Source organism: Lysinibacillus antri (assembly GCF_003977595.1).
GTDB lineage: Bacteria > Bacillota > Bacilli > Bacillales_A > Planococcaceae > Ureibacillus > Ureibacillus antri.
Genome location: NZ_RYYR01000012.1, coordinates 57672 through 108163, shown reverse-complemented (window position 1 = coordinate 108163; position 50492 = coordinate 57672). Strand labels below are relative to the sequence as shown.

Annotated in this window: 47 protein-coding genes, 1 other RNA gene and 1 riboswitch (1 of these 49 only partly in view); of the genes, 32 read left to right on the top strand and 16 right to left on the bottom strand. The window is 36.6% G+C overall.

Going from position 1 to position 50492, the window contains the following annotated elements; genetic code table 11:
- The first annotated feature begins 935 nt into the window (after positions 1–935).
- The 4 genes from EK386_RS10900 to EK386_RS20230 are packed head-to-tail and all read left to right on the top strand — an operon-like array spanning position 936 to position 4973.
- A complete protein-coding gene (locus EK386_RS10900; protein ID WP_246027647.1) occupies positions 936–2495 on the top strand; it encodes a spore germination protein in 1560 nt (519 codons plus the stop codon).
- Complete coding sequence (locus tag EK386_RS10895; protein ID WP_126659195.1) at positions 2488–3576, top strand: GerAB/ArcD/ProY family transporter; 1089 nt, start codon at positions 2488–2490, stop codon at positions 3574–3576. The genes EK386_RS10900 and EK386_RS10895 overlap by 8 nt, the downstream gene beginning before the upstream one ends.
- Positions 3573–4811, top strand: a complete 1239-nt coding sequence (locus EK386_RS10890; protein WP_126659194.1) for a Ger(x)C family spore germination protein — start codon at positions 3573–3575, stop codon at positions 4809–4811. The genes EK386_RS10895 and EK386_RS10890 overlap by 4 nt, the downstream gene beginning before the upstream one ends.
- Entirely contained in the window at positions 4812–4973 is a 162-nt protein-coding gene (locus tag EK386_RS20230) for a hypothetical protein (protein WP_158674412.1), read from the top strand.
- A gap of 117 nt (positions 4974–5090) precedes the next feature.
- Here the strand turns inward: EK386_RS20230 and ssrS are convergent.
- A non-coding RNA gene (ssrS, locus tag EK386_RS10885) (6S RNA) lies at positions 5091–5282 on the bottom strand.
- A 139-nt stretch (positions 5283–5421) separates the two neighbouring features.
- Positions 5422–6063: a YfbR-like 5'-deoxynucleotidase gene (locus EK386_RS10880; RefSeq protein WP_179966027.1), complete on the bottom strand. Its 642-nt coding sequence runs from the start codon at positions 6061–6063 to the stop codon at positions 5422–5424.
- A 267-nt stretch (positions 6064–6330) separates the two neighbouring features.
- Here EK386_RS10880 and EK386_RS10875 point away from each other — a divergent pair, with 267 nt between their 5' ends.
- Positions 6331–6771: a hypothetical protein gene (locus tag EK386_RS10875; protein WP_126659193.1), complete on the top strand. Its 441-nt coding sequence runs from the start codon at positions 6331–6333 to the stop codon at positions 6769–6771.
- 108 nt (positions 6772–6879) lie between these two features.
- On the opposite strand, the gene EK386_RS10870 is transcribed toward EK386_RS10875, so the two are convergent.
- Positions 6880–7062, bottom strand: a complete 183-nt coding sequence (locus EK386_RS10870) for a YjfB family protein (RefSeq protein ID WP_126659192.1) — start codon at positions 7060–7062, stop codon at positions 6880–6882.
- Between the two features lie 146 nt (positions 7063–7208).
- On the opposite strand from EK386_RS10870, the gene EK386_RS10865 reads away from it, so the two are divergent.
- The 9 genes from EK386_RS10865 (at position 7209) to EK386_RS10830 (ending at position 16280) form a co-directional block, all read left to right on the top strand.
- Positions 7209–7775, top strand: coding sequence for a superoxide dismutase family protein (locus tag EK386_RS10865; protein ID WP_342774253.1), 567 nt, complete (start codon positions 7209–7211; stop codon positions 7773–7775).
- A 263-nt stretch (positions 7776–8038) separates the two neighbouring features.
- Positions 8039–9061, top strand: a complete 1023-nt coding sequence (locus EK386_RS10860) for a TAXI family TRAP transporter solute-binding subunit (RefSeq protein WP_246027646.1) — start codon at positions 8039–8041, stop codon at positions 9059–9061.
- A 98-nt stretch (positions 9062–9159) separates the two neighbouring features.
- Positions 9160–9681: a DUF1850 domain-containing protein gene (locus tag EK386_RS10855; RefSeq protein WP_126659191.1), complete on the top strand. Its 522-nt coding sequence runs from the start codon at positions 9160–9162 to the stop codon at positions 9679–9681.
- A complete protein-coding gene (locus tag EK386_RS10850; RefSeq protein WP_126659190.1) occupies positions 9665–11695 on the top strand; it encodes a TRAP transporter permease in 2031 nt (676 codons plus the stop codon). Before EK386_RS10855 ends, EK386_RS10850 begins: the two co-directional genes overlap by 17 nt.
- A gap of 184 nt (positions 11696–11879) precedes the next feature.
- Positions 11880–12026, top strand: a complete 147-nt coding sequence (locus EK386_RS20315) for a hypothetical protein (RefSeq protein ID WP_179966026.1) — start codon at positions 11880–11882, stop codon at positions 12024–12026.
- A gap of 162 nt (positions 12027–12188) precedes the next feature.
- On the top strand, positions 12189–13301 hold the full coding sequence (locus EK386_RS10845; protein WP_126659189.1) for an amidohydrolase: 1113 nt from the start codon (positions 12189–12191) through the stop codon (positions 13299–13301).
- Positions 13302–13335: 34 nt separating this feature from the next.
- Positions 13336–14451 carry a mandelate racemase/muconate lactonizing enzyme family protein gene (locus EK386_RS10840; RefSeq protein WP_126659188.1) on the top strand — a complete coding sequence of 372 codons (1116 nt, stop codon included), beginning with the start codon at positions 13336–13338 and terminating at the stop codon, positions 14449–14451.
- 9 nt (positions 14452–14460) lie between these two features.
- On the top strand, positions 14461–15150 hold the full coding sequence (locus tag EK386_RS10835; RefSeq protein ID WP_126659187.1) for a GNAT family protein: 690 nt from the start codon (positions 14461–14463) through the stop codon (positions 15148–15150).
- Between the two features lie 590 nt (positions 15151–15740).
- On the top strand, positions 15741–16280 hold the full coding sequence (locus tag EK386_RS10830) for an HPP family protein (protein WP_126659186.1): 540 nt from the start codon (positions 15741–15743) through the stop codon (positions 16278–16280).
- 163 nt (positions 16281–16443) lie between these two features.
- Here EK386_RS10830 and EK386_RS10825 read toward each other — a convergent pair whose 3' ends face one another.
- The gene (locus EK386_RS10825) at positions 16444–17151 is read right to left on the bottom strand and encodes a Fe-S oxidoreductase (protein ID WP_126659185.1); all 708 of its coding nucleotides are present in this window, start codon (positions 17149–17151) and stop codon (positions 16444–16446) included.
- 121 nt (positions 17152–17272) lie between these two features.
- On the opposite strand from EK386_RS10825, the gene EK386_RS10820 reads away from it, so the two are divergent.
- Entirely contained in the window at positions 17273–17713 is a 441-nt protein-coding gene (locus EK386_RS10820) for a DUF4395 domain-containing protein (protein WP_126659184.1), read from the top strand.
- A 135-nt stretch (positions 17714–17848) separates the two neighbouring features.
- On the opposite strand, the gene EK386_RS10815 is transcribed toward EK386_RS10820, so the two are convergent.
- The 3 genes from EK386_RS10815 to EK386_RS10805 all read right to left on the bottom strand — a co-directional run bounded on the left by EK386_RS10815 (position 17849) and on the right by EK386_RS10805 (position 20842).
- A complete protein-coding gene (locus EK386_RS10815) occupies positions 17849–18820 on the bottom strand; it encodes a DMT family transporter (RefSeq protein ID WP_126659183.1) in 972 nt (323 codons plus the stop codon).
- Between the two features lie 106 nt (positions 18821–18926).
- Positions 18927–20156 carry a peptidase T gene (gene pepT, locus EK386_RS10810; RefSeq protein ID WP_126659182.1) on the bottom strand — a complete coding sequence of 410 codons (1230 nt, stop codon included), beginning with the start codon at positions 20154–20156 and terminating at the stop codon, positions 18927–18929.
- Positions 20157–20182: 26 nt separating this feature from the next.
- Positions 20183–20842 carry a lysoplasmalogenase gene (locus EK386_RS10805; protein ID WP_246027645.1) on the bottom strand — a complete coding sequence of 220 codons (660 nt, stop codon included), beginning with the start codon at positions 20840–20842 and terminating at the stop codon, positions 20183–20185.
- Between the two features lie 84 nt (positions 20843–20926).
- On the opposite strand from EK386_RS10805, the gene EK386_RS10800 reads away from it, so the two are divergent.
- The gene (locus tag EK386_RS10800) at positions 20927–22612 is read left to right on the top strand and encodes a hypothetical protein (protein WP_126659181.1); all 1686 of its coding nucleotides are present in this window, start codon (positions 20927–20929) and stop codon (positions 22610–22612) included.
- Positions 22613–22632: 20 nt separating this feature from the next.
- On the opposite strand, the gene EK386_RS10795 is transcribed toward EK386_RS10800, so the two are convergent.
- The 3 genes from EK386_RS10795 to EK386_RS10785 form a co-directional block, all read right to left on the bottom strand.
- Positions 22633–23070 carry a hypothetical protein gene (locus EK386_RS10795; protein ID WP_126659180.1) on the bottom strand — a complete coding sequence of 146 codons (438 nt, stop codon included), beginning with the start codon at positions 23068–23070 and terminating at the stop codon, positions 22633–22635.
- 153 nt (positions 23071–23223) lie between these two features.
- Positions 23224–23958, bottom strand: coding sequence for an oxygen-insensitive NADPH nitroreductase (gene nfsA / locus EK386_RS10790; protein ID WP_126659179.1), 735 nt, complete (start codon positions 23956–23958; stop codon positions 23224–23226).
- Positions 23959–24131: 173 nt separating this feature from the next.
- The gene (locus EK386_RS10785; protein ID WP_126659178.1) at positions 24132–24764 is read right to left on the bottom strand and encodes a glycerol-3-phosphate acyltransferase; all 633 of its coding nucleotides are present in this window, start codon (positions 24762–24764) and stop codon (positions 24132–24134) included.
- A gap of 152 nt (positions 24765–24916) precedes the next feature.
- A riboswitch (SAM riboswitch) is annotated at positions 24917–25033 on the top strand.
- A gap of 113 nt (positions 25034–25146) precedes the next feature.
- On the opposite strand from EK386_RS10785, the gene EK386_RS10780 reads away from it, so the two are divergent.
- The 3 genes from EK386_RS10780 (at position 25147) to EK386_RS10770 (ending at position 28653) form a co-directional block, all read left to right on the top strand.
- The gene (locus EK386_RS10780) at positions 25147–26445 is read left to right on the top strand and encodes an O-acetylhomoserine aminocarboxypropyltransferase/cysteine synthase family protein (protein WP_126659177.1); all 1299 of its coding nucleotides are present in this window, start codon (positions 25147–25149) and stop codon (positions 26443–26445) included.
- A 337-nt stretch (positions 26446–26782) separates the two neighbouring features.
- Positions 26783–27172 (top strand): hypothetical protein, encoded by a 390-nt coding sequence (locus EK386_RS10775; RefSeq protein WP_126659176.1) that lies wholly within the window; start codon positions 26783–26785, stop codon positions 27170–27172.
- A 494-nt stretch (positions 27173–27666) separates the two neighbouring features.
- On the top strand, positions 27667–28653 hold the full coding sequence (locus EK386_RS10770; protein ID WP_126659175.1) for a homoserine dehydrogenase: 987 nt from the start codon (positions 27667–27669) through the stop codon (positions 28651–28653).
- Between the two features lie 120 nt (positions 28654–28773).
- Here EK386_RS10770 and EK386_RS10765 read toward each other — a convergent pair whose 3' ends face one another.
- From EK386_RS10765 to exaC, 3 genes are all read right to left on the bottom strand, one after another.
- Positions 28774–29004 (bottom strand): MerR family transcriptional regulator, encoded by a 231-nt coding sequence (locus EK386_RS10765; protein WP_126659174.1) that lies wholly within the window; start codon positions 29002–29004, stop codon positions 28774–28776.
- Between the two features lie 111 nt (positions 29005–29115).
- A complete protein-coding gene (locus EK386_RS10760; RefSeq protein ID WP_126659173.1) occupies positions 29116–29442 on the bottom strand; it encodes a DUF779 domain-containing protein in 327 nt (108 codons plus the stop codon).
- A 17-nt stretch (positions 29443–29459) separates the two neighbouring features.
- Complete coding sequence (gene exaC / locus EK386_RS10755; RefSeq protein ID WP_126659172.1) at positions 29460–30980, bottom strand: acetaldehyde dehydrogenase ExaC; 1521 nt, start codon at positions 30978–30980, stop codon at positions 29460–29462.
- A 430-nt stretch (positions 30981–31410) separates the two neighbouring features.
- Here exaC and EK386_RS10750 point away from each other — a divergent pair, with 430 nt between their 5' ends.
- From EK386_RS10750 to EK386_RS10725, 7 genes are all read left to right on the top strand, one after another.
- Positions 31411–32313 carry a DMT family transporter gene (locus EK386_RS10750; RefSeq protein WP_126659171.1) on the top strand — a complete coding sequence of 301 codons (903 nt, stop codon included), beginning with the start codon at positions 31411–31413 and terminating at the stop codon, positions 32311–32313.
- Positions 32314–32517: 204 nt separating this feature from the next.
- Positions 32518–33213: a response regulator transcription factor gene (locus EK386_RS10745; protein WP_126659170.1), complete on the top strand. Its 696-nt coding sequence runs from the start codon at positions 32518–32520 to the stop codon at positions 33211–33213.
- Complete coding sequence (locus tag EK386_RS20225; protein ID WP_158674411.1) at positions 33191–33346, top strand: hypothetical protein; 156 nt, start codon at positions 33191–33193, stop codon at positions 33344–33346. Before EK386_RS10745 ends, EK386_RS20225 begins: the two co-directional genes overlap by 23 nt.
- Before the next feature lie 14 nt (positions 33347–33360).
- Positions 33361–35574: a histidine kinase dimerization/phospho-acceptor domain-containing protein gene (locus tag EK386_RS10740; protein ID WP_126659169.1), complete on the top strand. Its 2214-nt coding sequence runs from the start codon at positions 33361–33363 to the stop codon at positions 35572–35574.
- 138 nt (positions 35575–35712) lie between these two features.
- Positions 35713–36795: a metallophosphoesterase gene (locus tag EK386_RS10735; protein WP_126659168.1), complete on the top strand. Its 1083-nt coding sequence runs from the start codon at positions 35713–35715 to the stop codon at positions 36793–36795.
- A gap of 136 nt (positions 36796–36931) precedes the next feature.
- Positions 36932–37759 carry an undecaprenyl-diphosphate phosphatase gene (locus EK386_RS10730; RefSeq protein WP_126659167.1) on the top strand — a complete coding sequence of 276 codons (828 nt, stop codon included), beginning with the start codon at positions 36932–36934 and terminating at the stop codon, positions 37757–37759.
- Positions 37760–38002: 243 nt separating this feature from the next.
- Positions 38003–39304, top strand: coding sequence for a protoglobin domain-containing protein (locus EK386_RS10725; RefSeq protein ID WP_439331228.1), 1302 nt, complete (start codon positions 38003–38005; stop codon positions 39302–39304).
- Between the two features lie 166 nt (positions 39305–39470).
- Here the strand turns inward: EK386_RS10725 and EK386_RS10720 are convergent, their stop codons facing one another.
- On the bottom strand, positions 39471–40268 hold the full coding sequence (locus EK386_RS10720) for a TIGR00266 family protein (RefSeq protein WP_126659165.1): 798 nt from the start codon (positions 40266–40268) through the stop codon (positions 39471–39473).
- 189 nt (positions 40269–40457) lie between these two features.
- On the opposite strand from EK386_RS10720, the gene EK386_RS10715 reads away from it, so the two are divergent.
- The 4 genes from EK386_RS10715 (at position 40458) to EK386_RS10700 (ending at position 46628) form a co-directional block, all read left to right on the top strand.
- Entirely contained in the window at positions 40458–41933 is a 1476-nt protein-coding gene (locus EK386_RS10715) for an aldehyde dehydrogenase family protein (protein WP_126659164.1), read from the top strand.
- Between the two features lie 20 nt (positions 41934–41953).
- On the top strand, positions 41954–43132 hold the full coding sequence (locus EK386_RS10710; RefSeq protein WP_255507952.1) for a saccharopine dehydrogenase family protein: 1179 nt from the start codon (positions 41954–41956) through the stop codon (positions 43130–43132).
- An 11-nt stretch (positions 43133–43143) separates the two neighbouring features.
- Positions 43144–44334, top strand: coding sequence for an acyl-CoA dehydrogenase family protein (locus tag EK386_RS10705; protein ID WP_126659162.1), 1191 nt, complete (start codon positions 43144–43146; stop codon positions 44332–44334).
- Positions 44335–44489: 155 nt separating this feature from the next.
- Positions 44490–46628 (top strand): beta-propeller domain-containing protein, encoded by a 2139-nt coding sequence (locus EK386_RS10700; protein ID WP_126659161.1) that lies wholly within the window; start codon positions 44490–44492, stop codon positions 46626–46628.
- 56 nt (positions 46629–46684) lie between these two features.
- Here the strand turns inward: EK386_RS10700 and EK386_RS10695 are convergent, their stop codons facing one another.
- Positions 46685–48100 (bottom strand): polysaccharide deacetylase family protein, encoded by a 1416-nt coding sequence (locus EK386_RS10695; RefSeq protein ID WP_126659160.1) that lies wholly within the window; start codon positions 48098–48100, stop codon positions 46685–46687.
- Between the two features lie 128 nt (positions 48101–48228).
- Between EK386_RS10695 and EK386_RS10690 the strand changes: the two genes are divergently transcribed.
- Together EK386_RS10690 and EK386_RS10685 are read left to right on the top strand one after the other, a co-directional pair.
- Entirely contained in the window at positions 48229–48981 is a 753-nt protein-coding gene (locus EK386_RS10690; RefSeq protein ID WP_126659159.1) for a threonine/serine exporter family protein, read from the top strand.
- A gap of 12 nt (positions 48982–48993) precedes the next feature.
- Entirely contained in the window at positions 48994–49482 is a 489-nt protein-coding gene (locus EK386_RS10685) for a threonine/serine exporter family protein (RefSeq protein WP_126659158.1), read from the top strand.
- 94 nt (positions 49483–49576) lie between these two features.
- Here the strand turns inward: EK386_RS10685 and EK386_RS10680 are convergent, their stop codons facing one another.
- Positions 49577–50492 carry the final stretch of a bifunctional diguanylate cyclase/phosphodiesterase gene (locus EK386_RS10680; RefSeq protein WP_126659157.1) on the bottom strand. 1109 nt of this gene lie beyond the right edge of the window, so the window shows 916 of its 2025 coding nt (coding positions 1110–2025); its start codon lies beyond the right edge, outside the window; its stop codon occupies positions 49577–49579.

Below are 50492 nucleotides of genomic sequence, written 5' to 3'. Positions count from 1 at the left end.
TATAAAATAATAGCCTTCAATCCAAAAAAAGCAGTGGATTGAAGGCTATTCGCCGTGCGTGCCGGAAGGTGCGTTATTTTTTATTTCGGGCTTACTCTACTAATTGGGTTCATCACCAAAAGAGGGGGTTGACCTTTTAAAATCGCACATTCCACTACAGGCGGACGCTTTCCGCGGGCACGGTCTCAACTAATTATTGCCGGCTAGCGCCGTCAATAATGGATTTTCGGCTCGTGCTCCCGCTAGAGTCGCCGCCTTTCGTTCCATGTGCTTGCCCTACCTTATTTGATAAAAGTATGCTTCTTAAAAGTGAGGATGACAAAAAAACTTCTAACTAAGTCGTTGATTGGAGCAGCGGCTGGAGACTCCTTGGGGATTAAGCGCGTGCGGAAGATCCATTTTCACGCTATGGACACAGCGTGAAAATTAGCTGTAGCCGCGCCCCCGCAGAAAGCGTCCAGCCAGAGCGGAAATCAACCCCTAGTTATGGTGATGATCCACTAATTGTAGGGGGTACATAATTAATATTCTAAATACCGTCATTCTAATGTAGATAAGTATTGCTGTTTATCACCAATACGGACTTACAAGCAGCAACTAGCCTATTCCCTCAATAATCAACTAAAAGCGATTAAAACGTAATTACACAATTGCTCCCCCAAAATCTTCTCATTATTAGCTCTAAACGTCATACATCATCTAATAATCCCTATTATTAAGAAACTCCCATCTAATAACTCAAAACCTCGTTATATATAAATCCTAAATTTCCCTTTCTCCCATAAATTCTATGTTCGAGTCAATATTCTTACTTAGTCTACGAAAAAATATAGCAATTACTAAATTTGTTAAACTCAACTGGTCGAATCTCTTATTGTATACATAAAAATAGCTGTAACTGCACAAAATACCTTAAAAACATGGAGTTGCAAAAGTTGAAGAAATCAAAACTGAAATGGTTAATTAATCAAATTAGTGAACCAGAAGAAAAGGAAATAGTGGAAGATAATAGAGCAGCACAAGAGGACTTGAAGAAGAAAAAAAGTATTAATCTGAATTTAGAAAGCACTATCGATATGATGAAGTCTTTATTTTCCATTCCAGAAAATAACGATGTTAAGCTTCGTCATCTCCAAATCGGAGGATTAGAAAGAAAAGCGACTCTTATATATATTAGTACCATTACAGATACACCTATAATTGAAGAACATATTATTCGACCATTAGTACAAAATGAAAATACGCTAAAAGCAATAGAAAATATTATATCCGCTCCCAGTGTATCCACTGTTCAGATGATAGAAGATGCAGTAACGGGGATTAATAACGGTGATACGGTTTTGTTTGTGGAAGGGTATGATTTAGCCTATGTTATAGCGACGAGTAGTGTTGAAGGTCGAGGGATTGAAAAGGCTGAAAATGAGGTTGTAGTTAAGGGGCCTAAAGAAGCTTTTAATGAAAAGGCCCTATCGAACATCTCCCTAATTCGAAAGAGAATTAAAAACGAAAATCTAATGGTTGAATCTTTAACCATATCCCAAAGATCCAATAATGATTTATATATATTATATATCAAAGATTTAGCAAACGAAGATATACTTAACCGTATTAAAGATAAAGTGAATAAACTAAACGTAAATGCTATACAAAATTTATCCCTTTTAGAACAATATATAGAGGAAAATAATAAATCATTATTTCCAACAATCTTATATACTGAAAGACCTGATCGCACGAGTGCATTTCTAGAAGATGGATTTATAGTTCTAATAATGGATAATTCACCATCCTCATTAATATTGCCTGCTACCTTTTGGTCATTTTTTCACAACCCTGAAGACTACTATCTACGTTTTATATTTGGAAACTTTATAAGAATGTTACGTATGATAGCTTTATTTATCACGTTATTTATATCGGCTATCTACATATCTGTAACCAATTATCATATAGGTATGATACCAGCTGACTTATTATTAGCAATATCCGCAACGAGGGAAATTGTACCATTTCCTGCAATTATTGAAGTACTAATGATGGAAATTGCCTTCGAACTAATAAGAGAAGCTGGATTACGAGTGCCTAATCCGATTGGTCCAACGATTGGAATAGTCGGTGCTTTAATCTTAGGTCAAGCTGCAGTACAAGCAAATATTGTTAGTCCCCTTGTTGTAATTATTGTTGCACTTGGAGGATTAAGTTCATTTGCGATTGGTGATATCAATATGAATTTTACTATAAGGTTACTAAGATTTTTGTTTATCATATCTGCGGCGCTTTTTGGTTTTTATGGAATGACTTTTCTCTTTATCACTGGGCTATTTTATATGGTTACAATTAAATCATTTGGTGTTCCATACCTATCACCAATGACTCCATATTATAAATCTTCCAAGGACACATTCTTTAGAAAAGTGATGCTAAATGAAATCTATCGACCAGGATATATCAAACCGAAAGATATACAGAAAAAACAGGTGAATAAGGATGGATAAAATTCAAGGGAAAATAGGCTATAAAGAATTTTTCGCCATAATTGTACTGACTGTAGGTACAAAATTAGCTGATAATACTCCCGCCATAATATTTGAACATTTAGGAAATGCGGCTTGGTTATCAATACTAATCAGTTGTTTTACTATTATATTACCGCTTTACTTATTAATAAAAGTCATAACACATTACAAAGATAAAAATCTCATTGATGTTACAAACCACCTGTTTGGAAAAAGTATCGGTTTGATGGTGTTATTTTTATTATGGGTATTTCAAAGTATTTATCTAGTAACAAATTCGGCAGTGTATGCAGATATTATTGGAACAATGTATTTTACCAAAACACCCGTGTTAGTTATTTATCTTGTACTAATAGTAGGAGCAGCGTTTGGAGCTAAAAAGGGATTAGAAAGTATTGGATCAGCTGCATGGATTACACTACCATGGATAAAAATCTCGCTAATTGTTGTATTAATCATCGCATTTTTTGAAGGTCAATCAAGTTTTCTATATCCTATTCTAGGTCCTGGCCAATGGGAGATAATAAAGCAGGGCTTTTTTAATGTATCCATTTATGCAGAGTTTCTTTTCTTTGCTCTCATTGCGAACAAACTAAAAAATCCAACAGTTTTTAAGAAGGGGATATGGGTTAGCTTTATTTTTATCACCTTGGAGTTTGCTCTTGCTTTAATCGGATACGTAATGTTATTTGACTATAAGGGAGTAAATTTAATCAACTATCCCTTTCATGAAACTATTCGGTATATACAGTTAGGGTTCGTTACGAATGTAGAGTCACTATTTTTCCCTTTTTGGTTAGTTGCAAGCTTTATTCGATTTGCAATGGGTTTATATATCAATGCGTTGTTGTTTGGAGCAATATTTAAAATAAAGAACTTTGAGTACATCATCCCTGCAATAGCAACTATTGTTCTTTTTTTAGGTGTAGCACCAGAGACACCGGTTTTTACACTTTTCAATTTATTAGATAGACTTTTCGAGTTATTAGCACCACTACTTTTATTATTACCTTTTCTCTTATGGATTACGGCAAAAGCGAAAGGGGAATTTAAAAAATGAAAAAAGCTTATTTAATATGCATCATAACTCTTTTCCCTTTACTTGGCGGCTGTTGGAACCAAACCTATTTAGATCAAAGAGCATTTGTGATAGCAATCGGTTTAGACAAGGGCGAGAAAGAAAATGAAACGAAAATTACCTACTTAATAGCTAATCCGGAGTTATCGAAGCAAGAGGCAGGATCGAATGAACCGAATCGAGAAATTATTAGTTTCACGGCTCCCGATCTCCAAACATCTCGGAACTTAGCTAATACTGTAGTAGCAAAAGAACTTTCATACAGTTTACTAAGCTTAATTATTGTTTCGGAAGATTTCGCTAAAAATAAAGAATTTATAAGGTGGATATATGATGTGACCAAGGGAGAGGAGGTTTCAAGAAATATTCCTATCATTGTAACGCCAGAAAGTACGAGTACGTTTTTGAAGAATAATGACCCTAAACTCGAAACAAGGATTCATAAATATTTTGAATTGATTTTGCAGTTTGGAAGTGAAAATGGATTTATCCCTGCTACCAAATTACATGCATACTTTAGGATAATGGAGGAAAAAGGGGATCTTTTTTTATCGCCATATGCCACAACAGAATTTAATGGAAACCCTAAAAATGACGGGGGAGAAGATAATTTAATCGCTGGGGAATTTGAGGTCGGAGGATTCACGAATAAAACTCAATTTTTAGGATCTGCGGTATTTAAACATGGAAAAATGATAGGGAAATTGAATGCCGAAGAGACCCGGTTAGCAATATTACTAAATGATACGATTGATATGGCAGAGATATTAGCCACTTTTCCGGATCCTTTTAATGAAAAATATCGAATCGGAACACGCATTTCAAAGAAGGAAAGTAATACAGTGAAAATGGATTTAAAAAGGAGTATTCCTACCATTGATGTAACAGTCCCCTTGTATGTAGATATTTTATCAAATCATAGTATGGTGAACTATGAAAAACAGCCAGAGAAAAGAAAACAGTTAAAAAAACATATGGAAGAAAAATTGATAGAGACAATAAATGAGCTAATCAAAAAAACGCAGGAGGATTTTAAAGGTCAACCATTTGGGTGGTCACTATACGCTCGCAAGGAATTTTTAACAATAAAGGAATATGAAGCGTATGATTGGATGAAGAACTATCCAAACATGGATGTAAAGGTAAAAGTTAATATTATCTTTGGCAAATTCGGAAGACAAAGTGAAACACCTGAGTTTGAGGAAGTGAAGAATTAAATGAATGTCATTGTATGGTTACTAATGCTTACAATCTTTTTCTATACGACGGGCTTTTCCATTCAGCTTTGGAAAGAACAAAACAAAGTGGGGGCCATTGCAGCGTTTATGCTAGCAATATCCGTCGTGATATCGCCTTTTTTTTCAGTGTTACGTTGGTAAGTATGGGAGCAAGGGGGTGTTCGAAAATCACTTTTCGGACGTCCCCGTGCTCTTTTTTGTAAATAAAAACACCCTTCTATGTAGAAGAGTGATCACAAAGCTGAAATTCTTATGTATGGCAAAGCCGCCTTGCCGTATTTATTAATAGAAAGTTTTAAACCACCACTCCTCAAAGTGGGTGTTCGCAGAATAATTCCTGTATATCGTCATGCACCGCGGTGTGACGCTCGCCATTCCTTACTCGATTAAAACTCCCTTTTACAGTTCAAAGGTTAAAACTTAATATTTGTACGAACAACGCAGCTTTATTGTTATATTATATGATTACCTTTAATTGTGCAAGTAAGTATGTATCGTGGAAAAAGTCAAATATTTATACCCTTTGAGCAGAAAAATACAACCCTAAATAAAATAAAAAAGCCTTCCATCAATGGAAAACTTTCCCACATTATTCGGTACTATTCAATATTTCATTTGTTAAAGCTGCCACATTAATTTGCGTATCTTCTTTCATGACATCTTGTAAAATTTCGCTTCTAAAGTATTTTACACTTACTGGAAGAGGCATTTTCAGCAGTTTTTGCAAAGCTTGCTGGTACATGATAATAAACTCTTTGTCCGTATTTCCTCGTTTTAACTCTGCAAAAGACTCATAAAATTGATCGAGCTTATCCGCAAACTCTAGTAGACGACCTTCAAGGGTTGCATCTTTTCCTTCTTTCATTCGATTGAAAAACACTTCCTGAAAATCAGGAGGTATCTCTTCCCGTATGAAGTTCTCCATCATCTTTTCTTCTACGTGGGCAAGCATTTGTTTTAATTCTACACTGGCATGCTTCACTGGTGTTTTAATATCGCCAATAAATACTTCGGCAAAGTCATGATTGATTGTTTTTTCGTATAGTGCTTTCCAGTCCACAGTGGCGCCATTCATTTCTTCAAGCGTACCAAAAAACATTGCATACTGAGACACTTTCCAAGAATGCGCAGCTACATTGTGTTCTTCAAATTTGAAACGACCAGGGGCACGGAAAATACGTTCTAAATCATTCAGACTTGTAAAAAACTTATGAATACCTATAATAATCACTCTCCCAATTTTATTGTAAGCACATCAATATATGCTTCTATATAAATCATACAATGTACATTTCATTTTGTGATACATTTTGTTGCCATTTAACAAACACTTAAAATGGAGTTTACAATTGATGAAGAGATTTATGGGTTTAATTTATAGATTATGCAATTAGAATCATTTTAAGTACAACCATAAGTAAAAAAGAGTCATTATTTCCTCAAAAAGTAGATAATATTGTGATGGTATACTATTTTTATCACCTATGATTGGACGTGAATGTTCGTGTTACATACTATTTTCTTATATATCCATATATTAAGTGCTGTTGTCTCAATAGGTCCATTATTTGCACTAATTCCGACCCTTAAAAAAATGCAGAGTGCAGAAGAGGCATTGTTAGGTGGTTTTGTACAATCATTTCAATCTGCCATTACAGTAGTCAAACATGCTGGCCATGTCCTTGTATTATCTGGAGTAGTTCTTGTATTAATAAGCGGATGGACGTGGACAACTTCATGGATCTTGTTAACCATTGCGGTAGCAGCTGGATCCATTGTTTTTTTAGCACGCGCATTTAAACCAACGTTAAAAACTTTTGGAACGAAAGAGTTTAACAAGGAAGTTTTTATAGCAAAACTTCGAAAAGCGACATGGCAATATATTCTACTACTTTTGCTCATGCTTTGGCTAATGGTAGCAAAACCAACACTATGGTAAAATACCGTTTTAATAGTTTATAGCGAAATGCAGTAAAGTGAGAGGGCTAAAAGAGAATAAATTTATAGAGAGTAAAGAGCGCCAAGTTAATGTTTGGCGCTCTTTTCCTCATACGGAAACGTCGATTTGCGTTCCTTTGTATGGGTGGTTTGCTGGTGCTTGTTCAGGCAATTGTTGTAACATTTCGACTGCACTGGCAGCTCCTAAATTAAGGGCTTTATCCATAATACTCAATTGAACAGTGTGTTGAAGTTGTGCAACTTGAGCAGACATAAATGAACTGAGTTCCATAACTACCCCTCCTTTTAATTAGTATCGACTAGATTTTCCATTTAGTTAGATAGAGTGGGGGCAGAAATATCCATTTGGGATTAAAAAACAAATAAGGAATATTAATCTTCGAGCATGGTAATACTCACAACGAGGAGGGATATATCATGTTGAAAAATATCATTGTACTTTCTGTCAGCGTCCTACTACTTAGTGGATGTAATTTATTTGGTGCGTCTAATAAAGAGGAAAAGATCTCTGTGGCTGCACCGGAAGCACTGCAAGCAAGCGCAAAAATTATTGATACTGAAGGAACAGAAATTGGTCATATGGAAATGACAGAAGGGGCTGATGGAGTACTCATATCACTTGGGGTAAAAGGACTTTCTGAAGGAGAACACGGCATCCATATTCATGAAGTGGGAAAATGTGATCCACCAACATTTGAAACTGCTGGATCTCATTTTAATCCAGAAAAGAAAAAGCATGGTACAGAAAATCCTGCTGGTCCCCATTTAGGAGATCTACCAAATATTGCGCCTGAAGAAGATGGTAATGTGCAAGTTGAATTTCTGGCAAAGAATATTACGCTAGAAACAGGGTTAGCTAATTCGATATTGGATGCGGATGGTAGTGCCATTGTGATTCATGAAGGTCCAGATGATTATAGAACAGATCCTGCAGGGAATTCGGGAGCCCGAATAGCGTGTGGAATAATTAAAGCAAGTGAATAACGAAATGCAAGCTATGTAAAAGTTGATATGGGCTTTTACATAGCTTTTTTTGTGACAAATATGCGCTCTACCTAATGAATATAATTTAAAATAGCGAATGGACTTCATTATTCTGATATGTAAGAAAAGTGATGAAAAGGATACTAACCTATTGTGAAAATTATATTAATCTATTAGCTGAATATTAAAATAATTGACAATATAAAAATTAATAGTAAAATTTATACTGTAATGTAACAAATATTACAAGGGGAGGGTTTTATTTGAAGCTTAAAAAGTTTATGTTTCTATCAGTCTTAAGTTTATTACTACTAATGGCTCTAGGGGCTTGTAGTGGTGATGAGGAGACAACAGAAACTGCAGGTACAACTGAGGAAGCGACAACTGAAGGGGCAGCAGAAGAAAATACTGAGGAACCGACATCTGATATTAAGTTTTTAAGTTTAGTAACTGGTGGGACACAAGGTACTTATTATGCATTAGGTGGTACATTTGCAGATTTAATTACGGATGAAACAGGCATTAAAACGACTGCAGAAGTTTCACAGGCTTCAGCAGCAAACGTAAATGCATTAAAAGAAGGAAATGCTGAAATCGCATTTGTTCAAACGGATATTGCCTACTATGCAAAAAATGGACAAATGATGTTTGAAGGAGCAGCGGTTGAAGATTTAGTTGCAATTGGAGGATTATATCCAGAAACAGTTCAACTTGTAACTACTGCGAAGTCTGGTATTACTTCATACGAAGATTTAAAAGGGAAAAAAGTATCTGTAGGGGCACCTGGTTCAGGTACATTTGCCAATGCAGAACAATTACTTGAAATCCATGGATTAACAATGGATGATATTGAACCACAAAATCTAGACTTCGGTGAATCTACGGATGGTCTAACAACAGGTCAAATTGATGCAGCATTTATTACGGCGGGTTACCCAACTGCAGCAGTAGAGGCTTTAGGCGCAACTACTGATGTAGTAATTGTTCCTGTAGAAGCAGCGAAAGCGGAGGAATTAATTGCGAAATATCCATATTATGCAATTGATACAGTTCCATCTGGCACATATGGTTTAGAAAGTGATGTACCAACTGTTTCTGTATTAGCGATGATTGCTGTGAAAGCAGATCTTCCAGAAGATGTTGCATATGGTATTACAAAAGCGATCTATGATAATGCTGGTTCAATTAGTCATGCAAAAGGTGCCTTCATTAAAGCGGAAACGGCTTTAGATGGAATTGGAATTGATGTTCATCCAGGGGCACAAAAATACTTTGATGAACAGTAATATAAGGTAGTCTTGCTAAGATAAAAATTCGGGGCTTGTTTGTTCAAGTCCCGTTTTTAACTAATATTGCCCCTTTTAAAGATTGTTGAGGTGGTTACATGAAACGAGTTACAATTATTATTTTTTCCGTGATTGTGACTACAATTTTTTTATTTACGCCCATATACTCCGTTTTTAGCTTTACAGAGACAAGAGCGAATGAGCCAAAATCCTTTTATATAGAGATATCTGGTGAAGATGTTTTCCAAATTCGTTATACGCATTCTATTCATTTGACAGATGTTTTAGAAACATATGAAATCACCAATTCGAACGAACTGAAACTTGTGTCAATGGAATATGAAGATGTAGCAATTGGAATGCCTGCATATGCACAAGAAGGGGAATCCATTGCTTATAACAATGGTAAATACATATTGTCCTATGAAAATAAAGTATTATCAAATTTCACATTGTATGTTGGAGATATAGATACAGATTTATATTTAATATACAAAAATCATTTATACAATTTAAAAACAATTCTTCAACGAGGAAAATCCTATTTATTTGAAGTAAAAAGAATTTCGTTATTTGAGAAGTGGAAAGGGGCTGTTCTAACTGATGGTAAAGCAAAATGAAAAGCAAGAAGAAATGGTGGAAACACTTTCTAAAGAACAACAACAAGCGCTTTTAGAAAAATACGATGCTGAATCCAATACACGCCATTTGAAGGGTGTCATGCATTGGGTCGTCTTTGCTATTTTATTGAGTTTTTCATTGTTTCAACTATATACTGCAATTTTCGGGCAATTCACAGCACCAATTCAACGAACGATTCATTTAGGTTTTGCTTTGACTGCCATTTTCCTATTGTTCCCAGCTCGAAGAAAGGGAATAAAGGGAAAAATTCAATTTTATGATTATATTTTTGCATTGTTATCGGTTGTAGTCGGCTCATATTGGACAATTAATTATGAACGATTAGTAAGTAGTTTAGGCTCCATTACTAATGTTGATTTTTATGTAGGTCTCCTAGCAACATTATTAGTTTTAGAAGCTGCTAGGCGTGCAGTAGGATTATCAATTACCATTATAGCGACATTGTTTTTGGTATATGCCATGTACGGACCGTATTTTCCTGATTTTTTAGCACATCGTGGGCAATCGTTAGAAAGTATCATTCATTTAATGTTTTACACAACTGATGGAATTTTAGGAACACCAATTAGTGTATCTGCAACTTATATTTTTGTGTTTCTATTATTTGGTGCCTTTTTAGTGAAAACCGGTGTTGGCCAATACTTTAATGATTTAGCGGTTGCACTTGCTGGTAAGTTAATAGGGGGTCCTGCAAAAGTTGCCATTTTCTCATCTGCCTTGCAAGGGACAATTTCAGGAAGCTCCGTAGCAAACGTAGTAACATCAGGTTCTTATACAATTCCTATGATGAAAAAACTAGGCTATAAAAAAGAGTTCGCCGGTGCGGTTGAAGCAGCTGCCTCTACTGGTGGTCAATTAATGCCACCGATTATGGGCGCAGCAGCCTTTCTAATGGTAGAGTTTATCGGACGAGGAATTACCTATTGGGATATTGCCAAAGCAGCGGCTATCCCAGCACTTTTGTATTTTACAGGAATATGGATCATGACTCATTTTGAAGCAAAACGATTAGGTTTACGAGGGTTATCAGACGATGAAATGCCGAATCGAAAAGAAGTCTTCAAGAAGATCTATTTATTAATTCCGATTGTGTTGATTATTATCTTAATGCTATCAGGTGTCCCAGTTATGCATGCCGCTCTTTATGGGATTGTGTCTTGTATTGTAGTAGGGATTGTTAATAAAGAAACTCGCTTAGGTTTTAAAGAAATTATTGATGCTTTAGTTGATGGCGCTCGTACTGCATTAGCGGTCGCAGCAGCAACGGCCTGTGCCGGTATTATTGTCGGGGTAGTTGTAAAAACGGGTCTTGGCTTAAGCTTAGCAAATAGTTTAGTAGATTTAGCTGGTGGAAATATTTTGCTGACATTAGTTTTTGTAATGATCGCCTCATTAGTTTTAGGAATGGGTGCTCCTACTACAGCGAACTACGTGATTACGTCAACAATTGCGGCGCCAGCTATTATCACATTACTAGCCCCTGATGTAGTTTCGCAAGATTTAGTACCGATTACTGTATTATTATCCGCTCACTTCTTTGTGTTCTATTTTGGTATTATTGCAGATATTACGCCTCCAGTTGCCCTTGCTGCTTTTGCTGCATCAGGAATATCAGGAGGAGATCCAATAAAAACGGGTGTAAGCTCTGCTAAATTAGCAATCGCCGCATTTATTATTCCATATATGATTGTTTTCTCTCCAGCCCTATTAATGATTGATGTTACGATACTACAAATCGTTTGGGTAGTCATAACAGCTATTATGGGAATGATAGCAATAGGCTCAGGTGTAATTGGTTATTGGTACAGAAAATTAAAATGGTTTGAACGTATTATCCTAATTGCATGTGGTTTAGCGATGATCTATCCAGAATCGATTTCGGATATTTCAGGCTTAATTGTCTTTGGAATTATGTTTGCTATTCAGTTTATGACGAAAGATAAAGGGAATAAACCAAAGGACACGAAGTTAGATGTGACAACAATTCAATAGAATATGAATTAGAAATATTCAAAGGTAAGGGCGGTCCATTTGCTAATTGGTCGCCCTTTTTATTCATCTAATTTCAAGATGGATTTAATACTTTTTTAGCATGTATATCAAAAATCTGTTGTGTAAGAGAAAGGTTGTATGTATGATATAAATATCAGAAAATTCTAACTAAGGGGTTGTGAGTATGACAAGTTTACTATTATCCAAATTCGAGACGTATTTATTGGATGAGGAACAAGAGTTAGAATACACGAACGAAATGGTAATGGAAAATCAACAAGAGTCAAACAATTATGAAGAGTACCCAGCAGGCTTCTTCACAAGTTTATAATGTTTCATGACGGCAAACCTTAAAGGGATTTGTCGTTTTTTTTCTTATATAAAAGATAACATCAATCAAATTTCTTATTTTAATCTTGTTAGGCAGAAGCAGTTAATATTTCTATCATTGTTATGTATAATAGAAGAACAACGATAATTCGAGGTGCGAAAAATGAGTCAAGTAAGAACATACGAGGAAGTCATCTATGGATGGTTTGATCATTTTCATCAAAATCCAGAAGTAAGCTGGAAGGAAATAGAGACAACGAAGAAAATTGCTGCTATCTTAGATGAATTACAAGTTTCATATAAGCTCTTTTCAGATGTAACGGGTCTAGTTGCAGAAATTGGTCAAGGCGAAGAAGTGATCGCTGTTAGAGCAGATATTGATGCTTTATGGCAAGAAGTAGATGGCGTCATGCGTGCAAATCATTCATGTGGTCATGATGCAAATATTTCAATGGTTTTAGGAGCGCTCATTCAATTAAAGGATTTACCATTAAAGAAGCGTATTCGCTTTATTTTCCAACCAGCCGAAGAAACTGGCGGTGGAGCAATTGAAATGGTAAAACACGGGGTAATTGACGATGTTTCGTATTTATTCGGTGTTCATTTGCGTCCAATAGAAGAGCTACCTTTAGGAAAAGTAACACCAGCTATCCATCATGGAGCAGCATTATTTTTAAATGGTACGATTCACGGGGTTGATGCCCATGGAGCAAGACCACATCAAGGGAAAAATGCGATTGATACTATTTTTGCCATTGGACAAATGTTAAAGAACATTTATTTAAATCCCTTTGAAGTGTATAGTGCAAAATTAACAAAAGTTGTAGCAGATGGGGGAAGTACGAATATCATCCCTGGTAATGCATCATTTTCGTTGGATGTTCGTGCTCAGAAAAATTCAGTGCTAGACGAACTTCAAAAAAGAATTGAAGAAGGGTTTAAATCCATTAATCTCATGTATGGAACAGAAATTCAATGGGAATGGATTGATAAAACACCTGGGGCAGAAGTATCTGAAGAGGCTGCACATATCGCAAAGGCATCCATCATTGAGGCATTAGGTATAGAACACTTAGAGAAACCAATTTCAACAACAGGTAGTGACGATTTCCACTACTATACAGTTTTAAGACCTAAATTAAAAGCAGCCATGATTGGGATCGGTGCTGATTTAACACCAGGCTTGCACCATCCAAAAATGACGTTCAATAAAGAAGCTTTAATTACAGGTGCAAAAGTATTAACAACTACACTTCGAAATGCAGCCAAAGGGTAACACTCACACAATATTATTAAAGGAAGTATTAAAAATGAAAATTAAAACAATAGAAATTTTTTCAATTCATTTACCATTAATTAAACCTTTTATTATTAGTTACGCTACGTATCCGCATATTCAGTCCATTATCGTAAAGTTAACAACGGAATGTGGTCTTGTTGGCTGGGGAGAATCTGTACCAGATGAGCACATTACAGGTGAAACGCCGGAATCAACGTATGCGATGTTAAAAAATACGTTGGCGCCAAAATTGATTGGACAAAACCCTATGGAATTTGAAAAAATCCATGAGTTAATGGATAAAACAGTACACAGAGCACCTGCTGCAAAAGCGGCCCTTGATATTGCATGTTTTGATGTCGTTGGGAAAAAATTAGGTGTACCAGTATATCAACTTCTTGGTGGTCGCTACCATGAAAAGTTCCCAGTTACTCATGTACTTAGCATTGATGAGCCTGAAAAAATGGCGGATGAAGCAGAAGAAAAATTAGAAGAAGGTTATCGTTCATTTAAAATGAAGGTAGGATTAGATGTTTCAGGAGACGTGAAGCGTATTAAGGCAGTTCGTGCGCGTGTCGGTGAGGAAATTGCCATTCGCGTAGACGTAAACCAAGGTTGGGAAAATAGTGCCAATACTTTACAAGCGTTACGTCAACTTGAATCACTAGGACTAGATTGGTTAGAACAACCTGTCGCACAAGACGATATCGATGGGATGGTTGAAATAAAGTCCAAAACATCTGTACCGCAAATGATTGATGAAGGCATCCGTGATATGGTAGATCTTCGTCAAATTATTGCAAAGCGCGCGGCTGACAAAATTAACATTAAACTGATGAAATGTGGCGGTATCTATCCTGCGATGAAACTTGCCAATATGGCTGAAATGGCTGGAATTGAGTGTCAAATCGGTTCAATGGTTGAATCTTCAGTCGGATCAGCTGCAGGTTTCCACGTAGCCTTCTCTAAAAAAATTATTAAAAGCGTTGAGCTAACAGGCCCTGTTAAGTTTTCTCAAGATATCGGAGACTTAAAATCAAGTTACGTCATCCCATATATTCAAATAAATGAACAACCTGGCTTAGGTGTTAGCATTGATGAGGTAGTACTTGCAGAGCTTACACAAAATTCAGATGTAATTGAGTAGGTGAGTACTGTGGAAAAAGTTTATGAAGGCTCACTAGGGGAATATTCTTATAGCGTATATGTATTAGGGAAGACACATTTGCCTGAGGTACTAGCATTGCAAGATATTGTTTGTGAGGCATTACCAAATAAAGATATTTTACAACCATTATCGGAAGAGGAGTTTGACTTCATCTTAAGCGGAAATGGCATTATGATTGGTGCCTTTCATGATGAAAAATTAATTGCATTCCGTGCGCTTTTAATTCCTCCAATTGATGAGGACCATTTAGGCTACGATATTGGCTTAGTCGATGAGGCAGATTTGAAACGAGTACTATACCAGGAAATTTCAAGTGTCGATCCAAATTATCGAGGATATGGCTTACAAAAAACGTTAGCGAAAGTCATTATGCAACAAATCGATACAAATGCATTTGATTATTTAGCGACTACGGTGATGCCATATAATATTGCCAGTTTAAAGGACAAGTTCTCTCAAGGATTTTATACCGTTGCTTTAAAATACATTTACGGTGGAAAATTACGTTATGTATTTGCGCTAGATTTACGCAAACAACCACAATATGAAGACGAAACGGTCACAATTTCTATGGGCGATGTTGAAGCGCAACAAAAATTATTGAGTGAAGGTTTTATTGGTGTAGAAATGAAACAACTGGCTGAGGACTGGGTTGTAGAGTATAAAAAATTAAAATAACTTGTGAACTAGGGGTCTGTCTAATCAAGACAATCCCTAGTTTTTTATATGAACGCACCGGTAGTATAATTTGAATTTAGAAAGCGCGGCCTACCACTGTAAGCCGCGAACTAAATAATGAAAATTTAGCAGGTATTATTTTATCCCGCATTAACGGGCAGTAAAGACTCCCACCTCAAGACTTAAGTAGAACAAAAAGGATAGGTGGGAGATCAACTGCCCGTAAAAGCCCGATTGGTTCAACTAACAATCCATGGGGGATGAAGAAAACCCCCACGGATTGAAGTTTCACTTTATGTGAGAGGACCTTACACAAAGCCCAAAGACAAGTCGTAGAGACAGCTTCAAGTTGGCTCTGCGGCTTGTGTGCTAAGTCCTATCACTATGCCAACCTTTTTTGAAACTCCGTTAGTATCTATTGATAGAGCAGGTTTTATCATTTCTAAAGCTACTATTATAATTTAAGACATCCCTTAGTGTTTTACTACAATGCATTAGGATGTATTCTCTAAAATTTACAAAAAGTATTTCATAGTTTCTACTAAAGTGATAGAATTTATAGAAAATTGAAATTGTAGGGTGGGAAAATATTGGAGAGTAAATCATCAATTAATGAGTATTATCCTAAATCATTAATTCAAAAAATGAAGGGGTACTCAAAAACGAATTTCCGTACTACCTTTTCAGATGCACTAATCGCTTCAATAGGAGCTTTTGTTTGTGTCCTGCCGGTATTTATGTTAACGGAATATACAAATTCACTATGGTTTATTGCCTCTTTTGGGGCGAGTATTATGCTAGCAATTACAGCGTGGAATGCACCTGTGGGACAACCTCGTAATATTATAGGAAGTTATCTAATTGCATCCATTATCAGTATTTCTTTATTACATTTTGGCTCAACACCACTCATGATCAGTTTGGCTCTGTGTCTAACGATATTTTTTATGCTCATGACAAGAACATTTCATCCACCTGCTTGCGGAAATACCATCATCATCATGGTGGGTAATTATAGTTGGGATTTTTTATTTCATCCCGTATTAAGTGGGACAGTAATGATTGTCCTATTCGCGTTGATTATTAATAACCTTCATCCAAAGCGAAAATATCCAATGTATTGGTGGTAAAAAAGGGGTCTTCCGAAAAGTGTTATTTTCGGAAGACCCCTTTGCGACGAGGATAGTGACAATTTATTGTTACTACCGCAGGAGCAAAGCTTTTTAGTGATATTTTATCATTAGAAGCGGAGATATCGAGAAAGTGTAGTGCTTTCTCGACATTTCCTTTTTCTTATTTCATTGGGCAATGTTCACAAGTGATGAGGCCAGGTATATCCTTTGAAAAACAACAACTTTTTCGAACAGGTCTATTTACCAACTCTGAGGGATTTTTCCCTTCTGTATATTGATAAAACAATGATTTATTTGAAAATAGTTGCCACACTTTTGTATCTTCTAAAATTTCGATATCCTCTAATGCGCGGTCAGCAAGAAGCGGATTCTCCAACATTTCATAATAATTCCAAAGCATGTAGCCAAAAACATTTTCCCATAAAGTGAGGGGAGATACCGACGTGGCTTTTCGTAATTGTTGGAAGACTAAATGACATTGAATTAACAACTTCTGAATAACCGACGCCCGTTCATGATCGTCTACATAACGAAAATCTTTTGCTGTGATAAAGGTTCCTAGTGTATTGTTTCCAAATTCATGAATTAAGCTGAAACGGATATCTTCTAATTTTCCATCCCAAATTTCATCATAAGTGCTGAGCATATAAAATTGCATTGCAACAAACATGCCATATCGGCGACCAAAATGAGAAATTGCCGCTGCTTCAGTTGTTGCTTGTGTAATACCCATCATTAAATTTCGAAAATCTTTAATAAAAAAATCCTTATGTAAATTTTCCATTGTAAAAAGAGGGCGGTCGGTATCTTCAGTAAAGACACTATATGAATTTAACACGCGAATTTGATCGTAAGTTAATGCAGGCATTGTATTCACCATCCTTACTCAATACTATACACCTTTCAAAAGCATCATTGAAGTTTTTACTATACAAACAGTAGTAAATAGCATAATATAAATAAAACAAATAAGAAAGGTAGGGATTATAATGCCGCAAGCACTTTCAATTCCTCGCCCTTTAGTAAGGCTAAATCAGTGGGTAATTTTTCTTTCAGTCATTTTAACATGGGTTACTAGTATAGAATGGATATTAGCTATTCCTTTACTTGCCAATTTAATGGGGATCGTTTTGAACTTCAATCCTATTATGAAAATTGCACGAGTTTTTCTAATAAAAGAAGGAAAGAAATATATTCCTGAAGATGTAATACAGCAAAAATTTAATGCATGTATAGCTACAGTCTGTTTAGCTGGTGGGTTAGGAAGCTTCTTAGTTGGATGGGAAGCATTAGGTTATGCCTTTACAGTAATGGTTGCGACTGCTTCATTTATAGCGATTTTAGGTTTTTGTATCGGCTGTTTTTTATTTTTCCAACTGAAACAATTTCAATATCGTCGCTCTTTAAAACGAGCAGAAAAAATTGGATAAAATTGATTGACAATTTAAATGAAAATGATTATCATTATCGCATAGAAAGAAAAGAGTATGACTGCTTTTTTCGAAAAAGTTCTAGTCAACGTTCTTCCCCCCTTATTAGAACGTTTCTCCAATTTTAAGGCCGAGCTAACTTTGGAGCTCGGCCTGTTTTTCTTTTATAGGTGATTTTTTTGAAATGAGCATTGTGTGATAACTGTGAAGCAACATCCCGATAATAATAATTACCAAACCGATTAGCGCAATTGGCTCTGGTAAAGGGACGCCAAGTAAAATCATCTCTCCAATGATAACGAAGAGAACCTCGGTTGATTGTGTTGCCTCAACTGCAGCAAGTTTTCCTTGATCTTCTCGAACTCGGTCGGTTGCGATAAAGAATAGCACAGTTGCAATGACGCCTGAACTAATCCCGACCAATAAGGATTGAATCACTTGGCTCATGGAAGGGAGGCCTACAGTAAAGAGCGCATAGATTGCAAGAATAATCCATGTAGGTAAGGATGCAATGGTCATGCCCAAAACGCGTTGATATGTATCTAATCTACCTCCACAAAGTTCCATCATTTTACGATTACCAAGTGGATAGGCAAATGCTGCAACGATTACTGGGAGTATTCCAAGTAGTAAAACTTCAAATGAGACGGATTGGGCTTGCGGTATTTGAATAAGTAGAATCCCGATTAATATGACGCTTGAAATAATTAAAGAGATTACAGGGATTTTTTGACGCACTTTTACATTCCCCATCATTGTGATGAAAAATGGAGCTAATAAAACGCCAGCGACAATGGTAAACTGCCATGTACCTGAAACAAGCCACCCTGGTCCAAAAGATGCTGCATATGTTAAGGGACCATAAAATAAAACAAACCCTACGAAACTCCAAAGCAACCATTTAGAAGGTTGGCTTTTCATCTCGGAAGTTAGTAAATGCCATCCTTTACGTGAAAATACAATGATTAGTAGAAAGGGGAGCATGAAAAAATAGCGAAGAGAGGAACTCCATAGCCAGCTTCCGCCATCTAATTCCATTGAACGATTTAGTATAAATGTAAAAGCAAAAAATAATGCAGCTAAAATCCCTAATAATATTTCTTTCAAACTATAAACCTCCTTTTTATGTAGACTATAAAAGTATTATAATATTCAGATAACAATTTTGATAAAAAGGGCGAAGTAAACCTAATAGCTTACTTCGCACAAAATCTTACTTGCCTTGAGCTTCGAATAGCTGAACAATTTCTAATATAACTTTTGATGCTTTTTCCATCGTTTCAGCCGAGACAAATTCAAATTTACCGTGCATATTTTCGCCGCCAGCAAAAATATTTGGAGTCGGTAAACCCATGTAGGATAATTGAGAGCCATCCGTTCCACCACGAATTGGTTCAACGATTGGCGTAATATCTAAACTTTCCATCGCTTTATAAGCAATGTCCACGATTTCTTTTACAGGTTCAATCTTCTCACGCATGTTGTAGTATTGATCTTCAATTTCTACAGTAATTGAATCTTCCCCAAATCGATCTTTTAGTATTTTTTCAACTTCCAAGAAATGGGCTTTTTTATTTTCAAATTTTTTACGGTCATGATCACGGATAATATAAGAAAGTTTTGCTTCTTCAATGTGACCGTTAAAATTCGTTAAATGAATAAACCCTTCATAGCCTTCTGTTTTTTCAGGAACTGCATCAGCAGGCATTGAACTTTGGAATTTAATTGCTAATGTAATGGCGTTCACCATTTTTCCTTTTGCGGATCCTGGATGTACACTAGTCCCGCGAGTAGTTACTTTTACACCAGCCGCATTAAAGCTTTCGTATTGAAGTTCACCAAGGGGTCCACCATCCATTGTGTATGCATAATCAGCACCAAATGCTTTAACGTCAAATTTATGGGGACCGCGACCGATTTCTTCATCGGGTGTAAAGGCAACGCGAATTTTCCCATGCTTAATTTCTGGATGCTCTACTAAATATTCCATTGCAGTCATAATTTCGGCAATACCCGCTTTATCGTCTGCACCTAATAGCGTTGTACCATCCGTTGTAATGAGTGTTTGGCCGATATAGTTTTTTAAATTTGGGAAATAGTTTGGAGACATCACAAGATTCTCGTTTAATTGAATATCCCCACCATCATAATTGTCAATGCGCTTTGGATTTACGTTCGTACCAGAAAAATCAGGGGATGTATCTATATGAGCTAAAAATCCAATTGTTGGGACATTTTTATCTGTATTTGCCGGTAATGTAGCAAATAAATAGCCGTTTTCATCTAAAGTAATTTCTGTTAAGCCAATTGTATTGAGTTCATCTTTTAATACATGCAATAAATCGAATTGCTTTTCAGTAGAAGGAGTTGTTGTGCTCTCTGGATTTGATTGTGTATCAATTTTTGCATAACGAACTAATCGTTCAATTACTTTTTCTTTCATGGAAAATCCCCCTTATTTTTACTCGTCTACATTGTATCACTTTTAATTCGGCTTGCGGAGTATTTAGCAATGCTGAGTGCTAGTAAAACTTGTGCGCCATAATACGATACCATAATCAATTGGTGAGAGTAATCTGCACTAACGACAAATTTATTAATAGCCAAAATAGAATCAGAAATGATAAACAAAGTGGCTCCCATAATGGCAAATGCTGAGCCGGTTCTAAAAGATGTCCAGCCCATTGCTAAAATAACAATAATATAGGCACAAACTGCAAAGGCCAATATTGAATCCCTACTGTTAAAAACGGTGCCTCCTATCCAGATCATCATAGCTACTCCATAAAAAAGAAGAATGCCTTTAGCCCATGTAGGAATCGCTTTTGTATTTGTAGAAAGGAATGCGCGGATATAAAATATATGACCAATTAAAAAACTAAAAAGGCCAATAATGAACCATTGCAAAGTATAGTCACCGATCGCACAAAAAATAAGCGAAAGGATAATTAATGTTTTATACGGTTGAACTGATTCAGTAATCTTCGTGACATAAGCTAGTACTATAATTAAAAACATCGGTACTAATTTAAAAACCATTTGATAGGCATCTGGAATGGCATCAAAGAAAAAACAATAATAAAGGGAAAATACAACAATAAGACCAAGTAATAAATAACGAACCATCATTGATTCACGCTCCTTTTAAACTATTTATGAAACTAAATAGGGGTCTATTCCGTAGAAGAACTATAAGAAGAAAGGGTGGTACGGATGTCACAATTGTTATTAACAGCTTTGATCGCTGCAGTTGTCACAACACTCCTACTTGTTCCATTAACGAAAAAGGTGCATAAGGGAGAGATTTCTAGTAAACAACTGACCAACTCAATTATCTTTGGATTAATTGCAAGTTTCGTTATTTTACTAGCAATCATTTATATTACAAAGATTGATTTACACTGGACGGTATTTGCTTATGCTTTACCAGTCATTGCACTATTAGGAGCACTTATTTCTTCAGGAGTTGAACAAACATTTAAAGGTTTTGTCTTTTTAGCAAGCTTAATTTTGCTGGGATACATGCTTTCTGCTCCTGTTTGGAATGCCAATGACAAATATGAATCAGCAAAAATGGATGAACAGGTTGAAATTGAACCTTTTGATGAAACCAAAACGCCTGCTAGTGTCCCTCCACATTTTGCAGAAAACAAAATGAAAAAGGCTTTTGGTCAAGTGCCGAACACAAGTTACTATGAATTAGGCAATCTTCAAATTCAAAAAGTAAATGGGGAATATGTGTATATTGCACCTGTTGAATTTTCCGGATTCTTTAAATGGTTTAATGGAAAAACGACACCGGGGTACTTTACGATGAGTGCTACGGATTCTACGGATAATCCAAAATTCGTTCAGTCTGAAATGGCTTATGTTCCGTCTGCATTTTTAAATAAAAACTTAGAACGTCATATGCGTCTTCAAAATCCAACGTTAATTTTCTACGGAGAGCCACAATTAGAAGTAGATGATGAAGGTAAACCTTACTACATTCGGTCATATGGAAACTTTATTTCTGCACGTAACGGCTTTGATGTAAAGGGAATTGTGATGGTGGATGCAGCTACTGGGGATTCACAGCTACTATCGTTAGACAAAGTGCCAGAATTTATTGATGGGGCTGTTTCACCAGAATCTGTCAGTCTTCAAAATAGCTATTTTGGTAAATATATTCATGGTTTTTGGAATAGTATGTTCGGTAAAAAAGATGTGAAATTACCATCAGATGAAGGAACAGAAGCCAATGTGAGCCCAATCTTTAATGAAAATGGTGAAATGTATTACTTTACAGACTTCACGAGTCCAAAAGAGGGCGTTGATTCAATGCTTGGGTATTCATTAACACATGCAAGAACAGGTGAAGCAACGTATTACACAGGGAATTTAGAAGAGTCGTATATGGATTCGCAAGGTGCGTTAGCGATTATTGAGAAAAAGTTTATTGAAAAAGAATGGCAAGGTGAAATGCCAATCCTTTATAACTTCTATGGAGAAGCTAGTTGGTTAGCACCAGTATTGGATTCAAACGGATTCTTACAAAACTACTTTATTGTATCTGCTGCAAATCCCGAAATTTCCGCCTTTGGAACAACTCCAAATGAAGCGTTGAAGCAATATAAAACAGCATTAAGTCGTGGTGGAGGATCTGTAGATGGTACTTCAAGTGCAGATGAAGCAACTATTTCTGGTGAGGTCGTTCGGGTGTATAAAGAACGAGTAGGGGATTACACAATTATTACGTTCTTGTTAAACACAGGTCAAAACTTTATGGCAAGTTCTCAAAATGCGCCATTGGCTATTTATTTACAAGAAGGCGATAAAGTGGTTGTAACCTACTACGATACAAAAGAACAATTCCTTACAGTAAAAGAGATGGCTATAGAAGGAATCGTAGCAAACTAAATGAAAACCCGACAAACGCATTAATGTTTTGTCGGGTTTTTCTCATACTCATTAATAAAGTGTAGCATTTTTTGTCTTCTAAGCTGAACATGTTCTTTTGTATAAGGCTTTAATTGATTAAAACGTTCTTTTTGTTCGTTTAATATACGACGTTCTTTTATAAAAGCGTTAGCAGGTTCATGCATAAATATATATTCTAAATGGAAAATTTGCATAAGAAGAACCTCAGGACTTTCAAGGTTATAAACAAATTTTATATTCCAAATCGTAGTATAGGAGATATATTGATTTACATAGTCCGTAACGTGCTTGTACAATTCTTTATTAATGTTGAATTCAATTTGTTTATGAATTTTTGCAAGTTCTAAGTTGACATCCGTAATCGCGCGGTAATAATGCTTCACATGTCGACTATGTTGTCGCTCTAAAGACAATGCAACTTGCTTATGGCTATACATAAACAACACATCCTTTCAAACTTACAAAATATTTCTTTTATTTTACCAAAGTTAGAAAGGAAATTTTATTCTACAAATGGACTGTATTGAAAAAAAGGCTAACTTACATTTTGCCTATATAGACAAGTAAGTTAGCCCTATAAAATCTAAAAGTTATTTCCAATTAAATCCTTTTGTAGCTAAAAACTCTTTTATATGTGGTCGTCTTTGTTCCACTAAAAAATCTGCCATTTGCTTCGTCCAGTTCGCCATTTTTTGGTTTGAGCTGCGGCTAGCATAATAGCTTTCCATAGTGGCATCATAGTCGTTCAGTAAAGTGTCGTATTTTTCCACATCATATTGATTCTCATGTAGAATTGCCTCAACTGGAAGACGAGGTTTTGTTTCGTTGCGTTTCGTTGGTGTACCAATCGTCATGGCGAATAAAGGGAATACATACTCTGGAAGGTTGAAAAGTTCACTTATTTCAGCCGGATTGTTACGAGCACCACCGATATAACAGATTCCATAGCCAGCATCTTCAGCAGCGATCACGAAGTTTTGAGCAAAAATTCCTACATCTGCAACCCCAACTAGCATATTTTCAGCTGAATCGGCTACAATATCCACGCCATGCTTTTGCCCCGCAACTTGAAGACGTTTAAAGTCTACGCAAAATAAAAAGGCAGCACCGGCTGTTTTAAATTGAAATTCGTTTTTCGAAAGCTCACCTAACTGTTGTTTCTTTTCCTCATCCGTGATCCAAATGACACTATAAGCTTGGACAAAATGTGAACTTGCTGCCATTTGTGCTGTTTGGATTAAATCAACAACTGTTTCCTTTGAAATTACTTCGCCTGTATATTTACGAACAGATGAATGGCTACGTAATAAATCTTTTGTTGACATATAAATAATCTCCCCTTTGAAATATGTACTAAAAATAGCCTTAAGAGAGCAAAATCACTCCTTAAGGCTATATTAGTATATTTTGTAACGATTTACAAAAGGAGAGGCTATTGATTACTAAATGGGATGAATTCTTAATAGGGGGCTAATCGTTGGTAAGTACGGTTTATGATTTAATGCTTACTTTTAAATGCGGTCGCTACTTTCGGTTCAGTACCAATACGCATACGGTTTAAATTTTCAATGTGTAAAATAATTGCGATCGCAAACAGAACGAGCGAGATAATAAAAGGCCAAATCGTGGATTCAATAATAAATGCAGTAAGGGTAAAATCAATATATAGGGCAAAAACACCAATGATTAAGTAATTTGTTAAGAGTGTCACTAAAATAATAGTGACTACGCCAATTAAACCCGTTTTCCAATCTAAAGCAAGAAATATACCGATTAATGATGCAGTTCCTTTTCCACCACTAAATTTCATATGGATAGGAAAGTTATGACCTAAAATGACAGAAGCACCAATAGCATAAAGCAGAGCAGAAACTTCATCAGTTGAGAATGTTGAATAATTAATTAATAATAGCCGGCAAAGTAATACGGCAACTACGCCTTTACCAATATCGATTAACCCAACAAGTACACCATATTTCCAACCTAAAGATAATGTTGCATTTGAAGCGCCTGCATTCCCGTGTCCAACTTCTTTTAAATTAACACCTGAAAGTAATCTTGCTGCATTTGACCCATGGATGCATCCAATAAGGTAACCAACTAGTAGTACCGAAAATAAAGCAATCAACAAGCTATCTATCTCCTTTTCAAATGATCTTTAATACATTATACTCTTTAAGATAGAAAAGAAGTTTTGAAGTTTCGAAAAATTTAAAATATATAGTTGACAGACCTATATACTATGAATTATAGTAAGTCTATCGATGGAACATGAATCAAATACCTTTATCCAGAGAGGCGGAGGGACTAGGCCCTGCGATGCCCAGCAACCAGTGAATGCAAAATACACTCACAAAGGTGCTAATTCCTACAGATTCGAAAAGATCTGACAGATAAGGGGAGGAAAAATTGCTTTTAGCAGCCCTCTTCTTATTAGAAGAGGGCTTTATGTTTTTCCATAAATCCTCCTCATTACACTGATCATCCATCAAAAAATATTAGGAGGAAGAGACATGTCACAATTACGTCCGGAAACACAATTACTACACGGAGGGCAAAAGCCAGATCCAGTCACTGGTGCAATCGCAGTGCCAATTTATCGCACAACTGCTTATGCTTTTCAAAATACGGAGCATGCTCGCCAATTATTCGCACTTGAAACACCTGGTAATATCTACTCGCGTATTATGAATCCAACAGTTGATGTGTTTGAAAAGCGCGTTGCATTACTAGAAGGTGGTACAGCTGCAGTAGCATTATCATCAGGTATGGCAGCGATCTCCTTTTCAATCTTAAACATTGCAGGAGCAGGAGACGAAATCGTTTCTGCTGGTTCACTTTACGGTGGTACGTATAACTTATTTGCAAACACATTACCACGCTACGGAATTACAACGACATTTGTAGATGAAAGTAATCCAGATAACTTTGAAGCAGCAATTACAGAAAAAACAAAGGCAATCTATGCTGAAACAGTAGGAAATCCAAGTTTAAATATTTTAGATATTGAAAGAATCGCGGAAATTGCTCATGCGCATGGTCTTCCGTTAATTATTGATAACACATTCCCATCCCCATACGGATCAAACCCAATCGAGTTTGGAGCGGATGTTGTCATTCATTCAGCAACAAAATGGATCGGTGGACATGGCACAACAATCGGCGGTATTGTCGTAGATGCTGGTAAATTCGACTGGACGCAAGGTCGTTTCCCTGGATTTACAGAGCCGGATGCGTCATATCACGGTATTCGTTATGGAATTGACGCTGCAGCGGCTGCATTTGCCACAAAACTTCGCGTTCAACTATTGCGTGACTTCGGTCCAACATTAAGTGCAGATGCTGCATTTAACTTCTTACAAGGTTTAGAGACGCTTCATTTGCGTTATACAAGACATGGTGAGAATGCATTAAAGGTAGTTGAATTCTTAGAAAACCACCCATCCGTGGAATATGTAAACTACCCAGGTAAAGAAAATTTCCCATCGCATTCATTAGCGAAAAAGTATTTAAAAAATGGCTTCGGTTCAATGCTTACATTTGGCATTAAAGGTGGACGAGAAGCGGGAAGTAAAGTCATTGACAATGTTCAATTATTCTCCCACGTAGCGAACGTAGGGGATGCAAGATCATTAATTATTCACCCAGCTTCGACTACTCATCAGCAACTATCAGCTGAGGAGTTAAAAATTGCAGGTGTATCTGAAGAGCTCATTCGCTTATCAATTGGTTTAGAATCTGTGGATGATATCATCGCGGATTTAGGTCAAGCATTATCAGTTGCTATTAGTGTTGCAGAAACGAACGCTTAATATAAAGTAATTTTAGTTCATTTGGTGAAAAGAATAGATCTCGCTCATGTGTGGGGAATATGCTTTTCGCCAATGTACTAATAGCCATTCATTAGGCGAAATTTCTTCAAATTTAAAACCTAGTAAATTAATTTGTTTTATTGACATTAGTGGGAATTTTTTTTATAATAAAAACATAGTTAGTTGATAGGGATTTAAAATTTAGTTAACTTAGTATTCGCTATCTTAAGCGGAGGGGGTCCCCACGCTTTTGAATATAAATCTAAAAAATTGCTTACATCATTGCAGCCTTTCCCAAGAGGCTGCTCCCCCTTAAAAAAGATAGGAGTGTTGTTAAATGGGTAATATCTATAGTGCACAAAACGTGGCAGCTTATTTTATATATGAATTAAATGAACAAAAAGGATTTATTAATTCGCAAACATTACAACAGTTGTTAGCGATACTTGACAAGCAATGGCAAATTACATATGGGCATAGTGTTTTTTTAGAAGAAACTTTTGCGCTGAATCAATATGGTTATGTTGTAAGAGAGATAGAAGTAGCCTATAAAGAAAATGGTAATCAACATATTGAACTTCCTGCAAAAGACTGGTATCTAGAATACGGCCAATTTCAACTTGCTTATCGGACATATGGTATTCCACCGTTTACAAAAGAAGAAGAGCGACTTGTAAAAAAGACGATCGAATACTACGAAACAGTTCATATTAAAAAAGTTTCATAACCATTTCCATTTAACAATACTTCTTCTGTCTAAAAGGGTGATTCACTTTTAGGCAGTTTTTTTGTTTAACAGGCGAGTTTTATGGGGGAAACTAGAACCGTTTAGTGCAAAAAGATGTAAGATAAGAAACTTTTTAAAGTAAAGAAAGTATAAAACTTTGGACTTGGAACAGTGTCTAGCTTCAGCACCCTAGCCCCTCGGAAACTTCAACTTCCTCCTACGCATGCAAGCATGCTTGGCAGGAGTTTCCAGTTTCTTTCGGGGCTGAGCGAGGGCGCTTACGCTTTTCTGATGACCTTCTTGAGAAAACAAATGTCCATCTTGAGAAGAATTCCCTTGAGTTCCTTGAGAATATACGATAAAATTCTATTATGTTAAATTTTTAGAATTATTTGTTATATCCTTCAGTAATATTAAATAGATGAAAATAAACGTTAATATATAAAATAACAGGCTTAAAAGAGCGTTTTAGTGATGATGGAGGCGAATAGGAAATGGCAACAATAAAGGCGGCCATCTTAGGTTTTGGCACAGTAGGACAAGGGATTTATCATATATTAAATGAAAAACGTGAAGAACTTCGCGAAAAATTAGGATTAGAATTAGAAGTGGCAAAGATCTTAGTGCGTGATACAACGAGAGAGCGTGTACCAGGTACGGCGCATCTACTAACAGATAGTATTGACGATGTTCTATCTGTTAAAGGTATTCAAGTTGTCTTTGAAGCTATTGTTAACGAAGAGCCTACTTTCACATACTTGAAAAAAGCAGTAGAAAATAAATGTCATGTTGTAACTGCAAATAAAGTGATGTTCGCTAAACGTGGACTAGAATTACAAGAACTTGCTAAACGAAACGGTGTATTTGTTGGCTATGAAGCAACAACTGCTGGCGGAGTTCCTGTTATTAAAACAATGAAAAATATTTTACTAGTGAATGATGTTACTAGAATTCAAGGGATATTAAATGGTACATCTAATTATATTTTAACAAAAATGCGTGCAGAAAACTGGTCTTTTGATGAAGCGTTAAGAGAGGCGCAAAATTTAGGGTACGCAGAAGCTGATCCGTATAACGACGTATCTGGTCAAGATGCTTTCAAAAAACTAATGATTTTATCTGCTTTAGCCTTTGGTGAACAACCGAATTGGGCAGACGTTGAAGTAATTGGTATTGATAACATCTCCCTAGAGCAAGTGAAAGAAGCAACGGAAAATGGGTTGCGTTATCGCCATGTTGCTGAGGTAGAACGTCATGCAGATGGAACAATTTGTGCAAAAGTTGGACCAATGCTAGTAGATAAAGAGCATCCATTATATCCGATTGACGATGTATTTAATGCAGTGACGATGGAAACAAATTATATCGGCACATTAACACTTATTGGACCAGGTGCAGGAATGTACCCAACTGCGAGTGTAATGGTGGAAGATTATGCAGAAATTATTGGCAAGCGTGCAGGCTTTGTCGTAACAATTTAAAGAAAACCATCTTGAAGTGATTGTTCTCACAAGCTTCGGGATGGTTTTTTGATAGAAAGATTTTTATGTGCGGATTTTGAGAGATTATGTGCGAAATTCTAAAATACTTCATAGGAAAAGCTAATCCTCATCCTTCACATCAATATCCTCGGGGATTGGTGTATTTCGCCATATTTCAATTTCCTCTTTAATACGTTCTAATTGCTCATGATACGTGTCAAATTGATCGCTATTCACTAAATATTGTTTTCCATCATATACAGCTTTAATACGGCCAGCATAAATGTAACGCAGTACTTGTTCTTCTGGCATTGAAATATCTTTGGCTGTTTCCTCAACAGTTTTATACATGTATGAAGACCTCCATTTCCTTAAGTTTTCATTATAATGAATTATCGTCTAATTCACTATACTTAGAAAATGAAAAGAGCACCCCAATTTAAATTAGGGCGCTCCGAGCAATTATAAAAGTTTAGACTTCGTAATAAAATGTGTCACTTCTAAACTATCTAGTGAGAAGGGAGGTCCTTCTCCTGGAATGGCATCGATGATTAGTTGTGTATGCTTCCAATATTCATACTGACTCTTATGCATATAGAAGGGGACGTTTCCGATAGATCCAAGCAATAGATCAGCATCGCCTAAACGAAAATCGCCTTCACGATAACACATAGGTGAGGAGCCATCACAACAACCACCTGATTGATAAAACATAATAGAACCATGTTTCTCTTTTAAAGACTCTATTAATGAAAGGGCATCTTCTGTTGCCGTAACACGTTCTACCATATTATACACCTACCGATTTAGAAGAATCCTTGAGGTTTTCTATCGTAACTTACTAATAAACATTTTGTTTGTGAATAGTGATCTAACATCATAGCATGGTTTTCACGACCAATACCTGACATTTTGAATCCACCAAATGCCGCACCTGCTGGATATTTATGATATGTGTTTGTCCAAACGCGTCCAGCTTCGATCGCACGACCTGCACGGTAAGCGATGTCTCCGCTACGTGACCATACACCAGCACCTAAACCGTAAAGTGTATCGTTTGCAATTTCGATTGCTTCATCAAAGTCTTTGAATGTTGTAACTGAAAGAACTGGTCCAAAAATTTCTTCTTGGAAGATACGCATTTTGTTGTGACCTTTGAATACTGTTGGTTGGATGTAGTTTCCTGTTTCAAGATCTCCACCAAGATGGTTTACGTCACCACCAACGAGTAATTCAGCGCCTTCTTCTTTCCCAAGTTGGATATAAGAAAGGATTTTTTCTTTTTGTTGGTTAGAGGCTTGAGCGCCCATCATCACTTCTGTATCTAGTGGGTTACCAACTTTAATTGCTTTCACACGTTCTAATGCGCGTTCCATAAATTTGTCATAGATTGATTCTTGAACTAAAGCACGAGATGGACAAGTACAAATTTCGCCATTGTTTAATGCGAACATTACTAAACCTTCAATTGCTTTATCTAAGAACTCATCATCTTGATCCATAATGTCTTCAAAGAATACGTTTGGTGATTTACCACCAAGCTCAAGTGTTACAGGAATGATGTTTTCCGTTGCATATTGCATAATTTGGCGACCAACTGCTGTTGAACCAGTAAATGCAATTTTAGCAATTCTTGGGTTCGTAGCAAGCGGTTTACCTACTTCGATCCCAAAACCGTTCACAACGTTTAGTACACCTGCTGGAAGTAAGTCTTGAATCAATTCAATTAAGACCATGATTGAAACAGGAGTTTGTTCAGCTGGTTTTAATACGATACAGTTACCCGCAGCTAAAGCTGGAGCAATTTTCCATGTCGCCATAAGAATAGGGAAGTTCCAAGGAATAATTTGACCAACAACACCTAGTGGCTCTTGGAAATGGTAAGCTACTGTGTCGTTATCTAATTGCGTCGTACGTCCTTCTTGTGCGCGGATTACGCCTGCAAAGTAACGGAAGTGATCAATTGCTAATGGAATATCAGCATTTAACGTTTCGCGTACTGCTTTACCGTTATCCCAAGTTTCAGCTACTGCTAGTACTTCTAAATTTTCTTCTAAACGATCTGCAATTTTATTTAATATAATAGAACGTTCTGTTGTAGATGTTTTTCCCCAAGCGCTTTTTGCTGCATGTGCTGCATCTAAAGCAAGTTCAATATCTTCTACTGTAGAACGAGCAGCTTTTGTAAATACTTCACCTGTTACAGGTGTTTTATTTTCGAAATATTGCCCTTTAACTGGAGCAACCCATTCGCCGCCGATAAAGTTATCATACTTTTCTTTGAAATTAATAACTGCTCCATCTGTATTAGGATTTGCATAAATCATGATGATTCCCCCTATAAAATAGTAATAGCGAAAACGCTTACACAATAGTGATTCACGCAAACATAATCAACGTGAAAATTAGGTATATGTAAATGTCTAATTAAGTTTGTCTTCAACTACTATATCGATATATTAAATGGAATAATAGAATAATACAAACATAAAGCACTGTTTTATTGCAAATTCGTATGTTTTGGTAACATTTTTACATTTCAGGAAAATAATTCGATAGATTTTGAGTTAGTAAAACAATATCGAAATAGCAAAATGATATTAGTCGATAATAAATAGAGAATTTAAATGTTATACAATATAAATAAACAGTTAGTTAATTGATTTATAGAATTACTTTGGTATAATTTAACAACAACTAAATGGGAAATAAGAGATTGCTAGAAAATCAATTAACCTTTTATAAGGAGTTGAAGTATTGAATTTACTGCCATATATCTTTGTATTACTAGCCGCAATGCTTTGGGGAACGGTGGGGACTACACAAACCTTTTTACAAGAAGGGATTTCACCAATTGCGGTTGCTGGGGTACGCTCTGCTATTGGAGGAGGAATATTGCTAATTGCTGCCCTTGTCTTGCGTAAAATTAACTTTAAGACATGGTCGTGGAAATGGACGATTCTAGCAGCGTTAACCATTGCCTTATTCCAATGCTTATTTTTCACCTCTGTCCGATTTACAGGGGTAGCAGTTGGAACGGTCGTCACAATTGGAAGCTCTCCAGTATTCTCTGGGATTGTGGAATGGTTCATTTGGAAGCGTAGGCCTAATCGTATATGGGGAATTGCAACGGGGCTCGCTATTCTAGGATGTATCTTATTATTTGTCAATCGGGGCGAGGCAACAGTTCACCCAGTCGGAGTACTATTAGCTTTATGTGCTGGCTTTATGTTTGCGGTTTATACAAACTGTAGTAAACAATTAACGGAGAATGAAGATACTTTACCTGCTGTAGCGATGACGTTTTCGATTTGTGCTGTGATGTTATTACCTTTCTCAGGAGATGGCGTCTCCTGGATGTTTACAAATCAAAACTTATGGCCAATGATTTTCATGGGGTTAGCTGCAACCAGTTTAGCCTATGTATTATTTTTAGCAGGATTAGAAAAGATTAGCTCATCCTCTGCGGTAACATTATCCCTAGCCGAGCCATTAACAGCAGCTCTTTTAGGAGTCTTCTTAGTTGGTGAATATTTAAGTCCAACTTCTTGGATCGGCGTTGTCATGCTTCTAGGTGGAATTGTTGTGTTAACTTTAGGAAGTCGAAAATCTGCATCTGTACAACTAACTACCGATGATGATTTAAAAACGTTTAATTAGACATAAGGACATGCCGTTTAATCGCATGTCCTTTCTTACTGAAGTGATTTTTTTAAATCGCTAATTTGCACACACAATTTAACTGGAATTATGTCTAAAGAAATGAACAATTAATCTTAAGAATTTCTTCAGAATTATGGTCACTAGAAGTTAAGATTCAAATCGTATGATTAGACCATAAGAAAAAGAGACGAGGTGAGGACAGTGGAGAAATTAACGGTGCTCGTTACAGATGATGATCAGGACATTCGTGATGGGATCGAAATTTACTTGAAAAACGAAGGGTACAATGTGTTAAAAGCGGCAGATGGCTTGGAGGCGCTGAACCTATTAGAAGAAAATGTAGTACATTTAATCATTTTAGATATTATGATGCCGAATATGGACGGAATTACAGCGACTTTTAAAATACGTGCAGAACGAAATATTCCAATCATCATGCTTAGTGCAAAGGCAGAAGATACCGATAAAATTCATGGTCTGTCAGTGGGAGCGGATGACTATGTGACAAAGCCATTCCATCCGTTAGAGTTACTAGCACGGGTAAAATCGCAATTACGACGTTATGTTCAACTAGGGAATTATCATGGACAAACTCAAGCGAAAGTTGAAGTAAATGGACTATCTATTGATATGGAAGCGAAAGAGGTTCGCCTTGATGGGGAGCTGGTGAAATTGACGCCGATTGAGTACAAAATTACAGAGTTACTTTTAAAAAATGCAGGGCGTGTCTTTTCGATTCGAGAAATATACGAGCTTGTATGGAATGAAGAAGCATATAATGCAGAAAATGTTGTGGCGGTTCATATTCGAAAAATCCGTGAAAAAATCGAAGCTGATCCGAAAAATCCAAGGTTTTTAAAGGTTGTGTGGGGCATTGGCTACAAAATTGAAAAATAGACTTGAGACAAGCATTACCGTTACTTGTCTTATAGCAAGTGTTATTGGCATGGGCTATATTGGAATGGCGGCTTGGCAATATGTTAGCACGCATTACGATGAAGCAATTCAATTATTTATAAGGCTATTATGAGGGGGCAAAAGAATATGAAACGACAAGGTAAATTACTCCTCTCTCTTTTTCTAATTACATGGGTAGTTTTTGCAGTATCGCTTTTAATCAATCATGGTCATAATTATATCGGAAAATCATTCTTTGGTTCAGACCAGTTCCGTATAAATGTTGAGAATTTCAAGGATCAGTTAGGTCGATATGTTTTAGTACCTTTTGATGCAGAGGAAGCAAAGAAAAATATTAAAGTTTCACAAGAGGAAATCGAACACCATCGTAATTACTATGGTACGTTGACGGAACAAATTGAAAACATTAGATGGCAATACAGTGATCGCATTACGGAAGCAGAAGCACAAAATGATGCGGAATTAAAGAAGTTACTTGAAGAGGAACGCGATACGAAAATCGCAGACATTACCGAAAACTACAATAATGATGAGCATGTGGAAAAGAAAATCAGACAACAAAAAGAAAAAATAATTGATGATTATGTAGCAAATGAAAAAGATAGTCGAAATAATTTTTTAAATGAACTTAGCTATTTTAATTATAGCTTAAAAAATATAGAGACTGGTGAAAAGTTTGACTCTGGGGAAGTGAATACATCCGATATATTTAAAGAAAGATTTGGTGATCAAAAACCGTATTTCAATGTAGATATATCCATGTACCTTGATCCATATGGAGATGATAATGGAGTCGCTTTATTGGAAGGAGTACATGTGGATGAACATGCTCAATTTGAAGGGACAATTAGCATACCGAAGTCCATGCTTGCCAATACAAGTTTTGGTGCCGACTATCAATCCTTTACTATAACAAAGGTAATTTTCTATATAATTTGGGCTACTGGAATTTTAGCATTAGTGGGCTTACTAACAATTGCAAAACCATCTATCGAGCAGTTTAAAGGTTCTAATAGAGCAAAAGGACTTTACTTAAAATGGCCGATTGATATAAGAATTGTTCTAACTATAATCTCTGCGTTCATTGCATTTGGATTGTCAGATATAATAGGAAATGAAATTCGGAACAACTATGTTTACTATGAAATGAACAATTGGATATCACTGATCGTTGAATTTTTAATTTATATTGTGTTTATGTTTGTAGCAACAATCATCACAATCTACTGTGCATTCTGGACATGGGAATCTATTAATTCAGAAGAGAAGCTAAAGAAAGAATTTAAAGCCGCATTTGTTTATCGCTTGGCAGATGGAATGCAAGATTTATTTTTAAATCGACCCATCGGGCTGCAATCCGTTGCGATACTAGTAATTGCTTTCCTTGCAGGGGTTGGCATAGTAGGGGCAACTTGGGAACCTGATTTAGCCGTACTTTACATTATTTTATTTTTCTTTATCGCTTTACCAGCAGGCATTATCTTCCTTCGACGTATGGGCTACCTAAACCGTATTATGAAGCAAACAAAGGACATGGCAGAAGGGCGTTTAACGTCTGAAATTAAAGTAAAGGGGAAAGGGAAATCACCTTTTGCTCGGCATGCCGCGAACTTGAATCAATTACGTGAAGGTGTTCGAAAATCAATGTCGGAACAAGCGAAAAGTGAGCGTTTAAAAACAGAGCTAATTACCAATGTAAGTCATGATTTACGCACACCTTTAACTTCTATTATTACGTATACAGATTTATTAAAAAATCCAAATTTGACTGAAGAAGAACGTAATAAATACATTGATGTATTAGATAAAAAATCAGCTCGATTAAAAACGTTAATTGAAGATTTATTTGAAGTATCAAAAATGGCAAGTGGCAATATCGAAATCAATAAACAACGCATCGATTTAACGCAACTTATGCAGCAAGCAGTCGGTGAACATGAAGAAGCTTTTGCTAATGCAAATTTGGAAATACGTGTCACAATGCCAGAAGAACCGCTATATGCTTATGTGGATGGACAAAAATGGTGGCGGGTACTCGATAATTTAGTCGTCAATGCACTGAAGTATTCACTAGAAGGAACACGTGTATATGTTACGCTAAACCGAGTTGGAGCAGAGGCACAAATTGCAGTGAAAAATATTTCAAAGTATGAAATGAGTGAAAACGTAGAAGAGCTTACAGAGCGTTTTAAACGAGCAGATGCTTCAAGACATACAGATGGCTCTGGGTTAGGACTTGCGATTGCGCAATCTATTGTTGATTTACACAATGGTCGATTAAAAATTGATGTAGATGGTGATTTATTTAAAGTAACAGTAACAGTTCCAGCTGAATATTAATTCGAAAAGGTACCATCAATTCAACTGATGGTGCCTTCATTTTTACGTCAATTTAATAGGAACATTCCTTATGGACATGGTATACTTCTGTCAGATTAATATCTTCATTTACCTAGGTAGTTGATTAGGAGTGAGACCGTGGGGAGAATAGCTGGAATTACCTTTGCAATTCTTTTATATAGTACGATGAGTGCTTATTTAGGATGGAACTTGAAAAAATGGCTTGAATCTATTCATCTTTTTCGTTGGCCGATTATTTATTGGCTTGGTTTCTTCCTCATCGCATTTGGTTTTATCATTGGCCGCATACATGATTTACTTTCACCATTCTCGATTATAGGAAACTATTGGATGTTCTTTTTCGAGTATGGGCTCATAATATGTATCATTACAAATTTACTTGTTGCTTTTACACCTTTAAAAAATATTGCAATCGTCGGTTCAGTTGCAATGGGTTTACTTGTCGTTTTATTTGCTTGGGGTACATATAATGCCTATTCACCGGTAGTGCGTAATTTAGAAATTTCTGTTGATAAAAGCGGGGAACCATTAAGAGTTGTGGTTGCATCAGATTTTCATTTAGGTGTTTTATCCCACAAAGACCATTTACAAAGATTTGTCGACTTGTCAAATGAAGCCAAGCCAGATGCAGTCTTACTTGTTGGTGATCTAGTTGATGATGATCCGATTTGGTTTGTAGAAGAGGGAATGAATGAAGTGATGAAACAGTTAAAAGCTACATATGGTGTTTATGGGGTGCTTGGAAATCACGAATATTATGGTGGTAAAATTCCTGAATTTGTTGAAGAGATGAAAGAATCCAATGTTCAAATCTTAATGGATGAAACTATTTTAGTCGGAAATCGTTTTTTCTTAACGGGGCAAGAAGATTCAACAAATAAAAAACGATTGCCAATTGGTAAATTAAAACCAGAAAATGAAGAGCTGCCATGGCTTGTAATGAATCATACACCAAATGATTTAGAGCTACCAAGCCAGGCACAAGTCGACCTTCACGTATCCGGTCATACGCATCTGGGACAACTATGGCCAAATAATTATATAACTAATAAAGTTTTTGAGCTTGATTATGGACATATGGAAAAAGGGTCGATGCATGCATTGGTTTCTTCTGGTTTTGGATTTTGGGGACCACCAATGAGAATTGGTAGTAGATCGGAATTATGGGTTGTAGATATTAACTTTACAGGAAGCAAATGATTGCATAAAAAGGCCAATAGACAACTTTTTGTTCATCAGGTAATGTAAATAGGGACCTGCCTATGGAAGTAAGGCTTTTGCAAGAAGATGGCGTATGTGAACGTTTGAAAAGATAGAAAAAATTAAGGAGTTTTTTATGGAATTATTTGATTTACTTAAAGCCATAATTCTAGGTTTTGTAGAAGGGATGACGGAATTTGCGCCTGTTTCTTCAACCGGGCATATGATTATCGTTGATGATTTATGGTTAAAAACAAAAGAATTTTTAGGTTCTGGCTCAGCGAATACTTTTAAAATTGTAATTCAGCTAGGATCAATTTTAGCGGTTGTTGTGGTCATGTGGAAGCGAATGTTAAGCCTTGTTGGTTTGTACAAAATTGAAGGGCAAACAGCTTCGCGTAAATTTAACTTAGGACATGTTATTGTTGGGATTATTCCAGCAGGTGTGTTCGGCGTTTTATTTGAAGATTTTATTGATGAAAATTTATTTTCTACCTCGACAGTGATCATTGGTTTAATTCTTGGTGCTATTTTGATGATAGTTGCAGATAGATTGGCGCCAAAACGTCCATCTATTAAATCTCTAGATGACTTATCATACGGAAAAGCTTTTCGAGTTGGGTTAATTCAATGTTTGTCTTTATGGCCAGGGTTTTCACGTTCAGGTGCAACAATCTCAGGTGGGGTACTACTAGGTCTCGATCATCGAACAGCTTCAGACTTTACCTTTATTATGGCAGTGCCAATTATGGCCGGAGCTAGTGGGTTATCGTTAGTAAAGAACTGGGACCAAATTAATGCAGATCATCTTGGGTTTTATATTATTGGTTTTGTGAGTGCCTTTATTTTCGCATTAATTTCAATTAAATTTTTCTTAAAATTAATTTCGAAAGTAAAATTAGTCCCATTTGCAATTTACCGTCTTGTACTAGCAGCTATCTTAATAGTCTTCTTATACTTATAAAAAAACCGTTTCGGTAGAATGATTCTATCGGAACGGTTTTTTTTCATACAGGTGAAAAACTGAAATGTAATAGGCATAAAGATATATTAGTTCAATCATTTGTCAATATTTATTCCCTCTAAACACATGTTTTATTTGAATATAAAAGCAATATTTTACATATTGGTATACAATAGTAGTACTTATAGATTGATTTTTCCATAAATTTAGCTATTTTCTTATTCAATAATCCTAAAATTAGGAGTGAGGAATTTGTTCGGTATAAAAAATAAACATGTGCAACACTCCATTATAAATGAGAGATTTCCAGAGGTAGGAATATTTATAAAAGATCCGGTATTCGCATTGCAACTAGAACTTATTGGACTTAAGGAACAAGATTTACATTTAGTTCGTGCGATTAAACCTTTTGTTGATCCTCATGTAAAAGACATTGTCCATGCATTTTATAGCACAATTGGTAGGGTTCCTGAATTTACAAGAATGATTGAGAGCCATAGTACTACTGAACGGTTAAACCATACGTTAAGACACCATGTAATCGAAATGTTAAATGGTTGTGTAGATGAAGAATATATTATAGTTAGACGTAGAGTCGCCAATAAGCATGCGTTAATTGGTCTAACAACAAAATGGTACTTAGCGGCCTTTCAGCAAATAGAGGAAAAAATTATTGAAATTATTTTTGAATTGCCACTACCTGTAAATGAAAAGGGAATGGTTATTCAAGCTTTGCGAAAAGTATGTAATTTGGAACAACAAATTGTGTTAGATGAATATGATCGTGTGGCGCAAAACATTTTTGAAGAGGATCAAGCAAAAGTCAGGTTCGAAGTGAAAGATGTGATTGGAAGTATTTCGACCACTTTAGAAGAACAATCGGTTGCGACAAATGGTGCAGTATCAGAGCTATTTTCAAATACACAAAACGTAAATGAATTATTACGAAATAGTATACAGGATGCACAACAAACGAGAAAAGCATCTGGAGAAGGTTATGAGCAATTACAAGTTTTAAGTGACCAAACAAAAGAGATTAATGATAAAACCATCAAGATGACAAGTATGGTACAAGACCTAAATCGTTCCTCTTCAGAAATTCAAGCTGTTGTTGAAATCGTAAAAGATATAGCAGGGCAGACAAATTTACTAGCATTAAATTCTGCTATTGAAGCAGCACGAGCAGGCGAACATGGAAAAGGCTTCGCAGTGGTTGCCAATGAAGTAAGGAAACTTGCGGATCAAACGAAAAATTCAGTCGAAAAGATTGCCACTTTAATTGCAATGTCTAGTGAAGTAACAGCAGATGTAATTGATTCAATTCACCAAATTCAACAACTCGTTCAAAATGGAATCGAACAAAACGAAAAATCGTTAGAAGCATTTGAGAAAATTTCTGCGACGGTCGGTACAACCATTTCGGATTTTGAAAATGTTGGACAACAAGTAGAATCTTTATCTAGAATTGTTGAGAAAATCGGAAATTCAACAGAAAAATTGGAAGATGCCGCATCGAAATTAAAAGAAACGATTGTATCCTTCTAAAGTAATAAAGTAGATGTCCAGAAAGCACTACACTTTCTGGACATCTACGTTTCTAATAATAAAATATCGCTAAAAAGCTGTGCTCCTGCGGTAGTAACAATAAATTGTCACTATCCTCGTCGCAAAGGAGCCGTCCAAAATGACTTTTTGGACGACTCCTTTATTGTTAGTCGTTAAATAAATTAAACAGTCCGCCAATACCACCTTCACCAGTGCTAGTGCCGCCACCGCCTTGTTTTACTGGGGCAGCTGCGAATACACGGCTTGCTAAACGGCTAAATGGTAATGATTGAATCCATACTGTACCAGGACCGCTTAAAGATGCTAAAAAGATACCTTCTCCACCAAATAGAGCAGTTTTAATACCACCAACAGTTTGGATATCATAATCTACTGTTTGAGTCATGGCAACTAAACATCCAGTGTCTACAAGTAGTTTTTGACCAGGTTGTAAATCCACACGGTGAATGGCACCACCAGCATGAACGAAGGCCATACCGTCTCCTTCAAGTTTTTGCATAATAAAGCCTTCCCCACCGAAGAATCCAGCGCCAACTTTACGTTGGAATTCCACGCCAACAGATACCCCTTTGGCAGCGGCTAAAAATGAATCCTTTTGACAGATAATTTTTCCACCATGTTCACTTAAATCCATAGGAATGATACTTCCTGGATAAGGTGAAGCAAAATAAACATGGCGTTTTCCTGAACCTTCATTAGTGAATGTTGTCATGAATAGACTTTCGCCAGTAATTAAACGTTTTCCAGCGCCCATTAATTTGCCCATCAGACCGCCGCCGTGGCCTTTTGAACCATCCCCAAAGATTGTTTCCATTCGAATAGCATCATCCATCATCATTAAACTGCCAGCTTCAGCAATAACTGTTTCGCCTGGATCTAACTCAACTTCTACAAACTGCATATCATCTCCATACAATTTGTAATCAATTTCATGGTTGTTCATTTGTTATAACCTCCTAAAGTTACTAATACATATATACCATTTTTAAATACGTTTTCCCTTCATAGAAAGTTTCACTTCGTAATAATATTTAATAGAATATTAAATTTTAAGGAAAAAAGGGATTTAAAGAGAAAATGTCGAATATTAGTACAATATAATTGAAATTTCGATTAAATCAAGGAGGGTGTTATGAAGATAGTAAACTTTATTAATGGTAAATGGACTTCTACAGACGACCTTCAAATGATTCCAGTTGTGAATCCTGCTAATGGGGAACAGCTAGCAATGGTACCCCTTTCAACAAAAAAGCATGTGGATGATGCAGTAGCTGCTGCTAAAAAGGCACAGAAACAATGGGCACTTGTCCCCGCACCAAAGCGAGCAGACTTTTTATATGAAATTGGTTTTAAATTAAAAGAAAAGAAGGAATATCTTGCTCAAATTTTAACAAAGGAAATGGGCAAAGTGATCGAAGAAGCCCGTGGTGAAGTTCAAGAAGGTATTGATATGGCCTTGTATATGGCTGGGGAAGGTAGACGCCTTTTCGGGGAAACAACGCCTTCTGAACTTGCTGATAAATTTGCAATGAGTGTAAGGGCTCCAATTGGGGTAGTGGGCTTAATTACACCTTGGAATTTTCCAATTGCTATTGCAACGTGGAAATCATTCCCGGCAATTGTCGCAGGGAATACATTTGTATGGAAACCATCTATTGAAACGCCGTTAATGGCATATGAAATGGCGAAAATTTTTGAAGAAGTGGGTTTACCTAATGGCGTAGCAAACATTGTCTTTGGAACTGGTCCAACTGTTGGGACTGCAATGGTTGAACATCCTGATGTAAAGGTTATTTCGTTTACAGGCTCCAATGCAACTGGAAGCAAAGTTGCAGAGCTTGGTGGAAAGCATCTAAAGAAAGTTTCTCTTGAAATGGGTGGAAAAAATGCGGTAATCGTCATGGATGATGCCAATTTGCAACTTGCCGTGGAAGGAATCATTTGGAGTGCATTCGGTACAGCAGGTCAACGTTGTACAGCATGTAGTCGTGTGATCGTTCACAAAGATGTAAAGGCTGAGCTAGAAGAACGACTAGTATCTGCCTTAAGCGATATAACAATTGGCGATGGTCTCAATCCAGATGTGAATGTGGGACCTGTTATTAATAAAGCTGCTTTAGAGAAAATCAATCACTATGTGCAAATCGGGAAAAAAGAAGGCGCAACATTATTAGCAGGTGGAAAAGTATTAACAACACCCCCTTTTGATAAAGGGTTTTATTTTGAGCCGACCATCTTTACGAATGTAAAAAATGACATGATTATTGCGCAGGAGGAAATATTCGGTCCTGTTGTAAGTATTATTGAAGTCTCTAGTTTAGAAGAAGCAATTGAAGTAAATAACAGTGTGAAATTTGGCTTGTCGAGTTCTATCTTCTCACAAGACGTTAATAAAATATTTAAAGCCCAAAGAGATTTAGATACGGGCATTGTTTATGTAAACGCTGGGACAACTGGTGCTGAAATTCATTTACCTTTTGGGGGGACAAAAGGAACTGGTAATGGACATCGCGACTCTGGTCAAGCTGCATTAGATGTTTACACAGAATGGAAAAGCATTTACGTCGACTATAGTGGGAAACTTCAACGAGCACAAATTGATACTTAAAAACTAAACAGATAAAGGGGATGTGTGTGATGAAAGTAGTAGTTTTAGGTGCTGGCTTAATGGGGAGAGAGGTTGCACGCGATTTAACAGCTAGCGACAAAGTAGAGAAAATTTATTTAGCGGATTTAAATACAGATTCGGCACAAGCTTTTGTAGATTCTTTAAATTCTTCAAAGGTTGAAGTGGTATCGTTAAATGCCAACAATGACGATGAATTACGAACTGTTATGGCTAAAGGGGATATATCCGTTAATGCCTTATTCTATGAATTTAATGAAAAAGTGGCAAATATAGCAATTGAAGTAGGGGTACATTCTGTAGATTTAGGGGGCCATATCGGAAGTGTTACCGATCGAATTTTAACATTAAGCGATCAAGCAAAAGAAAAAAATGTTACGATTATCCCAGATTTAGGTGTTGCACCAGGAATGATTAACATTTTAGCAGGCTATGGTGCGTCTAAATTAGATAGAGTGGAATCAATTAAACTTTATGTTGGAGGTATACCTACAAAACCAGAACCACCGTTAAACTACACACGAGTGTTTTCATTAGAGGGTGTTTTCGATCATTACACAGAGCCTTCAAAAGTAATTCAAGATGGAAAACTGACGGAAGTAAAATCACTTTCGGGTGTAGAGCCTTTTTACTTTGATCAATATGGTGTGTTAGAAGCATTTTATACTTCAGGGGGTATATCTACTCTATACAAAACATTCCCGAATGTAAAGACGCTAGAGTACAAGACAATCCGATACAAAGGACATGCAGAAAAGTTCCAACTACTAGCGGATTTAGGGTTCTTTGATAAGGAAAATAAAGTAGAAATAGATGGCCAAGAAGTAAAAGTCCGTGATGTTGTGCGAGAGGCATTAAAGAAAAAATTATATCTAGGTGATAAGCAAGATGCCGTGGTACTTCGAGTAATTGTAGCGGGCGAAAAGTCTGGCGAGCAAGTGACATACGAATATGAAATGAATATTAAGCGTGAAGATACACAATCGATGACAGCTATGGCGCGTGCGACTGCATGTACAATTGCCGCGGTAGCAGTAATGGTTGGTAGTGGTGTGATTACAGAGCGCGGTGTATTCCCACCAGAATCAATTGTTCCAGGTAGTGAGTACATTGAGAAAATGGCAAAGCGTGATGTGATCATTAAAGAAACATCCCACAAATCTTCTATTGTGAAATGGTAAGGTGATGCAATATGAACTTTGACTTCACAGAAGAACAACAGCTTTTGCGAAAAACAGTTCGTCAATTTGTGGATGCCGAAATTATGCCCCATATTTCCAAGTGGGATGCGCAAGGCAGTTTTGATCAAAGTATATGGAAAAAGCTAGCCGACTTAGGTTTAATGGGTGTTTGTATTCCTGAAAAGTACGGTGGTTCAGGGATGGACTATAATAGCTTGGCCATTGTTTGCGAGGAGCTTGAACGAGGTGACACTGCATTTCGAACAGCCGTTTCCGTTCACACAGGATTAAACTCCATGACCTTACTACAATGGGGTACAGAATCACAAAAGCAAAAATATCTAATCCCACAAGCTCGTGGTGAGAAAATTGGTGCTTTTGGATTAACGGAGCCTGGCGCGGGATCGGATGTAGCTTCACTGGACTCCTATGCAAAACGTGAAGGAGATGTTTACGTTCTAAATGGGCAAAAGACATGGATCTCTCTATGTGATGTTGCAGATCATTTTATCGTCTTTGCTTATACCGATAAATCAAAGCACCATCACGGAATTTCTGCCTTTATAGTAGAGCGAACAATGCCAGGCTTCTCGTCAAAGGCAATCAAAGGGAAGTACGGCATTCGTGCTGGAAATACTGGGGAATTGTTTTTTGATGATGTAAAAGTACCTGTTGAAAATCGTCTTGGCGAAGAAGGCGAAGGATTTAAAATTGCCATGTCTGCATTGGATAATGGTCGCTTTACCGTTGCAGCAGGCGCAGTTGGATTAATACAAGCGTGCTTAGAAGCAAGTGTGAAGTACTGTAAGGAACGCAAAACATTTGGAAAACCAATTGGAGAGCATCAATTGGTAGGTCAGATGATTGCGAAAATGGAAGCTGGCTATCAGATGAGCAGATTACTTGTTTACCGAGTTGGTGAATTAAAAAACAAAGGGGTTCGTAATACACGCGAAACGTCACTAGCAAAATGGCAAGCGTGTGATTTTGCAAACCAAGCTGCAGATGATGCCGTGCAAATTCATGGGGCGTATGGCTATTCAGATGAGTATCCTGTCGCTCGCTACTTACGAAATTCGAAAGCACCGGTGATCTATGAAGGGACTCGAGAAATTCACACGATCATGCAAGCCGATTACGTATTAGGAAGACGAGTCGATAAACCATTATCGCATATGCTGCCAAAATGGCCATTTGAATAAGGAAAAGTTGTGCGTGGGGAGTTTAAAAATTCCTCACGCTTTTTTTGGTAAATCGGAGGGGGTTGGAAAAATAAAAAAATCCTCCTGCAAATTGTGAAACGAAAATAAAGTTTTCAAGTCTAATGGTGTAAGAAACTTACAAAGGAGCGAGTGCTGTGAGAGGAAGGTTTTATGCAGGAGGGATTTTATTACTGATCGTTATGTTGGTATCTAGTGCGATCTTTATCTTTGGAAAGAAGGTGGAGGTAAGCGCGGCATCAACCGTTTTTGTGAACCAACCGTACAATGTTTATTTTTCTCAGCCACTAAAAGAAGGTAGTATCGAAAAAGGTCATATTTATTTGAAGGATGAAGACGGGAAAACCGTTCAAGCAGACTTCACGCTATTTGATAACAATCAGGCAATCGCAATCACAAACACAAAACCTGGAAAGTATGTACTACAAGTCGAAAAAAAGGCCTTTGCCAAACCAACAGCAAAAACAAAAAAACAAACAGTTGAGTTTACGGTCATTGAAGAAATAAAACATCTAACATCTGTTAAAGATATTGAGAGCTTTTTCCAAAATGTATTGAATCGTGAAAAACGTTATAAGAGCAGTGTGGAATATGAAACGAGCGCAACGGAGGAATCAAAAGTAGCGGCAGATAGTGCAGGCTCAAATTCCTCACACTCCACGACAAACAATCAAGTTGAAGATATTGAGGAAGGGGATATTGTTGTAACGGATGGTCGTTATATTTACTCGATCATCGAACAAGACATTGTGATTACCGATGCCAGTAATCCGAAATCAATGAAAGTTGTTAGTAAAATTGAACTTGATCGAAATAGTTATCCAACTCAACTCATGCTGCATGAAGATAAGTTAGTCGTGTTGGTCGATCAATATATCGAAATGAAGAAAGAGAAATATGTATCAGGTATGAGTATGACAAAGGCTACTTTTTATAATGTGAAGGATGCGGCCAAACCACAATTAATTCGTGAAGTTGCGCAAGACGGGTATATGAATGGTATTCGCTTAGCAGATGATATTCTTTATATTGTATCAAATAAGACGCCCGACTATTGGATCATGAATGAGCGAGAAGATGTAGAGCTTCGACCGTACATTTATGATAGTGCTACAGATAAAGAAATTGAACCAATGGATATTAAGCAGCTATCCATTTTACCAGGCTCAATGGAACCGAGCTACACGATTATTTCTGCGATTGATTTAAATAATTTTGACAGTAAAGAAGTTCAAACAAAAGGATTTTTAGGGGGAAGCTCTACTCTTTATATGTCCAAAGAGGCTCTTTATTTAACGGCTACTAATTATGGAGCATCTACTTTTGAAAGTCGGACTTCCATTGCCACAGATATCGCCATCTTACCAATGGCTTCCAATACGGATATTTACAAGTTTGCTATTGATGGTACAAACGTCAAGTTAGCTGCGACGACAACCATTAACGGGACGATTTTGAACCAATTTTCAATGGATGAACACAATCGTTACTTCCGGGTTGCCGTAACAGAAGGAAATATGTGGGGAAGTGGCAATCAAACATCGAAAAACCATCTATTTATCTTTAATGAACGATTAGAGAAAGTCGGGGAAGTGAAGGATTTAGCAAAAGGCGAAAGAATCTACTCTGCTCGTTTTATGGGTGATAAAGCATATATGGTGACGTTTAGACAAGTAGATCCACTCTTTGTTATTGACCTTCAAAATCCGGAAAAGCCAACTGTATTAGGAGAGCTGAAAATTCCTGGCTTTAGTAATTACCTCCATCCATTAGATGAAAATCATTTAATAGGCTTTGGGTATGATACGGAAACGAGGGTGGATAGTTGGTCAAAAGAACCGATTGTGACAACAGCGGGTATGAAAATTTCTCTATTCGATATTACGGACTTTGCAAATCCAAAAGAGCAAGACACGGTTGTCATTGGTGGGCGAGGGACGCATTCGGATTTACAGTATAATCATAAAGCGTTATTTAGAAATGCAAAGCACAATTACTATGGTTTCCCGGTTACCGTTTATGAAGGAACAGGGGAGTATGATGTGAAGTATAAAGGAACAGGGGCTCAAGTTTACGAAATAACAGCTGAAAAAGGCATTCAACTAAAAGGAGACCTAATTACACCTGCTAAAGAAGATGAGCAATATGAAGACTGGGAATCAATGATATCAAGGCTAGTGTATATTGAAGATGCGATCTATACTGTATCTCGAAATGAAGTAAAGAGCTATGATTTACAAAATTTCAAAGCTCTTGGTAGTGTGAAGTTAAAATAAACTAGGTAAAAAAGCGATTCGTTTTGCATACTAATGCTGACGAATCGCTTTAATTTTTATTTATTTTCTAAAAGTTCACTAACGGTTACACATTCGTAGCCTTCATTTTGTAGATAGGCTAAAACGCTCTCTAAACCATCTGCTGTTGGTTGATGAATGTCATGCATTAAGACGATGGCGTTGTTGTGTATGCTTTTCTTCACCATAGGTAATAATTTACTTTGATCACGGTATTTCCAATCCAGTGTATCAATCGTCCACATCACGACTGGTAAGGCAACTAAATCTGTAACTTGCTTGTTTTTTGCACCATATGGAGGTCTAAACACGGTAGGATATTCTCCAATAGCTGTAAAAATGGCATCGTTTGTAGATTTAAGTTGTGATGAAACTTGCTTTGATGAAATGGATGTTAGGTTTGGGTGATTCCATGTATGGTTTCCAATTTCATGCCCGCTGTTATGAATTTCTTGTACTAGTTTAGTATTTTTTGCAATGCGATTGCCAACGACAAAGAAGGTTGCCTTTGCATCGTATTTCTCAAGTAATTTTAAAATTTGCGGCGTTACTTTTTCATGTGGTCCATCATCAAACGTTAATGCGATACGTTTGCCAGTAGGTGGTTTCACCGGAATAATCGTTTCTTTACTTACTGTAGTTGATTTAAAAGGCTCCGCTAGTATCGGATTTAAAAACGAAATAGGGATGATCACATTCGGTGTTCCGGCAAGTGGATCTGCAATTTCGTTGTAGTTATAATAAATAACTAAATGACTGTCACTCACCCCAAAACGGTTAAAATTTTCCCATTTTGGCTCAGTTAATTGTGTCATTTTATCTTTATCAAAGTATTTACTGTAATTTGTTGAGATCTGATTTCTCACATGCTTTGCAAAAACTTCTAAATTCTCAACCTTGTTATTTAATAGTTGAGAAAAACTAATCAATTCTCCAGAATTTTTATTAAAAAGATATGTCTGATAGGTTGTGTCGTAATTCGCTTTATTGATTTTTGTATTATTTTTTAATATGACAGAATAATAATTATTGTTGTGTAGGGAAATATCAGCCGTCATTAGGAATTCACCGACAACATCTACTTTTGAATTGGCATTTGTGTATAGACGGACGGCTTCTACATAGTTTTCTTTTGACGAAGCTATGAATTGTGAAATTTCTTTATTTATGTTTTGGAAATTTGTTTTTGGATAATTTACTGCATAGGGCATCGTAGTGTGATCAGAAGTCTCAGTGATGATTTGAATGTCCTTAAATTTTGTTGGGGATTCAGATAACAATACATCTGGAACATAGGCAATTTCAGCTTTTGTCTTTGCCGATGTAAAACTTTGAAACTTTGAATCTCCCGTTGAAAAAATAAATACACCTATTATCAATGTTAAAAGAAACATTGAACTGAGCAGTGAAAAATGTATCCAGGAACGCCTTTTTTCTTGACGATCGTTTTTCAAACTAGATACTCCCCTTTGTTATATAATTATCAATTAATAGCACATAAAAAAGTTAGAAAAATATGTATTGAGAATTGCATTTCTGTTCGATAATATGAGCATGGAGAAAAGGAGAATAGGATCACGCTATGGATAATAAAGAACAGAATTATGAGATGGCGCTAGATTGTTTTCTACTAGCTGGCCAAATAATGATGGAGAGTGGAGCTGAAACTTATCGAGTTGAAGATACAATGCTCCGTATGGCACGCTCACAATCAATTGAGGATGCGCAAAGTTATGTAACACCAACAGGAATCATCCTGTCATTAGGAAAACGGCAAATTACGAAAATTACCTCTATTACAACGAGAATTACAGATTTGCATAAAATAGCAAAAGTAAATAGTGTTTCTCGTAAGCTTACATTTAAAATAATAACATTAGAAGAAGCTTATGACGAGTTGCGAAAGATACAAAAAACGAATTATTTTTTACCAGTACATTTGCAAATTCTAGCAGCTTCCATTGCTAGTAGTTGTTTTATGGTGCTGTTTGATGGTTTGTGGTCGGATATACCGGCAGCCTTTGTCGCAGGGGGATTCGGCTACTTTGTTGTAACAATTATTCAGGAAATGACCAGAGTAAAGTTTTTCTCAGAATTTCTTGCCTCTCTCGTAGTGGGGTTACTGGCCTCCTTAGCCATACACTTTGGATTAGGAACGGAAATGGATAAGATCATTGTTGGTGGTGTCATGCCGCTTGTGCCAGGTGTTTTAATTACCAATGCAGTGCGTGACTTAATGGCAGGACATTTTACAGCAGGCATTGCAAAAGGAGCTGAGGCGTTTTTGACAGCCTTTGCCATTGGTTCGGGTATCGCATTAGTCGTTGGATTTTAAGGAGACGTGGCTATGGAATTAATTATACAACTTATATTTAGTTTTATCTTTACCTCTTGTTTTGGAGTAATCTTTAATGCACCAACAAAAGCATTGCCTTACTGTGGTTTAGTTGGCTCCATTGGCTGGCTCGTGTATTACTTGTTAATGGAAAACGGAGTAACAGAAGTACAAGCCTCGTTTTTAGGAGCCTTTGCCATTGCCATTGTAGCGCAGATTTTTGCTCGACGGTTTAAAATGCCTATGATTATTTTTAATGTATCTGGTATTATTCCTCTTGTGCCAGGTGGTATCGCTTATAATACTATGCGAAACATAGTAGAATTAGACTATAACCTAGGAATTCAAAATGGAATGCGTGCATTTATGATTTCTGGCGCCATTGCCATGGGGTTAGTATTTGCAGAAGTAATCGTTCAGCTTGTCATGCGGATGTTTAAAAAGGGAAGAACCTCCATGCAAAGTTTCGCAAAGGCAAAGAGAACGCAAAAAATAAAGTAAAAGGAGGGTCCACTTTAGAAGTGAACCCTCGTTTTTTTAGATTGAATAGGCGCTCTCATTGACATCTAGCTAGGCGAGCCCATTCCACTTTTCTCTAAACAGTAGCTACCAAACTACTAATTTCTAATTCAGATACTGGTTTACTAATTAGGAACCCTTGAATTGCGTCACAACCGTACTGTTCTAACAGTTGACGTTGTTCTTTTGTTTCAACACCTTCTGCTAATACAGTAAGATTCATTGATTTACCGAATTGAACCATCCCATGAATTAATCGTTGTGTTTTTTCCGATTGCAGGAGGGAACTAATAAACATTTGGTCGATTTTTAATATTTCAATTGGTAAAAGCTGCATATAACGGAACGATGCATAGCCTGTCCCAAAGTCATCGAGCACGAAAACAATGCCTTCATTTTCGAGTTTACGCATTTGTTTAATAATAGATGTTTCAGCTTCGGCTTCTAATGCAAACTTCTCTGTAATTTCGATTTGGATTAGATTCGCAGGACAACCTGTGCGAGCTAATATACTTAGAATCGATTTTGCCATGTTTTTATCACGGAACTCACGAACAGATAAGTTAATACTTACTTTTAAATTTAAACCTTCTTTTTGCCACTCTGCAGCCTGTTTACAAGCCTCTTCAATCATAAAGGAACCAATATTATTGATCAGACCAGATTCTTCTGCAATCGGTATAAGCTCATCAGGTGATACGACACCGACTTCATCATCTTCCCAACGAACTAGCGCTTCAACTGCAATAATATTACCTGTTTGAAGGTCGATTTGCGGTTGGTATAGTACCTTTAAGTGTTGTTGATCTAGTGCCAGTAATAATCGTTTTTCAATGATTGAACGGCGATTTAATGCTTTATGCGTTGCGTTTGATAGGGACAGGATACTATCTCCACCAGCTTCCCGCACATTTGCAATCGTTGCAATGGATGCGTTCATTAGTTGTGAGAAGTTGGATTGATCCTGTGGTGAACGTGTAATACCACCACTA

What these genes read in the sequence shown, in the direction of transcription:
- EK386_RS10690 (WP_126659159.1), top strand. Translation starts at nt 48,229, where the DNA reads ATGGATAATAAAGAACAGAATTATGAGATGGCGCTAGATTGTTTTCTA.
- EK386_RS10775 (WP_126659176.1), top strand. Translation starts at nt 26,783, where the DNA reads ATGGGTAATATCTATAGTGCACAAAACGTGGCAGCTTATTTTATATAT.
- EK386_RS10760 (WP_126659173.1), bottom strand. Translation starts at nt 29,442, where the DNA reads ATGGTAGAACGTGTTACGGCAACAGAAGATGCCCTTTCATTAATAGAG.
- EK386_RS10855 (WP_126659191.1), top strand. Translation starts at nt 9,160, where the DNA reads ATGAAACGAGTTACAATTATTATTTTTTCCGTGATTGTGACTACAATT.
- EK386_RS10765 (WP_126659174.1), bottom strand. Translation starts at nt 29,004, where the DNA reads ATGTATAAAACTGTTGAGGAAACAGCCAAAGATATTTCAATGCCAGAA.
- EK386_RS10870 (WP_126659192.1), bottom strand. Translation starts at nt 7,062, where the DNA reads ATGGAACTCAGTTCATTTATGTCTGCTCAAGTTGCACAACTTCAACAC.
- EK386_RS10770 (WP_126659175.1), top strand. Translation starts at nt 27,667, where the DNA reads ATGGCAACAATAAAGGCGGCCATCTTAGGTTTTGGCACAGTAGGACAA.
- EK386_RS10895 (WP_126659195.1), top strand. Translation starts at nt 2,488, where the DNA reads ATGGATAAAATTCAAGGGAAAATAGGCTATAAAGAATTTTTCGCCATA.
- pepT (WP_126659182.1), bottom strand. Translation starts at nt 20,156, where the DNA reads ATGAAAGAAAAAGTAATTGAACGATTAGTTCGTTATGCAAAAATTGAT.
- EK386_RS10710 (WP_255507952.1), top strand. Translation starts at nt 41,954, where the DNA reads ATGTGTGTGATGAAAGTAGTAGTTTTAGGTGCTGGCTTAATGGGGAGA.
- EK386_RS10730 (WP_126659167.1), top strand. Translation starts at nt 36,932, where the DNA reads ATGGAATTATTTGATTTACTTAAAGCCATAATTCTAGGTTTTGTAGAA.
- EK386_RS10840 (WP_126659188.1), top strand. Translation starts at nt 13,336, where the DNA reads ATGAAAATTAAAACAATAGAAATTTTTTCAATTCATTTACCATTAATT.
- EK386_RS10740 (WP_126659169.1), top strand. Translation starts at nt 33,361, where the DNA reads ATGAAACGACAAGGTAAATTACTCCTCTCTCTTTTTCTAATTACATGG.
- EK386_RS10685 (WP_126659158.1), top strand. Translation starts at nt 48,994, where the DNA reads ATGGAATTAATTATACAACTTATATTTAGTTTTATCTTTACCTCTTGT.
- EK386_RS10705 (WP_126659162.1), top strand. Translation starts at nt 43,144, where the DNA reads ATGAACTTTGACTTCACAGAAGAACAACAGCTTTTGCGAAAAACAGTT.
- exaC (WP_126659172.1), bottom strand. Translation starts at nt 30,980, where the DNA reads ATGATTTATGCAAATCCTAATACAGATGGAGCAGTTATTAATTTCAAA.
- EK386_RS10890 (WP_126659194.1), top strand. Translation starts at nt 3,573, where the DNA reads ATGAAAAAAGCTTATTTAATATGCATCATAACTCTTTTCCCTTTACTT.
- EK386_RS10820 (WP_126659184.1), top strand. Translation starts at nt 17,273, where the DNA reads ATGCCGCAAGCACTTTCAATTCCTCGCCCTTTAGTAAGGCTAAATCAG.
- EK386_RS10805 (WP_246027645.1), bottom strand. Translation starts at nt 20,842, where the DNA reads ATGATGGTTCGTTATTTATTACTTGGTCTTATTGTTGTATTTTCCCTT.
- EK386_RS10795 (WP_126659180.1), bottom strand. Translation starts at nt 23,070, where the DNA reads ATGTATAGCCATAAGCAAGTTGCATTGTCTTTAGAGCGACAACATAGT.
- EK386_RS20315 (WP_179966026.1), top strand. Translation starts at nt 11,880, where the DNA reads ATGACAAGTTTACTATTATCCAAATTCGAGACGTATTTATTGGATGAG.
- EK386_RS10875 (WP_126659193.1), top strand. Translation starts at nt 6,331, where the DNA reads ATGTTCGTGTTACATACTATTTTCTTATATATCCATATATTAAGTGCT.
- EK386_RS10780 (WP_126659177.1), top strand. Translation starts at nt 25,147, where the DNA reads ATGTCACAATTACGTCCGGAAACACAATTACTACACGGAGGGCAAAAG.
- EK386_RS10825 (WP_126659185.1), bottom strand. Translation starts at nt 17,151, where the DNA reads ATGCCTGCATTAACTTACGATCAAATTCGCGTGTTAAATTCATATAGT.
- nfsA (WP_126659179.1), bottom strand. Translation starts at nt 23,958, where the DNA reads ATGTCAACAAAAGATTTATTACGTAGCCATTCATCTGTTCGTAAATAT.
- EK386_RS10715 (WP_126659164.1), top strand. Translation starts at nt 40,458, where the DNA reads ATGAAGATAGTAAACTTTATTAATGGTAAATGGACTTCTACAGACGAC.
- EK386_RS20230 (WP_158674412.1), top strand. Translation starts at nt 4,812, where the DNA reads ATGAATGTCATTGTATGGTTACTAATGCTTACAATCTTTTTCTATACG.
- EK386_RS10800 (WP_126659181.1), top strand. Translation starts at nt 20,927, where the DNA reads ATGTCACAATTGTTATTAACAGCTTTGATCGCTGCAGTTGTCACAACA.
- EK386_RS10845 (WP_126659189.1), top strand. Translation starts at nt 12,189, where the DNA reads ATGAGTCAAGTAAGAACATACGAGGAAGTCATCTATGGATGGTTTGAT.
- EK386_RS10720 (WP_126659165.1), bottom strand. Translation starts at nt 40,268, where the DNA reads ATGAACAACCATGAAATTGATTACAAATTGTATGGAGATGATATGCAG.
- EK386_RS10865 (WP_342774253.1), top strand. Translation starts at nt 7,209, where the DNA reads ATGTTGAAAAATATCATTGTACTTTCTGTCAGCGTCCTACTACTTAGT.
- EK386_RS10850 (WP_126659190.1), top strand. Translation starts at nt 9,665, where the DNA reads ATGGTAAAGCAAAATGAAAAGCAAGAAGAAATGGTGGAAACACTTTCT.